Source organism: Phytopseudomonas daroniae (genome assembly GCF_004327285.1).
Classification (GTDB): Bacteria; Pseudomonadota; Gammaproteobacteria; order Pseudomonadales; family Pseudomonadaceae; genus Aquipseudomonas; species Aquipseudomonas daroniae.
This window is the reverse complement of record NZ_QJUI01000005.1, coordinates 56,501-114,171: the sequence shown is the minus strand read 5'-3', so window position 1 is coordinate 114,171 and position 57,671 is coordinate 56,501. Positions and strand designations below refer to the sequence as shown.

The 57,671-nt window shown below is 64.1% G+C and carries 47 protein-coding genes, 1 pseudogene and 1 riboswitch (1 of these 49 cut by a window edge); of the genes and pseudogenes, 22 read left to right on the top strand and 26 right to left on the bottom strand.

Translation table 11 applies throughout. From position 1 onward, the window contains the following. Nucleotides 1-90: 90 nt before the first annotated feature. Nucleotides 91-1,068: an NADPH:quinone reductase gene (locus DNK06_RS07110; protein ID WP_131179336.1), complete on the bottom strand. Its 978-nt coding sequence runs from the start codon at nt 1,066-1,068 to the stop codon at nt 91-93. Between the two features lie 184 nt (nt 1,069-1,252). On the opposite strand from DNK06_RS07110, the gene hemF reads away from it, so the two are divergent. Both hemF and aroE read left to right on the top strand, forming a co-directional pair. Further along, entirely contained in the window at nt 1,253-2,170 is a 918-nt protein-coding gene (hemF, locus tag DNK06_RS07105; protein WP_131179335.1) for an oxygen-dependent coproporphyrinogen oxidase, read from the top strand. Between the two features lie 63 nt (nt 2,171-2,233). After that, complete coding sequence (gene aroE, locus DNK06_RS07100; RefSeq protein WP_131179334.1) at nt 2,234-3,055, top strand: shikimate dehydrogenase; 822 nt, start codon at nt 2,234-2,236, stop codon at nt 3,053-3,055. Between the two features lie 277 nt (nt 3,056-3,332). Here aroE and DNK06_RS07095 read toward each other — a convergent pair whose 3' ends face one another. From DNK06_RS07095 to DNK06_RS07085, 3 genes are all read right to left on the bottom strand, one after another. Next, a complete protein-coding gene (locus DNK06_RS07095) occupies nt 3,333-5,756 on the bottom strand; it encodes a TonB-dependent siderophore receptor (RefSeq protein WP_242674697.1) in 2,424 nt (807 codons plus the stop codon). A 79-nt stretch (nt 5,757-5,835) separates the two neighbouring features. Further along, entirely contained in the window at nt 5,836-6,804 is a 969-nt protein-coding gene (locus DNK06_RS07090; RefSeq protein WP_131179333.1) for a FecR domain-containing protein, read from the bottom strand. After that, on the bottom strand, nt 6,797-7,336 hold the full coding sequence (locus tag DNK06_RS07085; protein ID WP_131179332.1) for a sigma-70 family RNA polymerase sigma factor: 540 nt from the start codon (nt 7,334-7,336) through the stop codon (nt 6,797-6,799). The genes DNK06_RS07090 and DNK06_RS07085 overlap by 8 nt, the downstream gene beginning before the upstream one ends. A gap of 201 nt (nt 7,337-7,537) precedes the next feature. Here DNK06_RS07085 and DNK06_RS07080 point away from each other — a divergent pair, with 201 nt between their 5' ends. Then, nucleotides 7,538-8,542 (top strand): Ldh family oxidoreductase, encoded by a 1,005-nt coding sequence (locus DNK06_RS07080; RefSeq protein ID WP_131179331.1) that lies wholly within the window; start codon nt 7,538-7,540, stop codon nt 8,540-8,542. Between the two features lies 1 nt (nt 8,543). Here the strand turns inward: DNK06_RS07080 and DNK06_RS07075 are convergent, their stop codons facing one another. From DNK06_RS07075 to cobG, 5 genes are all read right to left on the bottom strand, one after another. Then, nucleotides 8,544-9,056 (bottom strand): hypothetical protein, encoded by a 513-nt coding sequence (locus DNK06_RS07075; protein ID WP_131179330.1) that lies wholly within the window; start codon nt 9,054-9,056, stop codon nt 8,544-8,546. 111 nt (nt 9,057-9,167) lie between these two features. After that, on the bottom strand, nt 9,168-10,853 hold the full coding sequence (gene cobJ, locus DNK06_RS07070; RefSeq protein WP_131179329.1) for a precorrin-3B C(17)-methyltransferase: 1,686 nt from the start codon (nt 10,851-10,853) through the stop codon (nt 9,168-9,170). 156 nt (nt 10,854-11,009) lie between these two features. Beyond that, nucleotides 11,010-11,762: a precorrin-2 C(20)-methyltransferase gene (locus tag DNK06_RS07065; RefSeq protein ID WP_131179468.1), complete on the bottom strand. Its 753-nt coding sequence runs from the start codon at nt 11,760-11,762 to the stop codon at nt 11,010-11,012. Between the two features lie 8 nt (nt 11,763-11,770). Beyond that, nucleotides 11,771-12,403 (bottom strand): precorrin-8X methylmutase, encoded by a 633-nt coding sequence (locus DNK06_RS07060; protein WP_131179328.1) that lies wholly within the window; start codon nt 12,401-12,403, stop codon nt 11,771-11,773. Further along, nucleotides 12,400-13,755, bottom strand: coding sequence for a precorrin-3B synthase (cobG, locus tag DNK06_RS07055; protein WP_131179327.1), 1,356 nt, complete (start codon nt 13,753-13,755; stop codon nt 12,400-12,402). Before cobG ends, DNK06_RS07060 begins: the two co-directional genes overlap by 4 nt. Nucleotides 13,756-13,851: 96 nt before the next feature. Further along, a riboswitch (cobalamin riboswitch) is annotated at nt 13,852-14,058 on the bottom strand. Nucleotides 14,059-14,336: 278 nt separating this feature from the next. Here cobG and cbiE point away from each other — a divergent pair. From cbiE to DNK06_RS07010, 9 genes are all read left to right on the top strand, one after another. After that, entirely contained in the window at nt 14,337-15,551 is a 1,215-nt protein-coding gene (gene cbiE / locus DNK06_RS07050) for a precorrin-6y C5,15-methyltransferase (decarboxylating) subunit CbiE (protein ID WP_131179326.1), read from the top strand. Next, the gene (locus DNK06_RS07045; protein WP_131179325.1) at nt 15,548-16,273 is read left to right on the top strand and encodes a cobalt-precorrin-6A reductase; all 726 of its coding nucleotides are present in this window, start codon (nt 15,548-15,550) and stop codon (nt 16,271-16,273) included. Before cbiE ends, DNK06_RS07045 begins: the two co-directional genes overlap by 4 nt. A 36-nt stretch (nt 16,274-16,309) precedes the next feature. Next, on the top strand, nt 16,310-17,035 hold the full coding sequence (locus tag DNK06_RS07040) for a (2Fe-2S) ferredoxin domain-containing protein (RefSeq protein ID WP_131179324.1): 726 nt from the start codon (nt 16,310-16,312) through the stop codon (nt 17,033-17,035). Nucleotides 17,036-17,121: 86 nt separating this feature from the next. Further along, nucleotides 17,122-18,306 carry a C17 cyclopropane fatty acid synthase CfaB gene (gene cfaB, locus DNK06_RS07035; RefSeq protein WP_131179323.1) on the top strand — a complete coding sequence of 395 codons (1,185 nt, stop codon included), beginning with the start codon at nt 17,122-17,124 and terminating at the stop codon, nt 18,304-18,306. A 244-nt stretch (nt 18,307-18,550) separates the two neighbouring features. Further along, nucleotides 18,551-20,299, top strand: coding sequence for a sensor histidine kinase (locus DNK06_RS07030; RefSeq protein WP_131179322.1), 1,749 nt, complete (start codon nt 18,551-18,553; stop codon nt 20,297-20,299). Between the two features lie 75 nt (nt 20,300-20,374). Continuing rightward, complete coding sequence (locus DNK06_RS07025) at nt 20,375-21,718, top strand: sigma-54-dependent transcriptional regulator (protein ID WP_131179321.1); 1,344 nt, start codon at nt 20,375-20,377, stop codon at nt 21,716-21,718. Between the two features lie 624 nt (nt 21,719-22,342). Next, a complete protein-coding gene (locus DNK06_RS07020) occupies nt 22,343-23,299 on the top strand; it encodes a TAXI family TRAP transporter solute-binding subunit (protein ID WP_131179320.1) in 957 nt (318 codons plus the stop codon). A 140-nt stretch (nt 23,300-23,439) separates the two neighbouring features. Beyond that, entirely contained in the window at nt 23,440-25,467 is a 2,028-nt protein-coding gene (locus tag DNK06_RS07015) for a TRAP transporter permease (RefSeq protein WP_131179319.1), read from the top strand. Continuing rightward, nucleotides 25,464-25,853, top strand: a complete 390-nt coding sequence (locus DNK06_RS07010) for a DUF1850 domain-containing protein (protein ID WP_131179318.1) — start codon at nt 25,464-25,466, stop codon at nt 25,851-25,853. Before DNK06_RS07015 ends, DNK06_RS07010 begins: the two co-directional genes overlap by 4 nt. A 133-nt stretch (nt 25,854-25,986) precedes the next feature. Here the strand turns inward: DNK06_RS07010 and DNK06_RS07005 are convergent, their stop codons facing one another. Continuing rightward, entirely contained in the window at nt 25,987-26,700 is a 714-nt protein-coding gene (locus tag DNK06_RS07005) for a murein L,D-transpeptidase catalytic domain family protein (protein WP_131179317.1), read from the bottom strand. A gap of 152 nt (nt 26,701-26,852) precedes the next feature. On the opposite strand from DNK06_RS07005, the gene DNK06_RS07000 reads away from it, so the two are divergent. Continuing rightward, nucleotides 26,853-28,466 carry a L,D-transpeptidase family protein gene (locus DNK06_RS07000; RefSeq protein ID WP_131179316.1) on the top strand — a complete coding sequence of 538 codons (1,614 nt, stop codon included), beginning with the start codon at nt 26,853-26,855 and terminating at the stop codon, nt 28,464-28,466. 214 nt (nt 28,467-28,680) lie between these two features. Here DNK06_RS07000 and DNK06_RS06995 read toward each other — a convergent pair whose 3' ends face one another. Next, complete coding sequence (locus DNK06_RS06995) at nt 28,681-29,352, bottom strand: GntR family transcriptional regulator (RefSeq protein ID WP_131179315.1); 672 nt, start codon at nt 29,350-29,352, stop codon at nt 28,681-28,683. 48 nt (nt 29,353-29,400) lie between these two features. Further along, nucleotides 29,401-30,351 carry a LysR family transcriptional regulator gene (locus tag DNK06_RS06990; RefSeq protein WP_131179467.1) on the bottom strand — a complete coding sequence of 317 codons (951 nt, stop codon included), beginning with the start codon at nt 30,349-30,351 and terminating at the stop codon, nt 29,401-29,403. A gap of 187 nt (nt 30,352-30,538) precedes the next feature. On the opposite strand from DNK06_RS06990, the gene DNK06_RS06985 reads away from it, so the two are divergent. From DNK06_RS06985 to DNK06_RS06960, 6 genes and pseudogenes are all read left to right on the top strand, one after another. Further along, nucleotides 30,539-31,954 carry an acetyl-CoA carboxylase biotin carboxylase subunit gene (locus DNK06_RS06985; protein ID WP_131179314.1) on the top strand — a complete coding sequence of 472 codons (1,416 nt, stop codon included), beginning with the start codon at nt 30,539-30,541 and terminating at the stop codon, nt 31,952-31,954. A gap of 10 nt (nt 31,955-31,964) precedes the next feature. Beyond that, nucleotides 31,965-33,776 (top strand): sodium-extruding oxaloacetate decarboxylase subunit alpha, encoded by a 1,812-nt coding sequence (gene oadA / locus DNK06_RS06980; protein WP_131179313.1) that lies wholly within the window; start codon nt 31,965-31,967, stop codon nt 33,774-33,776. A gap of 250 nt (nt 33,777-34,026) precedes the next feature. Continuing rightward, entirely contained in the window at nt 34,027-34,440 is a 414-nt protein-coding gene (locus tag DNK06_RS06975) for a hypothetical protein (RefSeq protein ID WP_131179312.1), read from the top strand. Then, a complete protein-coding gene (locus tag DNK06_RS06970; RefSeq protein ID WP_131193501.1) occupies nt 34,406-34,684 on the top strand; it encodes a hypothetical protein in 279 nt (92 codons plus the stop codon). The genes DNK06_RS06975 and DNK06_RS06970 overlap by 35 nt, the downstream gene beginning before the upstream one ends. A gap of 57 nt (nt 34,685-34,741) precedes the next feature. Further along, nucleotides 34,742-34,956: pseudogene (locus DNK06_RS06965) on the top strand (YeeE/YedE thiosulfate transporter family protein); the annotation flags it as partial. A gap of 450 nt (nt 34,957-35,406) precedes the next feature. Beyond that, nucleotides 35,407-36,780, top strand: coding sequence for an alanine/glycine:cation symporter family protein (locus DNK06_RS06960; RefSeq protein WP_207389966.1), 1,374 nt, complete (start codon nt 35,407-35,409; stop codon nt 36,778-36,780). 264 nt (nt 36,781-37,044) lie between these two features. Here the strand turns inward: DNK06_RS06960 and DNK06_RS06955 are convergent, their stop codons facing one another. The 6 genes from DNK06_RS06955 to DNK06_RS06930 form a co-directional block, all read right to left on the bottom strand. Beyond that, complete coding sequence (locus tag DNK06_RS06955) at nt 37,045-38,628, bottom strand: gamma-glutamyltransferase family protein (protein WP_131179310.1); 1,584 nt, start codon at nt 38,626-38,628, stop codon at nt 37,045-37,047. Between the two features lie 67 nt (nt 38,629-38,695). Then, nucleotides 38,696-40,021: a TRAP transporter large permease gene (locus DNK06_RS06950; protein WP_131179309.1), complete on the bottom strand. Its 1,326-nt coding sequence runs from the start codon at nt 40,019-40,021 to the stop codon at nt 38,696-38,698. Then, nucleotides 40,018-40,536, bottom strand: coding sequence for a TRAP transporter small permease subunit (locus tag DNK06_RS06945; protein WP_131179308.1), 519 nt, complete (start codon nt 40,534-40,536; stop codon nt 40,018-40,020). The genes DNK06_RS06950 and DNK06_RS06945 overlap by 4 nt, the downstream gene beginning before the upstream one ends. Then, nucleotides 40,533-41,642: a TRAP transporter substrate-binding protein gene (locus DNK06_RS06940; RefSeq protein WP_131179307.1), complete on the bottom strand. Its 1,110-nt coding sequence runs from the start codon at nt 41,640-41,642 to the stop codon at nt 40,533-40,535. Before DNK06_RS06940 ends, DNK06_RS06945 begins: the two co-directional genes overlap by 4 nt. A gap of 368 nt (nt 41,643-42,010) precedes the next feature. After that, on the bottom strand, nt 42,011-42,457 hold the full coding sequence (locus DNK06_RS06935) for an Lrp/AsnC family transcriptional regulator (RefSeq protein WP_070881064.1): 447 nt from the start codon (nt 42,455-42,457) through the stop codon (nt 42,011-42,013). A 251-nt stretch (nt 42,458-42,708) separates the two neighbouring features. After that, complete coding sequence (locus DNK06_RS06930) at nt 42,709-43,164, bottom strand: GNAT family N-acetyltransferase (protein WP_207389970.1); 456 nt, start codon at nt 43,162-43,164, stop codon at nt 42,709-42,711. Between the two features lie 205 nt (nt 43,165-43,369). Between DNK06_RS06930 and glsB the strand changes: the two genes are divergently transcribed. Further along, nucleotides 43,370-44,278, top strand: coding sequence for a glutaminase B (gene glsB / locus DNK06_RS06925; protein ID WP_131179306.1), 909 nt, complete (start codon nt 43,370-43,372; stop codon nt 44,276-44,278). A gap of 66 nt (nt 44,279-44,344) precedes the next feature. On the opposite strand, the gene DNK06_RS06920 is transcribed toward glsB, so the two are convergent. From DNK06_RS06920 to DNK06_RS06905, 4 genes are all read right to left on the bottom strand, one after another. Continuing rightward, on the bottom strand, nt 44,345-44,740 hold the full coding sequence (locus DNK06_RS06920; protein ID WP_131179305.1) for a hypothetical protein: 396 nt from the start codon (nt 44,738-44,740) through the stop codon (nt 44,345-44,347). A gap of 278 nt (nt 44,741-45,018) precedes the next feature. Further along, on the bottom strand, nt 45,019-48,621 hold the full coding sequence (locus DNK06_RS06915) for an autotransporter outer membrane beta-barrel domain-containing protein (protein WP_131179304.1): 3,603 nt from the start codon (nt 48,619-48,621) through the stop codon (nt 45,019-45,021). A 67-nt stretch (nt 48,622-48,688) separates the two neighbouring features. After that, nucleotides 48,689-49,678 (bottom strand): asparaginase, encoded by a 990-nt coding sequence (locus DNK06_RS06910; RefSeq protein WP_131179303.1) that lies wholly within the window; start codon nt 49,676-49,678, stop codon nt 48,689-48,691. 129 nt (nt 49,679-49,807) lie between these two features. Beyond that, nucleotides 49,808-51,232, bottom strand: a complete 1,425-nt coding sequence (locus DNK06_RS06905; RefSeq protein WP_131179302.1) for an alanine/glycine:cation symporter family protein — start codon at nt 51,230-51,232, stop codon at nt 49,808-49,810. 326 nt (nt 51,233-51,558) lie between these two features. Between DNK06_RS06905 and DNK06_RS06900 the strand changes: the two genes are divergently transcribed. Further along, nucleotides 51,559-52,371 carry a helix-turn-helix domain-containing protein gene (locus DNK06_RS06900; RefSeq protein ID WP_131179301.1) on the top strand — a complete coding sequence of 271 codons (813 nt, stop codon included), beginning with the start codon at nt 51,559-51,561 and terminating at the stop codon, nt 52,369-52,371. Between the two features lie 188 nt (nt 52,372-52,559). Here DNK06_RS06900 and DNK06_RS06895 read toward each other — a convergent pair whose 3' ends face one another. Both DNK06_RS06895 and aspA read right to left on the bottom strand, forming a co-directional pair. Next, entirely contained in the window at nt 52,560-53,327 is a 768-nt protein-coding gene (locus DNK06_RS06895; RefSeq protein ID WP_131179300.1) for a substrate-binding periplasmic protein, read from the bottom strand. 124 nt (nt 53,328-53,451) lie between these two features. Continuing rightward, complete coding sequence (gene aspA / locus DNK06_RS06890) at nt 53,452-54,909, bottom strand: aspartate ammonia-lyase (RefSeq protein ID WP_131179299.1); 1,458 nt, start codon at nt 54,907-54,909, stop codon at nt 53,452-53,454. Between the two features lie 177 nt (nt 54,910-55,086). Here aspA and DNK06_RS06885 point away from each other — a divergent pair, with 177 nt between their 5' ends. Further along, nucleotides 55,087-55,989, top strand: a complete 903-nt coding sequence (locus tag DNK06_RS06885) for a LysR substrate-binding domain-containing protein (protein ID WP_131179298.1) — start codon at nt 55,087-55,089, stop codon at nt 55,987-55,989. A gap of 136 nt (nt 55,990-56,125) precedes the next feature. Here DNK06_RS06885 and aauR read toward each other — a convergent pair whose 3' ends face one another. Both aauR and DNK06_RS06875 read right to left on the bottom strand, forming a co-directional pair. Continuing rightward, entirely contained in the window at nt 56,126-57,445 is a 1,320-nt protein-coding gene (gene aauR, locus DNK06_RS06880; RefSeq protein ID WP_131179297.1) for a two-component response regulator AauR, read from the bottom strand. Next, on the bottom strand, nt 57,438-57,671 hold the final stretch of the coding sequence (locus DNK06_RS06875; protein WP_131179296.1) for a sensor histidine kinase. Its footprint extends 1,668 nt past the window's final position; only the last 234 of its 1,902 coding nucleotides appear in the window; its start codon lies off the right edge, out of view — the gene reads right to left on this strand; its stop codon occupies nt 57,438-57,440. The genes aauR and DNK06_RS06875 overlap by 8 nt, the downstream gene beginning before the upstream one ends.

The following is a 57,671-nucleotide window of genomic DNA, read 5'->3' as shown; positions in this document are numbered from 1 at the left end:
GCTTCACCTACGCGGCCCGACCCATCCACCGCTCTGCGATCACAATGAATGGTGGATGAAAAGAGCGTCATCCACCCTCGGAGGGCTGCTTCAGGGCAGCAGGATGGTCGATCCCGTGGTCTGCCGCGCACTGAGCGCGGCCTGGGCGGCAGCGGCGTCGCGCAGCGGGTAGCGTTGGCCGATCTCCACCGTGAGTTTGCCCTTGGCGATCATGTCGAACAGTTCGTCGGCCATCTTCTGCAGATGTTCCGGAGTGTCGGCATAGCCGGCCAGGGTCGGGCGGGTGACGTACAGCGAGCCTTTCTGCGAGAGGATACCGAGGTTGACGCCGGTCACTGCGCCAGAGGCGTTACCGAAGCTGACCAGCAGGCCGCGAGGCGCGACGCAGTCCAGCGAGGTTTCCCAGGTGTCCTTGCCGACGCCATCGTAGACCACCGGGCATTTCTTGCCGTCAGTCAGTTCCAGCACGCGCTGCGCAACATTCTCGTGGCTGTAATCGATGGTTGCCCAAGCGCCCTGTTGCAAGGCGCGCTCGGCCTTCATCGCCGAACTCACGGTGCCGATCAGCTTGACGCCGAGCGCCTTGGCCCATTGGCAGGCGAAGGAGCCGACACCGCCAGCGGCAGCGTGGAACAGAATGATGTCGCCGCTCTTCAGCTCGGCGGTCTGGCGCAGCAGATACTGTACGGTCAGGCCCTTGAGCATCACCGCTGCGGCCTGCTCGAAGCTGATGGCTTCAGGCAGCTTGACCAGCTTTTCCGCCGGCAGCACGTGCAGTTCGCTGTAGCTTCCCAGCGGGCCGGTGGCGTAGGCCACGCGGTCGCCCACCTGGAAGTTCTTGACCTCGGAGCCGATGGCATCGACGAAACCGGCACCCTCGGTACCCAGGCTGGACGGCAGCGAAGGCGGCGCATACAGGCCGTTGCGGAAATAGGTGTCGATGAAATTGAGGCCGATGGCCTGGTTGTGTACACGCACCTCGTGGGGCCCGGGAGCGACCGGCTGGTAGTCGACGTATTCGAGTACCTCGGGGCCGCCGTGGCGGCTGAACTGGATGCGTTTGGCCATCGTCTTTGCTCCTGCGTGAAAGTGAATGCAATAGATCCCGAATCTATCGGGGCGTTGGGTACGCTTTTGTGTGCGGAGTCGAACGTCGCATCTGTCGTTGACCGGCGTCAACTGCGGAGCGCCGATACCCGGTGCTATGCTAGCCGCCGATTTCGCCCGACGTTCGTAACACAAGGTGCCCACCGTGAGTGATCAGACCGAGGCCGTAAAGGCCTACCTGCTCGATCTGCAAGATCGTATCTGTGCCGCCCTGCAAGCCGAGGACGGCAAGGCGAGCTTCATCGAAGACGCCTGGCAGCGCCCGGGTGGCGGTGGTGGACGCACGCGGGTGATCGGTGACGGCGCGCTGATCGAGAAGGGCGGCGTGAATTTCTCCCACGTGTTCGGCGACAGCCTGCCGCCGTCGGCCAGCGCCCATCGCCCGGAACTGGCCGGGCGCGGTTTCCAGGCCCTCGGTGTATCCTTGGTGATCCACCCGCACAATCCCCATGTGCCGACGTCCCACGCCAACGTGCGCTTCTTCAGCGCCGAGAAGGAAGGTGAAGCGCCGGTCTGGTGGTTCGGTGGCGGCTTCGACCTGACGCCGTATTACGGCAACGAAGAAGACTGCGTGCACTGGCACCGTGTCGCCGAGCAGGCCTGCGCGCCGTTCGGCGCCGATGTCTATCCGCGCTACAAGGCCTGGTGCGATCGCTACTTCCACCTCAAGCACCGCGGTGAGCCGCGTGGGATCGGCGGGCTGTTCTTCGACGACCTCAACGAGTGGGATTTCGACACCTGCTTCGCTTTCATCCGCGCCATCGGCGACGCCTACATCGAGGCCTACCTGCCCATCGTGCAGCGCCGCAAGACCCTGTCCTTCACCCCGGCGCAGCGCGAGTTCCAGGAGTTTCGCCGTGGTCGCTACGTGGAGTTCAACCTGGTCTACGACCGCGGCACCCTGTTCGGCCTGCAGTCGGGCGGGCGTACCGAGTCGATTCTCATGTCGTTGCCGCCTCAGGTGCGCTGGGGCTACGACTGGAAAGCGCAACCGGGTAGCGAAGAAGCACGCCTGACCGAGTATTTCCTGACTGACCGCGACTGGCTGAACAGCCAGAACTGAACTTGAAGCTCGACGCAAAAAGCTTCAGGCTTGCCGCCTTTGGCTTTTGCGCACGGAAATTTCATGGATCGCTACGGTGTATTCGGCAACCCCATCGGCCACAGCAAGTCGCCCCTGATCCACCGTCTGTTCGCGGAACAGACTGGCCAGGAGCTGAGCTACGAGGCGCTGCTGGCGCCGCTGGAGGATTTCGACGGCTACGCCCGGGCCTTCTTCGCCGAAGGCCGTGGCGGCAACGTGACCGTGCCGTTCAAGGAGCAGGCCTACGCCCTGGCCGATAGCCTGACCGAGCGCGCCCGACGTGCCGGTGCGGTGAATACCCTGAAAAAGCTCGATGACGGCAGCCTGCTCGGTGACAACACCGACGGTGCCGGCCTGGTGCGCGACCTGACCGTGAATGCCGGGATCGACCTGCGCGGCAAGCGCATTCTGCTGCTCGGCGCCGGTGGCGCGGTACGCGGCATTCTCGAACCCTTCCTGGCGCAGCAGCCGCAGACCCTGGTGATCGCCAACCGCACGGTGGAAAAGGCCGAACAACTGGCCCGCCAGTTCACTGATCTTGGCCCCGTGGTCGCCAGCGGTTTCGACTGGATCGACGCGCCGGTGGATCTGATCATCAACGGCACCTCCGCCAGCCTGTCCGGCGAGCTGCCACCGATCGCCGCCAGCCTGATCCAGCCAGGCCACACCTGCTGCTACGACATGATGTATGGCGCCGGCCCCACCGCCTTCAACCGCTGGGCCGCGGAACAGGGTGCTGCGCGTACCCTCGATGGCCTCGGTATGCTGGTCGAGCAGGCCGTGGAAGCCTTCCACCTGTGGCGTGGCGTGCGCCCGGACAGCGCACCGGTGCTGGCCGAACTGCGCCGCCAACTGGCCGCCTAGCACCACGCCCCGCCGCCGGTTTTTGCGTCTGGAACAAGGCGGGAGCGGACAGTCGTAGGATGGGTGAAACCCATCGGAAATTGATGGGTTTCACCCATCCTACGGGCTAATCCAACCTACAGGTCGTGGCCGAACGTAGCCTGGATTAGCCGCAGGCGTAATCCGGGGCCGAAGGCCGTGATCCATGGTTCAACGCGGGTCACCGATCGTCCGCTTCCGCCACAATGCAGCCGGTCTGCCTCGTCCTTCCCTGGATCTTCGCTGGCGAGCCGCTTTCTCAGAAGCTGTAGCGGGCAGTCATCTTGAAATTACGCGGGTCACCGTAAATGTCGTACGGGCTCCACTCGCCGTTGGCCACGCTGCTGTAGTAGGTGCGGTCGAACAGGTTGTTGACGTTGAGCTGCAGATCCAGCTGTTCGCTGGCCTTGTAGTCTGCCACCAGGCCGACCACGGTGTAAGACCCCTGCTGGTTGCGCCAGCTTCCGTCGTCAGCCGCGGTGCGGATGCGGCTCTGCTGATAGAGATCGCCACCAACACGCCAGCGTTGCAGTTCACCGGGCAGGATATAGAGCGTGGACAGTTTGAACAGCTGACGCGGTTTCTTGCGGTCGAAGTCTTCGCCTTCTCTGGCTGCGTTGGCGTCGCTGACGTATTTCGTCTGGGTGTAGGTGTAACCGGCGGCAACCTGCCAGTTGTCGGTCAGGGCGCCCTGGATTTCCAGGTCGATGCCCTTGCTACGCACCAGCCCGGCAGCCTCGTAGCAGGAACTGTCCGGAGTGGAACCACATCCCAGCTGACCCGTCAGCGTCTGGGCACGGTTCTTCTGGTCGATCTGGAAAACAGCCAGGCTGGCGTTCAGTGCACCGTCGTAGTATTCGCCCTTGATGCCGACCTCGTAGTTCTCGCCAACCACCGGCTCCAGCGGTTTTCTGTCCAGGCCTCGCTCGCTCTGCGGCTTGAAGATATCGGTGTAACTGACATAGACCGAGTGATTGGCATCCAGGTCGTAGACCAGGCCGGCATAGCGGGTCAGGTTGCGGGTGACCTTGTAGTTACCTTCACTGTTTTCGCGATCTTCGAGCTCGTACCAGTCGAGACGGCCGCCGAGAATCAGCGCCAGTGGTTCGGTCAGGCGCAGGCGGGTGCTGGCGTAGACGCTGTCCTGAGTGGTGGTCTCGGGAAGTCCGTTACTGCCAGTGACGTATTCCGGTTTGGTATGAGCACCTGGATCCCACTCGAAGGGATTGCTGCCAGCGTCGATGAAAGCGCTCCAGGCCTTACCGGAACGATAATCCAGCTGGCGCTTGCTTACGCCCAGGGTCAGGTCGTGTTCTTGGCCGAGCAGCTGGAAGGGGCCGCTGAGCGCCAGGTCGTAGCCGGTTTCCTTCTGCTCCATGGCTTCCGTCCATAGATAGTGGCGATCGTATTCCCATACCGAGGAGGCCAGCACGTCGGTGTCGGTCTTCGACTGCATGGCTGCCAGGCGCAGCGTCCAGTCGTTGGCGAAGCCCTGCTCCAGTGTGGCGAAATAACCGGTGGTGCGATTTTCCGAGTATTCCCAGTCATGACCCAGGAAGGTATCGCGTGGCAGCCCTAGATGACCGCCGCCACGGGCCATGGGCAGCCCGCCCCAGATATAGTTGGTATGGTTCTTCTGCCGGTAGGCGCCGAGAGTCAGGGTGGTGCTTTCGCTCAGGTCGGCGTCGACCACGCCGTAGAACAGGTCGTGATCGTGCTCCACCGAATCACGGAAGCTTCTGGCGTCCTGCCGCGAAACCACGGTACGGGCGCGCAGGGTGCCGTTTTCATTGAGGGGGCCACCGACATCCAGCGTGCCGCTGTAATCGTCCCAACTGCCGGCACTGCCGGTGAGCATGCCCTGGAATTCATGGGTCGGGCGCTTGCGCACCAGGTTGATGGCGCCGGATGGGCTGCCGGCGCCCTGGGCCAGGCCCGTGGCACCACGGACGATCTCTACCCGGTCATACATGGCCAGGTTGGCTTCACCACTGGGCAGGTAGGTCAGCAGGCTGGTGGGGAAACCGTCATACATGACGTTGTCGACATCGAAGCCACGAGCGCTGAAGGACGGCCTGCCGACACCTCCCGAATTATTGAGGAACACGCCGGGTGTGCTCTGGACGACGTCACTGATGCTGGTCATGGCCTTGTCGTCCATACGCTTTCGCGTGACCACACTGACCGACTGTGGCGTTTCGCGCAGGCTCAGAGGCAGCTTGGTAGCGGTCTGCATGGCCCCGGTGGTGTAAGAACCGCTGTTCTCGGTGGTGCTGGCCAGAGCACGGCCGGTCACGTTGGTGGCGCCCAGTTCGAGGCCTTGAGCGGCCTGAGCCGGTGTTAGCAGGTAAAGGCCATTACCCTGCGGCACGGCCTGCAGGCCGGTACCCTGCAGCAGTTGCCGCAGGCCGCCTTCCACGCTGCTGGATGCGTTCAGGCCGGGGCTGCGCAAACCTTCCACCAGGCTCGGTTCGATGGGCAGCGTGATACCCGCCTGGCTGGCGAAGTCGGACAGCGCACTGCTCAGGTTACCGGCTGGCACCTGGTAGGCACGGCTCTGTTGCGCGGCCTGCTCGGCGGCCTGCAGCGAGGCCGCGGCCAGGCTGCCGCCCGCGATGATCAGGCCCAGTGCGGCAGCGTGTACCGCCCGTGCCAGTGGTTGCATGCCCTGCGTCGTCGCCATGTGTTCGTCCCCGCCCTGTCAGAGTGTTGTGGTTACGGGAGAGACACGCGGCAAAGGAAAAACACGACAATGATTCTTCTTACGCGCTTGCACGCGCCGTGACGGTGACCCAATAGGGCGTGCGGTAGTGGATGCTCACCGGCAGGGTCTGGCTCAGGGCGCGGAGAATCTGGTCGGTATCGCGTAACTGGAAGGCGCCGGAAATCAGCAGTCCGGCCACCGCTGGATCGCAGCGCAGCAGGCCGGGGCGGTAGCGATCCAGCTCGCTGACGAAATCATCCAGGCGCATCTTCTCTGCGCGCAGTACACCGCTGAGCCAGTCGAGACGACTCTGTGCCAGTGCCATGGCGGGTTCCGCAACCTGGGCGCTGACGCGGGTCTGCTGGCCGGTTGCCAGACGCAACAGGCCGTCATCACTTCGGGACAGCCGCGGACGCACTTCGACAGCGCCTTCGAGCGCGGCGAGGTAAGTGCTATGCGGATACTGACGAACCAGAAAGCGACTGCCGAGCAGGGTGATTTCCGCCTCGGCGGTATCGACGATAAACGGCCGTCTGGCACGCTCGTGGGGCACCTCGACGAGCATCTCCCCGGCGATCAGGCGCACGCGGCGTACGCTGTCGTCGTAGGCGATATCCACGGCGCTGCCGGTGTTAAGGCGAATCTGTCCGCCATCCGGCAGGTGCAGGGTGCGCTGCTCGCCGGTGGCGGTACGCTCGTCCGCCTGCCATTCGCGCCACGGCAGGCCCCGTTGCGCGGCCAGGCCGAGCGGGGCGGCGACAATCAGCAGCGCCAGGGTCTTGAGTACACGCCGCCGCTCCAGGTTGCGCGGGCGTTCCAGGGCCGCACGCCCGGCCCCGCTGGAAAGCTGCTGGGCTTGAGCGCTGAAGCGCTCTGCCAGTTGCCAGGCGCGTTCGTGATCGCTGTGCCGCGCCCGCCACTCGGTGCAGGCGGCATGCTCGGCGGCGCTGGCGCCGCCGTTCTGCAGGCGCACGAACCAGCCGGCCGCTTCACGGGCGATGCGCCGGTCGATGGGCGTATCACTCATGCTGCGCGCCCTGGCTGGCGAGCACGATGCATTCCTCGAAGGCCCGTGCCAGGTGACGCTGCACCGAGCGCACGCTGAGGTTGAGCCGGCTGGCGATCTCTTCCTGTGTATAACCCTCCAACTGAGCCATCAGGAACGCCTGGCGGGTCTTGGCTGGCAGTATGGCGAGCACTCGGTCGACCTCGTCGAGGGCTTCGAGCACCAGGGCCTGATGTTCCAGCGATGGCGCCAGATCTTCCGGCGTTTCCGCCAGCGCGGTCAGGTAGGCTTGCTCCAGGGAGCGGCGGCGGTAGAGGTTGATGGTCAGGCGATTGGCGATGGTCGCCAGATAGGCGCGGGGCGTCGTGAGACTCAGGGGCTCGCCTGGCGCGCTGCTGAGCAGGCGCACGAAGGTATCCTGGGCCAGATCCGCCGCATCGGCGGCATTGCCCAGGCGCTTGCGCAGCCAGGTTTGCAGCCAGCCGTGGTGGTGGCTGTAAAGCTGGTCGATGGCCTGATGCTGGAGGTGGGTTGCCGATGAAGTGGAGTGCACGGGATATATTCGATGGGAATGAGAATTTGTCGCATTCTATCAGCGTAACCCAGGGCTCGCACAAGTGAACGCTCGGGGGTATGCCGGCTATGCTGAATTCGTCATCCGTCCGAGCCAAACGCATCAAGCCAGCCCGATGCTTCGAGTCGCACTGTATAACGTCCATTTGGCCCTGCGGCCACCTTGAACAAGGAGCTGAAGATGATTCGACTGACCCTGGCTGAAGCGGGTGACCTGGCGCTGGCGATCATGCGCCACAACGGGTTCAGCGAAGCCCAGGCACGCGCTGTGACCGCTACCGTGCTGGCCGGTGAGCGCGATGGCTGCGCCTCTCACGGTCTGTACCGTGTGCTGGGCTGCGTGAGCTCGCTGAAAGCGGGCAAGGTGGTGGCCGATGCCGAGCCCGAGGTGATCGATCAGGCGCCTTCGATCGTCCGCGTGGATGCCCGCGGTGGCTTTTCGCAACTGGCCTTCCAGGCGGGGTTGCCCGTGCTGCAAGAGAAGACCAGGGCCAATGGTATCGCCGCCCTGGCGATCAACCGCTGTGTGCATTTTTCCGCATTGTGGGTGGAGATCGAAGCGCTCACCGAAGCCGGGCTGGTGGCCCTGGCCTGCAACCCGAGCCATGCCTGGGTGGCGCCAGCCGGCGGCAGCAAACCGATCTTCGGCACCAACCCCATCGCCTTTGGCTGGCCGCGCGCCGGCAAGCATCCGTTCATTTTCGACTTCGCCACCAGTGCCATCGCCCGCGGTGATATCGAGCTGCACCGCCGTGCTGGCAAAGCGATCCCGGAAGGCTGGGGCATCGACGCCGACGGCCAGCCAAGCACTGACGCCGAGGCCGTCATGAATGGCGCCATGCTGACTTTCGGCGGGCACAAGGGCTCGGCGCTGGCGGCCATGGTCGAGCTGATCGCCGGGCCGCTGATCGGCGACCTGACCAGCGCCGAGTCCCTGGCCTATGACGCGGGCAGCAAGTCGTCGCCCTATCACGGCGAGCTGATCATCGCCCTCGACCCGCAGCGCTTTCTCGGCGCCGCTGCCGATCAGCACCTGGCCAGGGCCGAGGCGCTGTTCGAAGGGATTCAGGAGCAGGGCGCGCGCCTGCCGTCACAACGGCGCTATGACGCCCGCGCCCGCAGCCTCGCCGACGGCGTGCAGATTCCCCAGGCGCTGTACGACGATCTGAAGGCCTTGCTGGCCTAGGTCAGTTGATGCTGTAGCCGCGCCCGCTCAGGCAGGCGCCCAGTGCGCGCCGATAGTAGTCGGTGGCACTGGCCGCTGGCGCGCTGGTCGCGGTGGCCGGGTCGAAGCCGCTCTGGCTGACCGCCCAGCTATGGCATTCGTAGCGGTCGCGGGCCTGCAGATCGGCATTCTGGCCGCGTGCCGGGTAGGCGATCACATCGTAGTTGGCCGCTGGCGCCGAGCTGATCACCGGCGGCGCCTCGACCACGATGTACTGCCTGCGATCGGCATTCCACATGTAGTAAGTACCGGCGGCAACGAAGTACAGCGCGCTGCCGATCCACAATTCGCGAGCATGGTTCGGCAAGCCATGGCCATGCCGCGGGCCCGAACCTCCCCAACCTGGCCCGGGGCCGCCGTGCCCGCCATGTCCACCTGGGCTTCCACCCGGCCCGCCGGGGCCAGCCAGAGCATTCAGGGAAAGCGTCGTCAGCAACAGTGCGACGACGGCGGTACAGGGGAGACTTGCTTTCATCATGGGCTCCAGAGAATGCGACAGCCCGACCAGGTGGTGGGGCAGAGTCGATTATCGAGGGGCCTGTGCAAAGGGACGTCAGGCAGGTGTAAAGGTGGTGTAAAGGCCTGCTCACATGGCAGATGAAGTCTCTTCGGGTGTCTGTGGATAACTGCGCGGCGTATACACCCACTCACCGCCGTCGCCTCTGGGGAAGCGGCGGGTCTGGCTGGAGCCGATGATCACCAGGGTGCGCATGTCGACCATCTGCGGGGTCAGCTCGCCGAGGTTGAGCACACGGAGGGCTTCGGCGGGGCGACCGATATCGCGGCCCAGCACCACTACGGTATCGGGCGTGCGGTGCTGGCGGACGATTTCCAGAGCGCGGCCGAGTTGCCAGGGGCGGGCCTTGGAGATCGGGTTGTAGAAGGCCATGGCCAGATCCGCTGCGCCGGCATGGTCGAGGCGGTTTTCGATCGCTGCCCAGGGCTTGAGATTGTCCGATAGGGAGATCAGGCAGAAGTCGTGACCCAGCGGCGCGCCGGCCTTGGCGGCGGTAGCCAGAGCGGCGGACACGCCGGGAAGAATCTCCAGCTCGACGGCGTGCCAGCCGGCGGGCGCGTCGGTCGCTTCCAGGGCTTCCAGCACGGCCGCCGCCATGGCGAACACGCCGGGGTCGCCGGAGGAAATCACCACCACGCGCCGGCCACTGGCGGCCAGCTCGAAGGCGTGGCGGGCGCGTTGCAGTTCTTCACGATTGTCGCTGCAGTGGCGTACCTGTTCGGGGCGCAGCGGCTCGGCCATCTTCACGTAGGTTTCGTAGCCAAGCAGATCCTCGGCCTCGTCCAGCGCGCGGCGTACCGCGGGGGTCATGTGTTCGGCGGCGCCCGGGCCGAGGCCGATCACGCTCAGGCGGCCTCGCGGGTGGCCAACCGTTTGCGCTGCCTCGGGCGAATCTGCCTGCAACAACTGCAGGCCTTCGCCACGGTGGACGGGCGCTGGCAGTGCATCGCTGGTGTTGATGAAACGCAGCGGTACCGCAAGGTCAGCAGCTGCCTGTGTCAGGCGCCTGTCGGTCATCAGTGCCTGCGGGGCGAGCAGGGCAGCGAGCGCCTTGGCCGCCAGGCCTGCCTGGCCGAGTGTCTGCCTGATGCGCGCCACAAGGTCATCGTCCGCCGTATCGATCAGGGCGAGCAGCGTGCGTGGGTGGATCAGCAGTTCGTTCTGCTGCTGCGCGACCTGCTCGGTGGTGATGCGTACCGTGCGGCCGGCATCCTCGGCCAGCGGCAGCCTGGCCTCGGCCAGCCAGGGCGCGCTGCCATCGATACGCAGGCTTTCGCCGCCAAGCAGGTCGGAGACGAAGCGTTTGCCCTGCTCGAGATCGGCCAGGGCGTAGCCGCTCGGCGGGTCGAGCAGGCAGGTGCCGAAGCGCAGTTCGCCGCTGGTGGTGATGGCCGCGCTGGTTTCCAGTGCCGCGGCGATCTCCCGGGCCATACGGTTGACGCCGCCCAGGCCGCCGAGCAGCGGCACCACGGCGCTGCCGTCTTCGGCCACGGCCAGCACCGGTGGCTCGGCGCCCTTGCTGGCGAGCAGCGGGGCCAGGCTGCGGATGACGATTCCTGCAGCGCACAGGGCGATGATCGGCGTGCCGTTGCGATACAGGCTGCGCAAGGTATCGCCAAAGTCGTCATAGGCCTGATCGGCCTCGACCCGTCCGTGCAGGCCATGGATGACGGCCTGTGGATAAAGCGCCTGGATGCGCCGCGCAGTGGCCAGTGCAGAGGGGCCGAGGATGACGAGAGCGGGGGAGGGAGTCATGGTTTATCCACTGTCAGGAGCAGGCAGGCAAGTTCGCTGAAATCATGTAGGAGCTGGCTTGCCGGCGATAACGTTGGTGAAATCGGTACCGGCATGCAGGCTGAAATCGATTCGCCGGCAAGCCGGCTCCTACGCTATGCAAGGGGCAAGGTCAGCTCAACCCCGCCACTTCTTACCCGGCACCACGATCATCGAAAAATACGGCGAGGCCATGGGCTCGACTTCGTCCAGCGGCACGATGCGCTGGTTGGGCATGGTCGCCCGCTCCACGTAGTGGGCGCGGTCGTGCAGGTCGAGATCCACCAGTATCCGGCGTACTTTCTCGAAGTTGCGTCCGAGTTTCATCACCACGGCGGCTTCGGCGTCGCGCAGGCGCTCGCGCAGCTCGTCTTCGGGCAGCACGCCGGAGAGCACCGACAGGCTCTGGTTGCGGTACACCAGGGGTACGCCGAGCACCGCCGCGCTGCCGAGCATCGAACACACGCCGGGAATCACCTGGGCCTCGTAGCGCTCGGCCAGGCGGTCGTGCAGGTACATGTAGGAGCCGTAGAAGAACGGGTCGCCTTCGCAGATCACCGCCACGTCGCGGCCGGCATCGAGGTGTTCGGCGACCTGGCTGGCGCAGGTGTCGTAGAAATCGCTGATCACGTCCTCGTAGGACAACGGTGGCTCGAGCTTTTCGGTGGTCACCGGATAGACCAGCGGCAGGCGCTGCTGGCTGTCTTCCAGGTGCGCTTCGATGATGCCGAAGGCGTTGCCGCCCTGGCCGATACTGGCCTTGGCCTTGGCCACGAAGTAGCCGACCACGGGTGACGACTTGAGCAGGCGCAGGGCCTTGAGGGTGATCAGTTCCGGGTCGCCCGGGCCTACGCCCAGGCCCAGCAGGCGGCCTTTGCCGGGGCGGTCCATGCCGGTCATCATTCGACCTCCGTGGCCAGGGCGTTGACCGCGGCGGCGGCCATGGCGCTGCCACCGCGACGGCCCTGGACGATCACGTAGGGCACATCGTGTTCGGCGAAGGTGCTGGCGAGCAGCTCCTTGGATTCTGCAGCACCGACGAAGCCCACCGGGAAACCGAGAATCAGCGCTGGCTTGGGCGCGCCGGCAGCGAGCATGTCGAGTAGATAGAAAAGTGCGGTGGGCGCATTGCCGATTACCACCACCGAGCCTTCGAGGTGCTTGCGCCAGTGCTCCAGGGCCACCGCCGAACGGGTGTTGCCCAATTGCCTGGCCAACTCTGGCACGCCGGCATCATTGAGGGTGCAAAGCACCGGGTTGCCCGCTTGCAGGCGCGTACGGGTCACCCCTTCGGCGACCATGCGCGCATCGCAGAGAATCGGCGCACCATTGGCCAGGGCCTGACGCCCGGCCGTGCCGGCACCCGCGGAAAAGCGTAGATCCTGCACCACATCGACCATGCCGCAGGCGTGGATGACCCGCACCGCGAGCTTCTCCAGATCCGCCGGAATGGCGCTCAGGTCGGCCTCGGCGCGGATGATGGAGAAGGAATGGCGATAGATTTCCTGACCATCGCGGATGTAATCGGTCATCGGGTGAAACTCCAGGTATCGGCAAGCGAAGCCAGCAGCTCGCTGGCTTCGTCGAGTGTCAGGTGGCGCGCCAGTGGCGCGCCGAAATCGTTGCTGTCAGAACGACGGGCGAACAGGTCGTAGCGCCCCTCGGCTACCGCCAGCAGGGTCACTGGCGCACGGTGCGCCGCGGCGCAAGAGCGGCTGCAGCCGCTGAGGTGGATGCCCGCCTGCCGGCTGCCGGCCTGCAGCCTTTCGGCCAGGCGCCCGGCATCGGCCTTGGTGTCGGCCAGGCCCTTGGCGCAGCCGCTCGAACCGGTACAGGCGATGACGCGTGTCAACGGCGCATCGGCATCGACCAGCAGACCGAGCCCTTCCAGCGCCTGGGCAGCTGTCTTCGCATCGGCCTCGGCGATATTCGGCAGCAACAGGCTCTGCCAGGGGGTCAGGCGCAGGCTGCCATCGCCCAGACGGCGAGCCAGAGCGGCCAGGCCAAGCAGTTGTTCAGCGTCGATTCGGCCCAACGGCGGCACCCCGCCGATATACACCAGACCAGGCTGGCGCTGGGCGCCGATACCGATATGGGCCTGGGGTTCGGCAGGGCTGCGCCGCCACTGATCCGCGCTCAGCAGCACGTCACCCAGACGTTCGCCCAGGCGCTGCAGCAGTTCGGCGGCCGGGTGGTTGACGAGCAGGTGGCGCATGCGCGTCTGCTCGGGGCTGGCCAGTTCGAGAAACAGATCGAGCAGCGCCAGCAGCAGATCATGGGCATGCGCCTCGGGCACCACTGCCAGCGCGGGCGCATCGCCAGGTGCCTGTGGCGGGCAACCGGCCAGGCCGAAGGCATAGCCGATCTGGCCATCGAGCGGCAGGGCGCTGAGCCAGATATCGTGGGGGTGTTCGAGCATGGCAAGGCGTTCGCCGCCATCGAGCAGCAGGGCGAACTTGGGCGACAGCGCGTGCAGGCGCGGCGTGTTCTCCAGGGTCGTCAGCAAGCGTGCGGCCAGCGCCGACACATCGACCAGCGCCGCCGGATCGAGGCCGGCGGCGGGGCTGACCATCAGGTTGCGCACATCGTCGGCACCGGGTGAGCTCGGGCCGAGACCAGCAGCCAGCAACTCACCGATCAGCACGCCTTCACTGCCGGCATGGATGCCGCGGATCTGCAGGTTGGCGCGGTTGGTGGCTTCGAGCACGCCGCCTGCATGTCGTTGCGCGGCCTGGGCGATGCGCTCGGCCTGGGTGGCGTCGAGGCGGCCGCAGGCCAGCTTGATCCGACAGATACCGCCGTCCTTCGCCTGCACGATACGCAGCAACCCCGGACAGGCCGAGGGGCGAAAGGCTGGAGATGGATTGCACTGGGCCTGTTTCAACGGATCACCGGGGTCGGGTCACATGGGCATCCGTTCGAGGATAGGCCAGAGAAGGTCGAGCTTCTATCACCGGGACACCCCGCCCGGTGTGGGCACATGCGACTGAATTCGCCGGCAGGTCTCCTGGCTCGCAGGTCATGGCGCGTGGCCGGCCTTCCCGGTTTCCCAGTGGCGGTTGGCACATGCGCTCGCTGCGTACAGTTGCGGGGGCAGCCACGCGGCAGAATGTTCCGCTCGTGTTCCCTCTTAGGCCCGCGCCTACGTACCACGTAGCCGACGGACACCGACGAAGACGCTATTATGCCCGCTTTGCCCACCCGGATGAAAAGCCGCGTCGTCGGATACGGCTCAGTACGAAGATCGCTTTCGTTGTGGCATGAGCGCGCAAAAGCCGCTTCTGCCGTGTAGACGTAGGGTGGACAACGCTCTTTTTGTCCACCATTGCACGGGTAGAGCGGTGGACGGATCGGGCCGCGTAGGCAAGCGTCGGCTACGCGCCCCGGTTCACCCTACGAAAAGCCGCTAGCGCCGTGTGGCTCCCAGCAGACCGTGGGCAGTTTCTGATTGATGAGGATAAGCGCATGACACCCTGGCTGACCGTCGTGGGCATTGGAGAAGACGGCTATGCCGGCCTCGGCAAGGCGGCGCGGCATGCCCTGCTCAAGGCTGGCCAGGTGTTCGGCAGCGAACGCCAGTTGGCCCTGCTGCCGCGCTGCATCGGTGCCACGCGTCTGGCCTGGCCCAGGCCCTTTTCCCTGGCACCGGTGCTGGCGCAGCGCGGCACGCCGGTCTGCGTGCTGGCCAGCGGTGACCCGATGCTCTTCGGTGTCGGTGCCAGCCTGGCTCGCGAGTTGCCGAGCGAGGAGCTGCACATCCTGCCGGCGCCTTCGTCCTGCTCGCTGGCGGCGGCTCGCCTGGGCTGGCCGCTGCAGACCACGACCCTGGTCTCGCTGGTTGGCCGACCGCTGGCGGCACTCAATGCGCAGATTCATCCCGGCGTGCGCCTGCTGGTGCTGAGCAATGATGGCGCGAGCCCGGCAGCCATCGCCGAGCTGCTATGCGAGCGCGGTTTCGGGCCCAGTCGGCTGAGCGTCTTCGAGCACCTGGGCGGTGAGCAAGAGCGGCGGATCGACGGCCTGGCCGAGGGCTGGTCGCTGGATCGGGCGGCCGATCTCAACCTGGTGGCGATCGACTGTGTGGTCGGCGATGACGCCAGATGTCTGCCGCTCACGCCTGGTCTGCCGGACGACGCCTATCGCCATGATGGGCAACTCACCAAGCGTGACGTGCGCGCCATCACCCTGGCGCGTTTGGCGCCGCTGCCCGGCGAACTGCTCTGGGATGTCGGTGCCGGCTGCGGCTCCATTGGCATCGAGTGGCTGCGCGCTCATCCCGCTTGCCGGGCCATCGCCATCGAGGCTGACGAAGGGCGCCAGGGCCATATCATCCACAACCGCGATGCCCTTGGCGTGCCGGGGCTGCAACTGGTGGCCGGGTGGGCACCCGAGGCTCTGGAGGGGCTGGCGGCGCCAGATGCGATCTTCATCGGCGGCGGCGTTACCGCACCCGGTGTGCTGGATAGCTGCTGGCGCGGGCTCAAGCCGGGTGGCCGGCTGGTGGCCAATGCCGTGACCCTGCAGAGCGAAGCGGCGCTGATCGCCTTTCGCGGTGAACACGGCGGCGAGCTGACCCGTATCGAAGTGGCCCAGGCTCGACCGCTCGGCGGCTTCGATACCTGGCGCGCCGCGTTGCCGATCACCCTGCTGCACGTCAGCAAGCCGGCCGAGTCGTCATGACCCGCGTGCTGTTGCTGGGCGGTATCGGTGAGGCGCTGAGTCTCGCCCGGCGCCTTGGGCCGGCTCACATATACAGCCTGGCCGGGTTGGGCAGGGTGCCGGATGACCTCGCTTGCCAGGTGCGCATCGGTGGTTTCGGCGGCGCCGAGGGCCTTGCTGGCTTCATCCGCGAGCAGGGAATCGATCTGCTGGTCGACGCGACCCACCCCTATGCCGCGCAGATCAGCCATAACGCCTCCCGCGCCGCGCAACGGGCAGGGATCGCCTGCTGGGCACTGCGGCGGCCGGGCTGGCAGGCCTCGCCTGGGGATGACTGGCGCGAGGTATTCGATTGGCCGACGCTGATCGCGGCACTCGGCGATTTTCAGCGGCCACTGTTCACCCTCGGCCGCGAACCACTGGAGCATCTGCAGGAGATTCCCGCCCACCAGCACTGGACAGTGCGCTGTTTGCAGAGCCAGCCCGCTTCGCCACGCGCCGAGGTGATCGGCGCCCGCGGGCCATTCAGCCTGGAAGACGAGCGCGCGCTGTTCGAGCGTCTGGATTGCGATGTGCTGGTGAGCAAGAACAGTGGCAGCGCCGCCACCGAGCACAAACTGCAGGTCGCCCGTGAGCGCGGCGTGCCGGTGCTGGTGTTGCAGCGTCCGGAGCTGCCTGCGGTCGAGCGGCAGTTCGAGGCGCCTGAGGCGCTGTGGCAGGCGCTGCTGGCAATCGGTATCTGAACGGCTGCTACACTGCCGCCCTTTTATGGAGCCCCCATGACCACCACGCCATACGCCCAGGTGCTGTTCGCCGGCCCGGATCTGCTGCAGGGATCGTTCGCCGAGCTGTTTCGTGCCCGCCTGGTTGAGCTGCGTGGGCAGGGTGCGTTGGCGGAAATCGTCGATACCGCGGCGGGTCACGACGACCTCTGGCTGCGTGTGCGTGAGGGCAGCGGAACGTTGCTGGTGATCGACCTCGAAGCACAGAGCAGCAGCCAGCATGTCGACTGGCTGCGCAGCGAACTGGCCGGCCTGGTCGATCCTTCACGGGTTTTCGTCACCAGCCTGTTCGGTCAGCTCGACGCCGATGCGGCAGCGGCCGCCTGTGCACTGATCGAACGGCCGGAGCTGCACCTGGGCTGCGTCGACGTACCGGCGCTGCCATCCAGCCATGCCTGGTCGAAGATCCCCGCCCACCAATACCGTGTGTTGCTTTGCAACGGCCCACGCTGCACTCGGCGCGGAGCCCTGCCGTTGTGGAAGGCGCTGCGCGAGCGGGTCAAGGCGGCCGGTCGGCTGGAGTGTGACGGTGGCGTGCATATCACCCGCACCCAGTGCCAGTTTCCCTGCGACCAGGGGCCGACCCTGAGCGTCTATCCACCCGGCGCCTGGTACCGGATCCGCAGCGAGGCGGACGTGGCGCGGCTGGTGGACGAGCAACTGATCCACGGCCGCCCGGTACCCGAGCTGTCGATTCGGGACGTGACGGACTCACGGCGCTGATTGTTTCACGCTATCGCTTCGATAGCCTCGAATAGCGAACAACTGGTCTACGCTTGTTTTGATCGTCAAAACGGTGGAGGTATCCGATGCTTGCCTATTTGCCGCCCGTCCTGCGTGACCTGCAATTGCCGCTGCGTATCCGTCTGTGGGACGGCAATCAGCTCGATCTCGGCCCGCAGCCGCAAGTCACCCTGGTGGTCAGGGATCCGAGCATGCTCTCGCAACTGACCCAGCCCAGTCTCGATGCTCTGGGCAGCGCCTATGTCGAGGGGCGTTGCGAGATCGAGGGGGCGATCGACGAGGTCATCGCGCTGGGCGATGCACTCAGTCAGGCGCTGTTGGGCGAGGCCGACGAAAGCGACGCGCACTACAGCCGTCACGACAAGGCCAGCGATGCCGCCGACATCAGCTACCACTACGATCTGTCCAACGACTTTTACTCGCTCTGGCTGGATGAGCAGATGGTCTACTCCTGCGCCTATTTCGAGTCGCCCGAGCAGACCCTGGAACAGGCCCAGTTGGCCAAGCTGCGCCATCTGTGTCGCAAGTTGCGTCTGCAACCCGGTGAGCGCTTGCTGGACGTGGGTTGTGGCTGGGGTGGTCTGGCCCGCCTGGCCGCGCGGGAGTTCGGTGCCGAGGTGTACGGCATCACCCTCAGCCAGGCCCAGTTGCAACTGGGCCGCCAACGGGTGCACGAAGAGGGGCTGGACGACCGGGTGCGCCTGGAACTGCAGGACTACCGTGACCTGCCCCAGGACGGCCGCTTCGACAAGGTGGTCAGTGTCGGCATGTTCGAGCACGTTGGCCACGCCAACCTGCCGTTGTACTGCCAGCGCCTGTTCGGTGCGGTGAAGGCCGGCGGGCTGGTGATGAACCACGGCATCACCGCCAAGCACAGCGATGGCCGCCCGGTGGGACGCGGTGCCGGTGAGTTCATCGGTCGCTATGTGTTTCCCCATGGCGAGTTACCACATCTGTCCACCATCACCCGCCACCTCGCTGACGCTGGCCTGGAGGTGATGGATGTGGAAAACCTGCGCCTGCATTACGCCCGTACTCTGGAACACTGGAGTGCGCGCCTGGAAGCACGTCTGCAAGACGCGGCGCAGCTGGTACCGGAGCGGGCGGTGCGTATCTGGCGTCTGTACCTGGCGGGCTGCGCTTATGGCTTCGCCCGTGGCTGGATGAGCCTGCACCAGATACTCGCGCTCAAACCCCAGGCCGACGGCAGCCACGATCTGCCCTGGACGCGCGCGGATATTTACCGCTAGCGCAGCGGCCAGTTGCAAGCCACAGGTGGCCAGCAAAAGCGCGCTGCCCGGTGTGTTTGCAGCTGGCCGCTTTCTTTTGCGCCAAGGGCCATGGCCTTGGCCACCTGGGGTGGGAAGGTGGTGGGCATATCATCCGCACCCAGAGCCAGCTCCCTTGAACGGTCGCCTATCCCCTGGCGATCCCGCACACGACCCGCATGCATTTCGGGCTAACATGCCGGCATCATAAAAATTCGAGTCGTGCATGACCGCCCTGTTTCTGCGTTATCGCATCGTCGCCATCGTGTTCTCGGTCATCTTCGGCCTGGCCGTCAGCTTGTGGCTGGCCAGCCGTTATGCCGAGCAACGGGCCTGGGAGGATCGCAGCAGCGAGGCCCACGGGCAGTTGCAGCTTTATGCGCAATCGATCCAGACGCTGGTCGACCGCTTTCGCTCGGTACCGCAACTGCTGTCCATGGACAGCGACATCCAGGCGCTGCTGCAGGCGCCGAACGATCCGCAGTTGCGCGACAAACTCAATCGTCGCCTCGAACTGCTCAACGCCGCCGCCGGCGCCAGCGTGCTGTACCTGATCGACCGTCAGGGCCTGACCCTGGCGGCCAGCAACTGGAACGAGTGGAGCAGTTTCGTTGGTAGCAACTACGGTTTCCGCCCCTATTTTCAGGACGCTCTGCACCGTACTTCGGGTCGCTATTTCGCGGTCGGGGTGACCACCGGCGTGCCGGGCTACTTCCTGTCACATGCGGTGTACGACGATAACGGCGCGGTGACTGGCGTGCTGGTGGTCAAGCTCGAGCTGGAGGAGCTGCAGCGTGAATGGGTCGGCCAACCCGGCGTGCTACTGGTGGCCGACAGTTACGGCGTGGTAATTCTCAGCAGCCGACCGGCCTGGCGTTTTCGTGCCCTGGAGGAGCTGGACGAGCTCGATCAAGCCGAGCTCGTGGAGGTGCGCAAGTATGCCGAACGCCCTCTTGAGTTGTTAGCCAAGGAGCCGGGGCGCTATTTCGAAGGGAATGCCGACTGGATGATCATTGACGGCCCCGATGGCCGGCACAGTTACCTGTGGCAGCGCCAGGAACTGGCCAGCGAGGCCTGGACGTTGCACCTGCTGATCGAGGAAAACAGCCTGGGCGACACGGCGCGCAGCTATCGCCTGGCCGCAGCTGGCGTATGGCTGACCCTGGTGTTCCTGGTGCTGTTCCTGCTGCAACGCCGCAAGAACCAGCGGCTGCAGGCGAGCATCCGCGAGAACCTCGAACGCGAGGTGACACTGCGCACCGCCGAACTGCGCGAGGCACAGGAGGGGCTGGTGCATGCGGCGAAGATGGCGGCACTGGGGCAGATGTCGGCAGCCATGGCCCATGAAATCAATCAACCGCTGACGGCCATCCAGATGCACCTCGGCAGCCTCGGGCTGCTGCTCGACAACGGTCGCGAACGCGAGGTGCGCGAAGGCCTGATCCGCATCGACGGCCTGTTGCAGCGCATGGCCAGCCTGACCAGCCACTTGAAGAGCTTCGCTCGCAAAAGCCCGGCCGGACTCAACGAGCGCCTGCTGCTCAGCGACGTGCTGGAGCAGGCGCTGTTGCTGCTGGCGCCGCGGCTGCGCAGCGAACAGGTCGAGCTGCGCCGCGAAATCCGCAGCGAAGCGCGGGTCTACGGCGATGCCATTCGCCTGGAACAGGTGATTCTCAACCTGCTCAACAATGCCCTGGATGCCATGCTCGACAGCCCCCAACGGGTGCTCGGTGTGGTCATCGAGCTGCAGGGCGACAGCTGTCTGCTGCAGGTCAGCGACAGTGGCGGTGGTATTCTCGAGGAGCATCTGGGTAGCGTGTTCGAGCCGTTCTTCACCACCAAACCGGTGGGCGAAGGCCTGGGGCTGGGGCTGGCGATTTCCTACGGCATCGTGCGCGATCTGGGCGGCAACCTGGAGGTGTGCAATGGTCGCGCGGGCGCGGTATTCACCTTGCGCCTGCAGCGTGCCGGATGATGAGGAGGTTCGCCAACTTTGTGCCATCGCGCCAAGGGCCTGGCGGTACACTGCGCGTTCGAATCAGGAGGTGATATGGGCGGTCAGGTAATCGTCGTCGATGATGAAGCAGCGATCCGCGAGGCGGCGCAGCAATGGCTGGAACTGTCCGGCTTCAGCGTGCACGCCTGTGCCAATGCCGCCCAGGCGCTGGCGCTGGTCGACGTCGACTTTCCCGGCGTGCTGATCAGCGATGTGCGCATGCCTGGCACCGATGGTTTGCAACTGCTGAGCAGGGTGGTCGAACTCGACCGCGATCTGCCGGTGATCATGATCACCGGGCACGGCGATGTGCCGATGGCCGTACAGGCGCTCAAGCAGGGCGCCTACGACTTCATCGAAAAACCCTTCACCCCGGATCGCCTGCTCGACACCGTACGCCGTGCCCTGGAAAAACGCCGCCTGGTCTGCGAGAACCGCGCCCTGCGTCAGCAATTCGCCCTCAAGGACGGCATCGCCGCGCAATTGCTTGGTGTGTCGCGATCCATGGTGCGTTTGCGCCGGCAGATTCTCGACCTAGCCGGCACTTCGGTGAACGTGCTGATTCGCGGCGAGACCGGTTCCGGCAAGGAGCGCGTGGCGCGCTGCCTGCACGATTTCAGCGAGCGCGCCGACAAGCCGTTCGTGGCCCTCAACTGCGCAGCGATTCCCGAGCACCTGTTCGAGAGCGAACTGTTCGGCCATGAAAGCGGCGCCTTCACTGGCGCCCAGAGCAAGCGTATCGGCCGTATCGAGCATGCCGACGGCGGCACCCTGTTTCTCGACGAAGTGGAAAGCCTGCCGCTGGCCCAGCAGGTCAAGCTGCTGCGTGTGCTGCAGGAAAAGACCCTGGAGCGCTTGGGCTCCAACCGCAGCATCCGCGTCGACCTGCGGGTGATCAGCGCGGTGAAGCCGGACTTGCTCGACGAGGTGCGTGCCGGGCGTTTCCGGGAAGACCTGCTCTATCGGCTGAATGTCGCCACTTTGCAGATTCCCGCGCTGCGTGAGCGCCGCGAGGATATCTCGCTGCTGTTCGAACACTTCGCCGAGGAGGCCGCGCAGCGCCATGGCCGCAGTTTCGAACCCCTCACGCCAGCCGAGCTGGCCGGCCTGCTCGGCCATGAGTGGCCGGGTAACGTACGCGAGCTGATCAACGCCGCCGAGCGCCATGCCCTGGGCCTGAGCGGCGCGACGCAGGAAGAGGGCAGCCAGTCTCTCGCCGGACAGATGGAAGCCTTCGAGGCGCAGTGCCTGCACAACGCCTTGCTGCGCTGTCGCGGCAGCATCCTGCAGACCATGGAGCTACTACAGGTACCGCGCCGTACCCTCAATGAAAAGATGCATCGCCACGGCCTGCAGCGCAGTACCTATCGGCCGGCGGGTAGCAGCGACGAGGATTGAATCTCGCCTGAGGGCCTGTTCGCCATTGCGATGTTGATGACCGGGACAAGGCGTAAGCGGACGCTCACCCCGTAGGGTGGATCGGGGCGCGTAGCTGACGCTCTTTTCATCCACCATTGCGATTGCAAAGCGGTGGATGGATCGGGCCGCGCAGGCGAAGCGTCGTCCACCCTTCGTCATGAAAAATGTAGCCTGGATTAGCCGCAGGCGTAATCCGGGGCCGAAGGCCTGATCCTTCGTTTAATGCGGATCATCGACCGTCCATTTCCACCTTAAAACAGTCCGCTCATATGCGCCCGTGAGTCTTCGGCTTGCCGCTGGCAGATACGCAAAACCTGCGGCCTTTCTGAGCGGAATCTTGCCGGTTACCTATCCGGCAACCGGCGGGATTTTGCTGGTTTCCTTTCCGCTGAAATCCTTGGGCCGCTCTAGCATGCGGCTCTTCGCTACTGGCATGACACCTGCAATGGCTCTTGGGCAACCGGCATCTGAGTCGGTGACCATAAGAAAGACAACAGGTCGTCATCTGCAGAGTATTTTTCTCTCTCTGTTTGTCGTTCTCCGTTTTCTCTGGTCACCGATCCCGAACCGGCTCTCTGACAAGAATAATCACGGAGAAACACCATGCGACTGACCAAGCGCTTCAGCCTCTTCGCCGCCGCAGCGGCTCTCACTGCCAGCACCGCGGTGCTCGCTGCGCCCACCTTCATCAACGTGCTCACCGGCGGTACCAGTGGGGTTTACTACCCGATTGGCGTGGCCCTGTCGCAGATTTACGGCAATGGTATCGATGGCGCCAAGACGTCCGTGCAGGCGACCAAGGCCTCGGTGGAAAACCTCAATCTGCTGCAAAGCGGCCGCGGTGAGCTGGCCTTCTCCCTCGGCGATTCGGTGGACGATGCCTGGAAGGGTGTCGAGGATGCCGGCTTCAAGGCGCCGCTGACCAAGATTCGCGCCATCGCCGCCACCTACCCGAACTACATCCAGATCGTTGCCAGCAAGGAGTCCGGGATCAAGACCCTGGAAGACCTCAAGGGCAAGCGCATCTCGGTCGGCGCGCCGAAGTCCGGTACCGAACTCAATGCCCGGGCGATCTTCAAGGCTGCCGGCCTGAGCTACAAGGACATGGGTCGGGTCGAGTTCATGCCATACGCCGAGTCGGTCGAGCTGATCAAAAACCGCCAACTGGATGCCACGCTGCAGTCCTCTGGTCTGGGTATGGCCGCTATCCGTGACCTGGCGTCGATGGTGCCGATCAACTTCGTGGCCATTCCGGAAGACGTGGTGGCCAAGATCGGCAGCAGTGCCTACCAGGCGCGCGTCATTCCGGCCGGTACCTACGACGGCCAGGATCAGGATGTACCGACCGCGGCGATCATTAACATTCTGGTCAGCCATGAGGGGGTCGACGAAGAGATCGCCTACCAGATGACCAAACTGATGTTCGATAACCTGCCACGCCTGGTCAATTCGCACTCGGCGGCCAACGACATCAAGTTGGAAACCGCTACCGAAGGTCTGCCGATCCCCCTGCATCCGGGTGCCGAGCGTTTCTACAAGGAAGCCGGCGTACTCAAGTAGTCGCTGTCGCCAGGCTCGCTCGATAGCCAGCCTGGCGCGTTTGTCGATTCGCCGAGTGGGTATCTGTCATCGACGGATGGCACGTCTCCACTCGCAGTCCGATTCTCCGCCCTTTGGGCGTCAGTGAAGGTGTGACCAGCATGAGTGAACATCAGGGGCTGAGCGCCAGCCCGAGCGAATGGCCGAAGGCGTTGTTCTACACCGCCTTGCTGTTCTCCACTTACCAGATCATCACGGCGGCCTTCCATCCGGTGTCCAGTCAGGTGCTGCGCGCCGGTCACATCGGCTTTCTGCTGCTGATGGTATTTCTCTGCTATCCCTCACGTGGCAACGGTCGCCCCTGGCAACCGCTGGCCTGGCTGCTGGGTCTTGCCGGGATGGCCACATTCGCCTATCAGTGGTATTTCGAAGCTGACCTGATTCAGCGCTCCGGTGATCTGAGCACGGCTGATATGGTGGTGGGCATTGCGCTGACGGTGTTGATCTTCGAGGCGGCCCGGCGGGTGATGGGCATCGCTTTACCGCTGATCTGCGGGCTGTTCCTGCTCTACGGCCTATTCGGCGAATACCTGCCGGGCGATCTGGCACACCGGGGCTATGGCTTCGATCAGATCATCAACCAGCTGTCGTTCGGCACCGAAGGATTCTACGGTACGCCTACCTATGTATCGGCGACCTACATCTTTCTGTTCATTCTGTTCGGTGCATTCCTCGAACAAGCGGGGATGATCAAACTGTTCACCGACTTCGCCATGGGTTTGTTCGGTCACAAGCTCGGTGGTCCGGCCAAGGTCTCGGTCGTTTCGTCGGCACTGATGGGCACCATCACCGGTTCTGGCGTGGCCAACGTGGTCACCACCGGGCAGTTCACCATCCCGCTGATGAAGCGCTTCGGTTACCGGCCGGCATTCGCGGGCGCTGTAGAGGCCACGGCGAGCATGGGTAGCCAGATCATGCCGCCAGTGATGGGGGCTGTGGCCTTCATCATGGCCGAAACCATCAACGTACCTTACGTGGAAGTCGCCAAGGCTGCGCTGATCCCTGCGATGTTGTATTTCGGCGCGGTTTTCTGGATGGTGCATCTGGAAGCCAAGAGCGCCAACTTGCGCGGACTGCCGAAAGATCAGTGTCCCAGCGCCTGGGCCGCGGTCAAGCAACGCTGGTTCCTGCTGATACCGCTACTGGTCTTGGTATACCTGCTGTTCTCCGGGCGTACGCCAATGTTCTCGGGCACTGTCGGCCTCGCGCTCACAGCTATCGTGATCCTTGGCTCGGCGATCATCCTCAAGGTGTCGTCCAAAGTGATGCGCATGGTCTTCTGGATTGCGTTGGGGATTCTCTGCGCTGGTTTCTTCCAGTTGGGCATCGGCGTAGTGTTCGGGGTGATCGGCGCGTTGGTACTGGCATGCTGGTTCATCAAGGGCGGCCGTGAAACGCTGCAGGCGTGTTTACATGCACTGGTGGAAGGTGCTCGACATGCGATTCCTGTGGGGATCGCCTGTGCTCTGGTTGGTGTGATCATCGGCGTGGTGTCGCTGACCGGTATCGCCACCACCTTTGCCGGTTACATCCTTGCGGTCGGCCAGAACAACCTGTTTCTGTCGCTGGTGCTGACCATGGTCACCTGCCTGATCCTCGGTATGGGTATCCCGACCATTCCCAACTACATCATCACCAGCGCCATCGCCGCGCCGGCGCTGCTGGATCTGGGCGTGCCGCTGATCGTTTCGCACATGTTCGTATTCTATTTCGGCCTGATGGCCGACCTGACGCCGCCTGTGGCGCTGGCCTGTTTCGCGGCGGCACCGATCGCCAAGGAAAACGGCTTCAAGATCAGCCTGTGGGCAGTGCGCATCGCCGCCGCCGGTTTCGTCGTGCCCTTCATGGCGGTGTACGACCCGGCGCTGATGATGCAGGGCGATAGCTGGGGGGCAACGCTGTACATGTTCGTCAAGACAGTGTTTGCGGTCGGGTTGTGGGGGATGGCCGTGGTCGGCTATCTGAATATGCGCATGGCCTGGTGGGAGCGTATCTGGGCTTTCGCCGCTGGTGTCGCGTTGATCCTGGCGTTGCCGATCAGTGACGAGATCGGTTACGCGTTGGGCATCTTGCTGATCGCCCAACATGTCTGGCGTGCACGCCGTCGCGCTCAACCGGCGTCGGCTTGATCGGTCTGTGCCTGGGCCTTGCCGGGACGGTATGGGCGCAACTGCCCTTACCGTCCTTCACCCTGGCCTGGAACCACACGATCGAGAAGATCCGCTGGGAAGAGGACTACCGCGTCACCCCGGACGGGCTACTGCTCGGTGAGGCGCGGGTACGCGGCAGCGGCGCCGGCATGGAAATCCCTGACGGCGCCGTGCTGCGTGACGGCGCCTGGCATTACCAGCGCCAGTTGTCGCCCCTGCAACCGCTACGCCTCGGACGCACGCCCGAGGCTGGCGACTATCAGCTTTGCGATGCCCAAGGCTGCCAACCCTTCAGCGCGTGGCTCGGCCCGCCAACGGCGAGCCAGCCGGCGGTGGAGTTGTGGAGCTGTGAGGTAGGCAGTTGAAAGACGGTAGCGGCCTCTCGTAGGGTACACGACGCTTCACCTACGCGGCCCGACCCGTCCACCGCTCCGCAATCGCAATGGTGGACAAAAAGAGCGTTGTCCACCCTACGTCTACTCCCGCCTTTGCGGCGTCTCAGCCTTCTTTGGCGCTGACGATCCCCGCCACCAGCCCGGGCTGGCAATTGATGTACAGCGACGATTGCAGCCAGCGCTTGTCCGGGTAGTACGAAAACATGAATTGGCCGCCCTTGAGGCTGTCTACCACCATACGGGCGACTTCCGGGCGCACCGCCGGGCAGCCCTGGCTGCGGCCGATGCGGCCCTGGGTCTTGATCCAGGCCGGGTTAACGTAATCGGCCGGGTGGATGACGATGGCGCGTTGCCGGGCAAGGTCATTGAAGCCCGGTTCCAGGCCGTCCATGCGCAGCGAGTAGCCGTGCTTGCCGGTGTAGCTTTCCTGGGTGCGGAACAGGCCGATGCTGGACTGGTGGCTGCCTTCGCGATTGGAGAAGCGGGTGGCGAAATTGTCACCGGACTGCTGGCCATGGGCGACCAGGTCGTGCAGCAGCAGGCGTTTACTGGTCAGGTCGAAGATCCACAGGCGGCGTTCGCTGGAGGGCTTGGAGAAGTCGATGACCGCCAGTCGCTGTGCCGGTACGGCGCCATTATTGATGGCGCAACGCATGGCGTCGATGGCATGGTTGAGTACCTTGCGCTGCAACGCCGGGGCTTCGGCGGACAGGCTTTCCAGCAAGGGATCGGGCGCCAGGGTGGCGGCCATCACGGATGGAACGGGCAATGCCAGGCAAAGAAAGGCTAAGCAAATTCGCTGAATCGTGGTCATCATTTCAAGTCTCTGAGTTTCGGCCATCGATATGTCGAGCCTTCGCCAGGCGATGCGGGCACAACAAAGCCCGCGATTCTAACAGCCGAAATCTTCTGACCCGCGGGCGAATCCGACGGGCTGTCATTCACTTTGTCGTAATCTGGAGCGGCGCTTTGTTTTCTCCCACTTCATCCGTTGCCTGGGCGTTGGCCCTGACCGCTCCTCTGGCACTGGCCGATGCCACGTCGCCCAGTCCCCTCGAGCAGCAGCTCACCGAACCCAGCCTGACCTGTGTATCGCCCGTCCTGAACCTTACTGCCAAGGATCGCGAATGGCTGGAGCCCTTCTATCTGCTGCGTGGTGCGCAGCCGGTGTGGAGTGAGCAGAACCTGCCGGCACTGTTCGCTCAGTTGGAGAATCTGGTGGACGATGGCCTGGAGCCGCGCGCCTATCACCTGGAACCGCTACGTGAACTGACGGCGGTCGAGAGCCCTTCGCCGCGCCTTTCGGCCTGTGTCGAGGTGCTCGCCACCACGGCCTATCTGCAGGCATTGCGTGATCTGGCCTACGGGCGGCTGGAGCAGTCCCGTGTCGAGCCGCTCTGGGAGCCCGAGAGCATGGCCGTGCAGCAGAGCCAGGCGCCCTTGCTGGCGATCGCTCAGACGGGGCTGACGGATCCGGCACAGGCCTTCGAGCAGGCGCGCCCGGATTTCAGCCCCTATCGCGCGCTGCGCCAGCGCTATGCCGAGCTGCGCCGGCAGGCGTTGCCGCAATGGCTGGCGATTCCGGGCGGAACACTGTTGCGCCCTGGCGCGGTGGACGGGCGGGTGCCGCTGCTGGAGCAGCGACTGCAATTGCATGGCGATCTGTCCCAGGGCGCTCCGGCGCTCGTCGCCGAGGAAACCTCGGTATACACGACGGCGCTGGTCGAAGCGGTCAAGGCGTTCCAGCGCAACCATCTGCTCAAGCCCGACGGCATCGTCGGCCCCGGTACGCTGGCCGAACTGAACCGCTCGGCCAGTGAGCGCATGGATCAGATTCGTATCAACCTGGAGCGTCTGCGCTGGTTGTCCCACGAGATCGAGCCGACCAGCGTGCTGATCGACGTCGCTGGCGCCGAAGTGATGTTCCTACGCGATAACGCAGTCGTCTGGCAGGCACGTACTCAGGTCGGGCGTCCGGCACGGCCGACACCGCTGCTGCGCTCGCGTATCACCCACCTGACCCTGAACCCGACCTGGACGATTCCGCCGACCATCCTGCGCGAAGACAAGCTGCCGGAACTGCGCCGCGATGCGGCCGGCTACCTGGCGGCCAACCATATGCGAGTGATCGACTATGAGGGAAATACGGTCGACCCGCGCAGCGTCGACTGGGAACGCCCCGGTCGTGTGATGATCCGTCAGGAGGCCGGGGCGCACAGCCCGCTCGGCAAGGTGGCGATCCGCTTTCCCAATCCCTTCTCGGTGTACCTGCACGACACGCCGAGCCAGCGCCTGTTCGACAACCTGCCACGGTTGTTCAGCTCGGGTTGCGTACGCATCGAGCGGGTAACCGAACTGGTCGATCAGCTACTCGCCGAAGCTACACCCAGCGAGCGTGCGCGTATCGCCAGGCAGTGGGAAAGTGGTCGCACGCTGCGCGCCGATCTGCCGCGACCGGTGCCGATCCTCATGGCCTACTGGACGGCGCAGGTTGGCGGTGACGGGCAACTGCAGTTCCGCCCGGATATCTATGGCCACGATGCCCGCCTGCTGAAGGCGCTGGATGCCTCCAACCGGATCTAGGATGGCAGTTAGAAGGAGTAAGCAGCCGGTCGGTGACCCGCGTTGAACCATGGATCACGGCCTTCTGCAACCGCGATGGTGGATGAGAAGAGCGTCATCCACCCTACACGTCGAGCAGAACGTAGGTTGGATTAGCGAAGCGTAATCCGACATTTGCACGGCACATCCGATACAAATTTTGACCGGCCGCTTGCGCCTTTTTGTAGCCTGCCCTTCAACGGTGTTCGGGCAGCTGCTCGAACAGGCTGCGGCACACGCCGATGATGTGCTGGTCGAGCAGGGTGACCGCACGTTCGACATCCTGGCTGCGGCAGGCGGCGATGATCTCGCGGTGCTCGCGGTCGGCGCGATCCTTGCCCTCTGACAGACTCATCTGCATGCGCAGATAACGTTCCAGCTTGTCGTGGATGGAGCGGATCAGGTTCACCAGAAACGGTCGCTGTGCCGGCTCGTACAGGCAGGCATGCAGTTGCCAGTTCAGTTCGGCCCAGCGGCCGATGTTGTCTTCGCCGATGAACTCCTCGCAGATGCGTTCGGCACGGGCGAAGGTTTCCTCGGTCATATTGGGAATGGCCAGGCGCAGCACCTTGTCCTCGAGGAGGATGCGCACCTCGAACATCTGCGCCAGTTCCGGCTCGGAAATACGCGTGACCACCGCCCCCTTGTTGCGCTGGAACACCACCAGCCCCTCGGCCTCCAGGCGCTTGAGCGCCTCGCGCACGGGAATCTTGCTGACGTTGAACAGTTTGGCGATGTCGTCCTGGCGCACCGGTTCGTCTTCGGCGAAATGCCCGGAGACGATGGCGTCGCGCAGGTGCTTGGTGATCACCTCCGAAGCAGACGGAGCGATACCCAGGTTGGGTGCATTGAATCGAGGTAGAGGCACGCGGCGGCACCGAATGGAGGAAGGTTTTGGATATCATATACGAAATTGTCAGGGCAGATTCGTCACGCTGCTGAAATGCTCGGCGAGGGCGCCGATCTGCGTGCGCTGGTTGCGCACGAAAGCGAAGAACGCCTGTGCCACCGGCGACAGGTATTTGCCTCGCGGATGCACCACGCACCAGCTGCGCAGCAGCGGCAGTTCGACCACCGGCAGCTCGCGCAGTACCCCCAGTTGCAGTTCGCGACGTACTGCATGGCGCGGCAGCAGCGCCAAACCCAGTCCGGCGATCACTCCTTCGCGTTGCCCTTCCATGGAGCCGACTTCCTGCAGCTGGGCGAAATGCGCGCGTTTCTGATGGCAATATTCTTCGCAGGCCCGCCGCGTGCCGGAGCCGGGCTCGCGTACCAGCAATGGCCAGGCGCACAGATCCTGCAGCTGCAGCGTGGTCTGCGCGCATAGCGGATGATCGGGTGGTGCCACGGCGATGATCGGATTGTTGAGAAAGGGCAGAAACTCCAGAGGCATATCCGCCGGTACCTGGGACATGATCAGCAGGTCGTCGCGGTTGGCGCTCAGGCGCCTGACCGCCTGCGCGTGATTGACCACCGTCAGTTGCAGGCTGACCTCCGGGTGTTCGCGGCGAAAGGCGGCGAACAGGTGGGGCATGAAGTATTTGGCGCTGGACTCGATCGCCAGGCTCAACTGGCCCTGCAGCGAACCCTGCAGATCCGCCAGTTGCATGTCCAGGCTCTCCAGGCGGCCGAAGATGTCGGCGCTGGCGCGCTGCAGCGCTTCGGCGGCTTCGGTCAGGTACAGCTTCTTGCCCACGTAGTCGAACAGCGGCTGGCCAAGCAGCTCTTCAAGCTGGCGAATCTGCAGGCTGACCGCCGGCTGGGTCAGGGACATTTCCTCGGCGGCGCGGCTGTACGAACGGTTGTCGCATACCGAGCGGAATACCTGAAGCTGACGAAATGTCATGCGCAGCAATGACTTACGAATTTCATTCACCTCTTTCGCGATGGATTTTCGTCAAGCATAAGCTTTTACTAATGCCTAACCCAATAATTATTGATTTTGGTTAATCCATTAGCGGGCGTAGGGTGAAGCGCAAGGCCGAGAGGACGTACCGCGGCCATACGCCGACCCGCTTCGGGTCGCCTGTTCACGTGATCGAGGATGCTGGCTCGTGATCAAGAAAATCCTGATAGCCAACCGTGGCGAGATCGCCGTGCGCATCGTGCGAGCCTGCGCCGAGATGGGCATTCGTTCGGTGGCCATCTATTCGGACGCCGACCGCCAGGCCCTGCACGTCAAGCGCGCCGACGAGGCCTATGGCATCGGCGACGATCCCCTGGCCGGCTACCTCAACCCGCGCAAGCTGGTGAACCTGGCTGTGGAAACCGGCTGCGACGCGCTGCACCCCGGTTATGGCTTTCTCTCCGAGAACGCCGAACTGGCGGAAATATGCGCCGCCCGCGGCATCAAGTTCATCGGCCCGAGTGCCGAGGTGATCCGCCGCATGGGCGACAAGACCGAAGCCCGCCGCAGCATGATCAAGGCCGGTGTGCCGGTAACGCCGGGCACCGAGGGAAATGTTGCGGGTATCGAGGAGGCGCTGCTCGAAGGCGAGCGTATCGGTTATCCGGTGATGCTCAAGGCGACCTCCGGTGGCGGTGGCCGCGGCATCCGGCGCTGCAACAGCCGTGAGGAACTGGAACAGGCGTTCCCGCGGGTGATTTCCGAGGCGACCAAGGCCTTCGGTTCGGCCGAGGTGTTTCTCGAGAAGTGCATCGTCAACCCCAAGCACATCGAGGCGCAGATCCTCGCCGACAGCCACGGCAATACCGTGCACCTGTACGAGCGCGACTGCTCGATCCAGCGGCGCAACCAGAAGCTCATCGAGATCGCGCCCAGCCCGCAACTGACGCCCGAGCAGCGCGCCTATATCGGCGACCTGGCCGTGCGCGCCGCCCAGGCGGTGGGCTACGAGAATGCCGGTACCGTGGAGTTCCTGCTCGCCGAGGGCGAGGTGTACTTCATGGAGATGAATACCCGGGTGCAGGTGGAGCACACCATCACCGAGGAAATCACCGGCATCGACATCGTCCGCGAGCAGATCCGCATCGCGTCCGGTCTGCCGCTGTCGGTCAAGCAGGAAGACATCCAGTATCGCGGCTTCGCCCTGCAGTTCCGCATCAATGCCGAGGATCCGCGCAACAACTTCCTGCCATCGTTCGGCAAGATCACCCGCTACTACGCGCCCGGCGGCCCCGGTGTGCGCACCGACACGGCGATCTACACCGGCTACACCATCCCGCCGTACTACGATTCCATGTGCCTGAAGCTGATCGTCTGGGCGCTGACCTGGGAAGAAGCCCTGGCCCGTGGCTCTCGTGCGCTGGACGACATGCGTGTGCAGGGCGTGAAGACCACCGCCACCTACTACCAGCAGATTCTCGCCAACGACGAGTTCCGCAGCGGGCGCTTCAACACCAGTTTCGTCGATAACCATCCCGAGCTGCTGAACTACTCGATCAAACGCAAGCCGGGCGAACTGGCCCTGGCCATCGCCGCCGCCATCGCCGCCCATGCCGGCCTGTGAGGAACGCACCATGACAAGAAAGATCACGGTTACCGACACCATCCTGCGCGACGCCCACCAGTCACTGCTGGCCACACGCATGCGCACCGAAGACATGTTGCCGATATGCGAAAAGCTCGACCGGGTCGGCTACTGGTCGCTGGAAGTGTGGGGCGGCGCGACCTTCGACGCCTGCGTGCGTTTCCTCAAGGAAGACCCATGGGAGCGTCTGCGCGAGCTGCGTGCGGCGTTGCCCAACACCCGCCTGCAGATGCTCCTGCGCGGGCAGAACCTGCTCGGCTACCGGCACTACAGCGATGATGTGGTCAGCGCTTTCGTCGCCAAGGCGGCGGAGAACGGTATCGACGTGTTCCGCATCTTCGACGCCATGAACGACGTGCGTAACCTGCGCGTCGCCATCGAGGCGGTGAAGGCTGCCGGCAAGCACGCCCAGGGCACCATCGCCTACACCACCAGCCCGGTGCACACCATCGAGGCCTTCGTCGCCCAGGGCAAGGCCATGCAGGCCATGGGTATCGACTCCATCGCCATCAAGGACATGGCCGGTCTGCTCACGCCTTACGCCACGGCCGATCTGGTCAAGGCGCTGAAAGCCGAGATCGATCTGCCGGTATTTATCCACAGCCACGACACGGCGGGTCTGGGTTCGATGTGTCAGCTCAAGGCCATCGAGGCCGGCGCCGACCATATCGACACGGCCATTTCCAGCTTCGCCTGGGGCACCAGCCATCCCGGTACCGAGTCCATGGTCGCCGCGCTCAAGGGCAGTGAATACGACACCGGCCTGGATCTTTCGCTGATCCAGGAGATCGGCATGTACTTCCACGCCGTGCGCAAGAAGTACCACCAGTTCGAAAGCGAATTCACCGCGGTCGATACCCGGGTGCAGGTCAATCAGGTGCCGGGCGGGATGATTTCCAACCTGGCCAACCAGCTCAAGGAGCAGGGCGCCCTGAACCGCATGAACGAAGTGCTGGCGGAGATTCCGCGGGTGCGCGAAGACCTCGGCTTCCCGCCGCTGGTGACGCCGACCTCGCAGATCGTTGGTACCCAGGCGTTCTTCAACGTGCTCGCCGGCGAGCGCTACAAGACCATCACCAACGAAGTGAAGCTGTATCTGCAGGGCGGTTACGGCCAGGCGCCGGGCAAGGTCAGCGACAAGCTGCGCAAGCAGGCCATCGGCAACGAGGAGGTGATCGACGTGCGCCCGGCCGACCTGCTCAAGCCGGAAATGGACAAGCTGCGCGGCGAGATCGGCGCCCTGGCCAAATCCGAAGAGGATGTGCTGACCTTCGCCATGTTCCCGGATATCGGCCGCAAGTTCCTCGAAGAGCGCGAAGCCGGCAGCCTGGTTCCGGAGGTGTTGCTGCCCATTCCTGATGGCAGCGGCGTGGCGGCGGTAGGCGGTGCGGGCGTGCCGACCGAGTTCATCATCGATGTGCATGGCGAAAGCTACCGCGTGGATATCACCGGCGTCGGCGTGAAGGGCGAGGGCAAGCGGCACTTCTACCTGTCCATCGACGGCATGCCGGAAGAGGTGGTGTTCGAAGCGCTCAACGACTATGTCGCCGGCGGCGGTGGCGGCAAGCGTCGCACCGCCAGCGCGCCGGGCGATGTGAGCACCAGCATGCCGGGAAATATCGTCGATGTGCTGGTCAAGGAGGGCGACACTGTCAAGGCCGGTCAGGCCGTTCTGATCACCGAGGCGATGAAGATGGAAACCGAAGTGCAGGCGCCGATCGCCGGTACCGTGAAGACGGTACACGTGGCCAAGGGCGACCGCGTCAACCCGGGTGAAGTGCTGATCGAGATCGAAGGCTGACAGCCAGCTACCGTTTACCTCTGGGAGCCGCAAGGCTCCCTTTTTTTGCCCGGCAATTGGTGCGTGCATCGCAATTTTCTGCATGCCGTCGTCCGCTTCGTCGAGGTCGCTTGCAATGTCCAGGAGGCTTTTGCACCATGCGCCGCGCGCGTGGCACGGCCATCGCGAGCATTCCCGGATAGCGGTTGGCTATCCGCCAAAAGGCGCCTGTGATCGGGTGCCGAGTCGATCTTCTCTATAAGGACATTCCATGTTGCGTCGCTGCACTCTTCTCATGCTGTTGCTCAGCCTTGTTGCCTGCTCCAACGGCCGCAAGATCGACTATGCCCATGCCTACCCGACAGTTCCCCAGGCGTTCGCCAAGACCGTCGAAGTGCAGGTGATCGATGACCGCCCCTACGTGCTCTCCGGCAACAAGAAGGGCCATTTCGTGGGGCTGACCCGCGGCAGCTATTACATCCCCTATGACGTCAATACCCGTTCCGGCAAGCCGCTGGCGCAGGAGCTGCAGCAGTCGCTGCTGGGTGGTTTCGAACGCAAGGGCGTGGCCGCCCGGGGTACGTCAGGCATCGTCCGCGGATGCCATGCTGCTGTCGATTCGGGTGCGCGAGTGGAAAAGCGAGCGCTTCATGGGCGTGGTGCTGACCCACGCTCTCACGGTTGAAGTGTTCGACAGCCAGGGCCAGCGCCTGGCATCGGTGCCGCTACAGGGCTCGTCCAGCGTTTATGACTTCACCGATTCCGGCAAAGCCATTCTGTCCAGCGTGTTGACCCAGCAAGGCGTACAGAAAGCCCTGAGTGGTGAGCAGATCGAGGTCGTCGAGGCGGCCGAGATCGAAGAAGGCTCGGTGCGCCGTGACCCTGCGGGCCTGTTCACTCCGCCGATGGCCCGTGACGGGGTGTTCTGAGGACACTTTGCCCCCGCGGCTCAGTTGGTTTGTGAAGGCTGGCGGGGTGGTAGGGTAGCCATGAGGTTGCTGTGTGCAGTAATCGGTGGCCTGCTGCTCGGCTACGGTTCGCGCCTGGCAATATCGGCGCCTACTTCAGTGGTATCGCCTCCGGCAGTCTGCACGGCTGGCTGTGGCTGGTGGCAGCGTTCATCGGTAATGGCGTGGGTGCGCGCCTGCGGCCATTCTTCTTTCCGGGCGAGCGCCGTGAGGCGAAGCTGACGGGATGCTGATGGCCAGCCGTGCAAAGCCCGCGGTGCTACCCCTTGGCGCGCTGGGGGCTTTGGTTGAGCGGCTGCCAGTCACTGTAACAACGGCGACCGCGACTTTGGGCTGATCGACTACTCCGGTGGAGCGCTGTAGCCCCTGCTGACGAACGCCTGGCATAGGGTGGATAAGCGAGGTGAACGCCTGATTCAGTGCAACCCAGCAGCGAAATTTCCCGTTTTTTCGGATCCCTTCGGGAGCAAGTTGTTATAGCCTTGCTGTCCTGGCGACAATCGCCCGCGTCGCAATTGGTTGATTCGCCAAACATTTTGTTACGTCCCAGGTGATCGTAACGACACCATCTGACGTTGCACGGACGCATCTGCGTTCACTCTCTCGGTACTGGTGCTTACCAGCCCTGGCGCCGTTCCTGCCGGCCACGAGCCGCAATGGATAGAACAAAAAGGACATCCTCGATGGAACAACTTCTCGCTGTGCTTTCGGCCATCAGTGGCTTTATCTGGGGGCCATTCCTGCTCATCCCCCTGTTGCTGCTCACCGGCCTGTACCTGACCATTCGCCTGCGTGGCCTGCAGTTTCGCGTGCTCGGCCATGCCTTCTGGCTGGCCTTCGTCAAACGCAAGGAAAAGGGCGACGTACCGGGTGACGTCTCCCACTACCAGGCCCTGGCCACCTCGCTGGCGGCGACCATCGGTGTCGGTAATATCGCCGGGGTGGCCACGGCCATCGGTATCGGCGGCCCCGGCGCATTGTTCTGGATGTGGATGACCGGCCTGGTGGGCATGGCCACCAAGTACTCGGAAGCGCTGCTGGGCGTGAAGTACCGGGTCACCGATGCCAAGGGCGAGCAGAGCGGCGGGCCGATGTACTACCTGACCCGTGGCGTCGGTGGCACCCTGGGCAAGAGCCTGGGCATCGCCTTCGCGATTTTCGGCGCTATCGCCGCCTTCGGCATCGGCAACATGGTTCAGGCCAATACCGCGGCGCACCAGTTGCAGGACACCTGGGGCATTTCGCCGACCGTCAGTGGTCTGGTTCTGGCCATTGCCACGGCAGTGGTGATCATTGGCGGGATCAAGAGCATCGGCCGCTTCGCCGCGGCGGTGGTGCCGGTGATGATCGTGCTCTACATCATCAGCAACATAGCCGTGCTGGTGGTGTTCGCCGACCAGTTGCCGGCGGCGATAACCCTGGTGTTCACCGATGCCTTCAGCGGCAGTGCAGCGGCTGGTGGCTTCCTCGGTTCCAGCATTATCCTGGCGGTGCAGATGGGCGTGGCACGCGGCATCTTCTCCAACGAGTCGGGCCTGGGTACCGGCGCCATCGCTGCCGCCGCGGCCAAGACCGACAAGCCGGTGCGCCAGGCCATGGTGTCGATGACCCAGACCTTCCTCGACACCCTGGTGATGGTGACCTTCACCGCCATGGCGATCATCGTCACCGGTGCCTGGACGCAGGAAGGCCTGAAAGGCGCGCCAATGACCGCCTGGGCCCTGGAGCAGGGCCTTGGCGGCGGCTGGGGCATCTACACGGTGACCATCGGCGTGCTGGTCTACGCCTACACCACCATTCTCGGCTGGTCGTACTACGGCGAGCGCTGCATGGAGCGGCTGATGGGCCGGGTGGCGGTGATGCCGTACCGGCTGATCTTCTCGATGGTGGTATTCGTGGGTGCGGTCACTTCGCTGGAAGTGGTGTGGACCTTCTCCGATATCGCCAACGGCCTGATGGCCCTGCCCAACCTGATCGGCTTGCTGCTGCTCTCCGGCATCGTGGTCAAGGAAACCCGCGATTACATGAGCCGCAAGAACTGGAAGACCGAGGACTGATCGCCCGACATAGAGAACCAACGTAGGAGCCAGCTTGCTGGCGATGGCGGTGGCGAAATTCACGCTCGTGTCGAGGGTGAAATCGCTTCGCCGGCAAGCCGGCTCCTACGGGGCTTTGGTATCCGTCAAAGCGTGTAGGGTGGATCACGCTTCACCGATCCACCGTTGCGGTGGACGTGAAAAGCGACGTCCACCGCAACGGGGCTGATCGGCCTTCCTATCGCGTGCCTGCAACCAACGGTCGCCTGTCTGGCGAGTCCTTTATCAAAGTCCGCAGACGCTGCCGTCGCTACGCGGGTCGGCGGCACCTTCCAGCACGCCGTTGGGATGGCGAAGCAGGGCACCGGCATGGCCCATGGTGTCGCTGAAGGCCTCGTCCAGCACGTCCACCACATGCCCGGCCTGGCGCAGCCGTTCGACCAGCTCGGCGGGGAAGCGGTTTTCCAGCTTGAGCGTGGTACTGACATCACCCCAGGTGCGCCCCAGTAACCAGCGCGGTGCACTGACCGCGGCCTGCAGGTCGCTGCCCAGGCGGTAGCGACTGAGGATCGCCGCCTGGGTCTGCGGCTGACCTTCACCACCCATGGTGCCGTAGCTCAGGGTGCGGCCATCGTCGAACAGCGCCAGGGCCGGGTTGAGGGTGTGGAACGGCTTGCGCCCTGGCTCCAGGCTCTGCAGCGCGGCGGGATCGAGGGAAAAGCTGATGCCACGGTTCTGCCAGGCCACGCCGGTAGACGGTAGCACCACCCCGGAGCCGAATTCCCAGTACACGCTCTGGATGAAACTGACGGCGCGGCCCTGGTCATCGATGCAGCCCATCCAGATGGTGTCGCCCGGCGCGGCCGGTTGCGGCCAGGGCAGCGCCTGCCGCGGGTCGATGGCGGCAGCCAGGCGTTGCAGGTTGGCGATGTCGAGCAGGCTTTGTGGATCCTCCGGGACGCGGCCAGGATCGGTCACCACGCGGTCGCGGATCAGGAACGCCTGCTTGGTCGCTTCGACCAGCCCGTGCACATGGGCGAAACCCTCGGCCTGGGTGATGCCGAGCTGTTCGAAGATGCCGAGTATCAGCAGCGAGGCCAGGCCCTGGGTCGGCGGCGGCATGTTGTACAGGGTGGCGTCGTGCAGGCGCACGCTCAGCGGTGCGACCGCACGCGCCCGGTAGGCCTGCAGGTCGGCCAGGCGCAACGGGCTGCCCAGGCGTTCGAGCTCGGCGGCCATGCGCATGGCCAGTTCGCCGCGATAGAAGTCGTCCAGCCCGGCGTCGGCCAGGCGCTGCAGGGTGTCGGCCAGGGCCGGCTGGCGCAGCAGATCGCCCTCCTCGGGCGCCTGGCCGTCGTTCAGGTAGACCTCGGCGAAACCGGGTACATCCTGCAGTTCGGCCAGCTTGCTGCGGGTCAGCTGCGCCTGGCTGCGGCTGACCACGATACCGCGACGGGCGTGGCCGATGGCGTCGGCCAGCAGCTCGGGCAGCGGCATGCCGGGGCCCCAGTGGGCGGTCTGCGCCAGGGCTTCGGCCCAGCCGCCGATGGTGCCGGCCACGGTCAGCGCGGCCAGCGGGCCGCGGCTGGGAATCTGCGCGTGACCGGCGTAGAAATCGCGATCGGCGAGGGCGGCACTGCTGCCGCAGGCATCGATGGCCAGGGGCTGCTTGCCCGGCTCGTGGATCAGCCAGAAGCCGTCGCCGCCGATGGCGTTCATGTGCGGGTAGACCACGGCGATGGTCGCGGCCGCGGCGACCATCGCCTGTACGGCGTTGCCGCCGGCCTTGAGCACGTCGCGCCCGGCCTGGGCGGCAAGATGGTGGGGCGCGACGAACAGGCCACCGGTGGCGTGGGTGCTTTTCAGCATGGGGGTATCCTTGTCGTTCTTGTGATAGCCGCGCCGATCATAACCGGCGCGGCCACGGCAGGGGGCACTACCAGCCGATGGCGGCCGGCAGCCAGGTGGCCAGGGCCGGGAAGCAGAACACCACGGCCACGGCGAGCATCTGCAGGAACACGTACGGCAAGGCGCCAATGTAGATGTCCCGTGTGCTGATGCCCGGTGGCGCGACGCCCTTGAGGAAGAACAGCGCCCAGCCGAACGGAGGTGTCAGGAACGACATCTGCAGATTCAGCGCGACCAGGATGCCCAGCCACACCAGATTGGTGTCGTAGGCGATGAATACGGGCAGGAACATCGGCAGGGCGATATAGGAAATCTCGATCCACTCGAGGAAGAAGCCGAGCACGAACAGCACCGCCATGAGGAACAGGATCGCCCCCAGCTCGCCGCCTGGCAGCATGGTGAACATATCGTGTACCAGCGCCTCGCCGCCGAGGCCGCGGAAGGCCAGGGAGAAGGGCTGCGAGCAGAGCAGGATGAGAAAGATCATCGCGCTGATGGTCAGGGTGCCATGCAAGGTGGCCTTGAGTGTCGGCCAGCTCAGACGGCCGGCGCAGGCGGCGATGATCAGCGCGCCGAGAGCACCCATGGAGGCCGCTTCAGTGGGGGCGGCGACACCGCCGATGATCGAGCCGAGTACCGCCATCACCAACAGCAAGGGCGGCAGCACGCTACGCGCCATGTCCTTGAGCAGTTGCTTGCGGCTGGTCAGGGCGCGCTCTTCGGCGGGAATCGCCGGCACCCAGTCCGGGCGCAGCCAGCCCAGTACCAGCATGTAGGCCACGTAGATCAGCGCCAGCACCAGGCTGGGGATGAAGGCCGCGGCGAAGATCGAGCCCACCGACTGGCCGAGGATGTCCGACAGCAGGATCAGCACCAGGCTTGGCGGGATGATCTGGCCCAGCGTACCGGAAGCGCAGATGGTGCCGCAGGCGATGGTCTTGTTGTAGCCACGGCGCAGCAGGGTGGGCAGGGTCAACAGGCCGATGGTCACCACCGTAGCACCGACGATACCGGTGGACGCGCCGAGCAGCACGCCAACCAGGATGATCGCCAGGCCCATGCCGCCATTCAGGCCGCCCATGGCGCGGCCGATGGTGTCGAGCATGTCTTCGGCGACCCTGGACTTCTCCAGCATCACCCCCATAAAGGTAAATAGAGGTATCGCCAGCAGGGTGTAGTTGCTGACCACGCCGAACATGCGTGCCGGCAACAGCGCGAAGAGCATCGGGCCGAAGCCGATCATGCCGGCGACGAAACCGGACACGGCCAGGGAAATGGCCACCGGCACCCCCGCCATCATCATGGCGAAGAAGCCGATGACCATGGCGATGGCCAGCCATTCGTTGGGGCTCATGCGCGCACCTCTCTGGGCGATGCGGGCTGGAGCAGGGTGCACAGGGCACGCAGACTGTCGGCCACACCTTGCAGACCGAACAGGGCGAAACCCAGGGGCAGGAAGGCCTTGATCAGGAAGCGGTAGGGCAAGCCACCTGGGTCGGGTGACCCTTCGCCCATGTTGTAGGACTGCATCGTGTAGTTGAACGCCAGGCGGGCGATGTAGAAGCCGATCGCTGCGGTGGCGATACCACTGAACAGATCGACCGCCGCCTTGGTCTTGACGCCGAACTTCTCGTAGAGAAAGTCCACGCGCACGTCCTGGCGGTGCTTGAGGGTGTAGGCGATACCGAGCAGGGCGATGGGCGAGATCAGGTACCACTCCAGCTCTTGCAGGGCGACCGGGCTGAGGTCGAACAGATAGCGCATCAGCACATCGAAAGACACCAGCAGCACCAGTAACAGCACACAGGCCCGGGCAATGGCGCCCAGTGCCTCGACCAGTCCTTCGATACGGGTGACGAAATACATCATGCCTCGTCCATCCCGATGTTCATGAAGGCCTTCTCGCTCACCGACGCCCAGGAGATGTACTGCTTGCGGAAGGCGAAGAAGTGCTCGTAGACCTTCTTGGTCGCCGGGTCGGCGGCGGCCATGCTCGACAGGGTGTCGCGGGTGACCTCGTGCAGGCGTTTGATGATGTCGTCCGGCAGTGGTCGGGCGATGACGCCCTGGTTGTTGACCAGATCCTGCAGGGCCTCGGCGTTGACCGCGTCGCACCACGACCAGCTGTCGTTGTTGCAGGCCTGGGCGCAGGTGCGCACGATCGCCTGCAGGTCGGCGGGCAGGCTGTCCCAGGCCTGCTTGTTGATGATCAGCTCGGTGACGTTGGTCGGCTCGTGCCAGCCGGTGGTGTAGTAGTTCTTCGCCGCCTTGTGCAGGCCCATGCGTCGATCCTGGTAGGGGCCGACGAACTCGGCGGCATCGATCACGCCACGTTCCAGAGCCGGGAAGATCTCGCCGCCCGGCAGCAGACGCACGGCCACATCCAGCTCGCTGTAGACCTTGCCGGCCAGACCCGGGATACGCATCTTCAGGCCCTTGAGGCTATCGACATTTTCCAGCGGCTGGCGGAACCAGCCGGTCATCTGCGTACCGGTGTTGCCTATCGGCATCGGTACCAGGCCGTGGGGCTCGTAGAGTTCCTCCCAGAGCTTCAGGCCGCCACCGTTGTACAGCCAGGCGTTCATGCCCTGGGTGTTCATGCCGAACGGTACGGCGGTGAAGAACTGCGCCGCGGGGATCTTGCCGGCCCAGAAGAAAGCGTTCGCCGCGTTCATTTCCACCATGCCACTGGAGACGGCGTCGAAGCCCTCCAGCGCGGGAATCAGTTCACCGGCGGCGAAGTGCTGGATCTTCAGGCGGCCGCCGGACATTTCCTCGACGCGCTTGCAGAAGTCGGTGGGGCTGCCCGGGCCCTGCACGTAGAACGGCGAGCCTGGCGCGTAGGCGTTGGTCATCTTCCAGTTGAAGGTCTTGCCGCTGACTGCCGCACTGGCCACGCCGCTGGCGCCCAGAGCCAAACCAGCACCTGCCGCGAGGGCGCCGGCGCCGATGAAATTACGTCGATTGAGGCTCATGGGGATTCTCCTTTCACTGTGGCTATTACGGCGGGCGTTTGCCTGCCGGATGTAAAGTCGCTTTAGGAGACCCTTCAGCAACTGCCATGCCAGGAGAAAATTATTTTAACTATATGATTTACAAGGATAAATATTTTTACCTTGTAGTTTTCAAAGAAATGGATCGCACAAAAAACAGGCGCAGGTGATGCTGGTGAGGTGACGAAACGGCAGCCAGGGCCAGGAATACTGAACATTTGTCAGGTCATGTCAGCTATCTGGGTACGTTCCGGTAAGCAGGGCCGTGGTGAGCGTGCGAATGTCAGTTGTGCACCAAAACGTACCGGCGGCACGCTTTTAACGCAGTGCGCCGGCCTGGCCATTTCGCTTCAAAGGCGCGCGCCGCCACGCCGATGCTTGACCCGCGTCATCAGCGCCTTGCAGTCGACCGTAAGGATTTCCGGGTGATTGAAGATGTGCTGGCGGACGAAGGCATCGAAGGTTTCGTAGCTGTCGGTCAGGGTATGGATGTGCAGGCTTTTCAGGTCGCTCATGATGTACAGGCTGACCACTTCCATGGTCGCGGAAAGCCGCTCGGCGACAGCCTCGATGGCGTGTGGCGCCACGGTCAGATCGACGAAGGTGGAGATGCCCTTGCCGAGCTTCTCCGGGTTCACCACGGCGGTGAATTTTTCGATCACCCCGCTCTCCACCAGCGCCTGCACCCGGGTGCGGGCGTGGGCGCGGGAGATGTTCAGTTGCCGGGCGATATCGGCGAAGGAGGTGCGTGAATCCTTGATCAGGATATTCAGCAGCGCATTGTCCAGTTTGTTCATGGGTAGAGACTTATCGAAACGATGATCGCAGAAGGGATGCGCTTTGCATGCCAACATTCTCGGGGAGGCCGCTGGGCGTGTGCCAGGTGATTGCAGTCCTTCAGTACAACGTGCAGCGATTGGTCACCAATCGCCCGCGAGCAGGCTCCTATGGGATCGCGGCAAGCCAAAGCCCGTGTAGGAGCGCCGACCTCGGCGCGATAGGGTTGCAGCCAATCAGCAAAACCTGTGGCGCGACCGCAATTTCGTTGTCAGAACAGCTTGCGATACTGCTCGAACCCCGAGCGCTCGCCGATGCGCTCGTAGAGCAGCTTGGCCTTGGCGTTGGTTTCGTGGGTCAGCCAGTGCACGCGGGAGCAACCGGCTTCCTGGGCGACGGTGTAGACGTGCTCGATCAACTGTCGGCCGACGCCGTTGCTGCGCACGTCCCTGGCGATGAACAGATCCTGCAGGTAACAGTAATCGCCGGTCGTCCAGCAGGAGCGGTGGTAGATCCAGTGCACCAGGCCAATGGCTTCGCCGTCGCGCCAGGCGAGTGCAGCGAACATCGGTTCGGCCGGGTCGAGGAAGCGTTGCCAGGTCACGGCGCTGGTTTCGGCATCGATCTCGGTCATGTAGAAGCGCTGATACCCCTGCCACAGCGGAAGCCAGGCGGCATGATCAGCGGCAGTTACGGAGCGGATTTCGACGGGGATGCGAATGGTCATCGGCAGATCCTCCAGTGGATGGTTGGCGTCCATCCTGCGTCGTCCGCTTGAGGACCGCAAGGACTCGTCACATCCCTCGCCAGGTTTGCCGGGAGATACGTCCACTGTGCATCATGGCGTCTTGATCCCGCCGTGATTCCTGCGCCTTGGCAAACGTCTAGCCATCATCGATCCGGCAGCGCCGGACAGAACTGCGAGTGCACCCATGCAAGCGTTGTTGAACGAGATTCTCGAGCAGGCCCGGCCGCTGATCGGTCAGGGCAAGGTGGCCAGTTACATCCCCGCGCTGGCCGATGTGCCGGCCAATCAGTTGGGCATTGCGGTGTATGGCAATGATGGCGAGCTATTCCATGCCGGTGACGCGCAGACGGCGTTTTCCGTGCAGAGCATTTCCAAGGTGTTCAGCCTGGTGCAGGCGATTCAGCACAGTGGTGAAGATATCTGGCAGCGCCTTGGTCATGAGCCGTCCGGGCAACCATTCAATTCGCTGCTGCAACTGGAGCTGGAAGGCGGCCGGCCGCGCAACCCCTTCATCAATGCCGGGGCGCTGGTGGTCTGCGATATCAACCAGTCGCGTTTCGCCGCTCCGGCGCTCTCGATGCGCGATTTCGTCCGGCGTCTGTCGGGCAATGCCTATGTATCGGTGGACAGGCGCATTGCCGATTCCGAGTACCAGTATCGTGCGCGCAACGCGGCCATGGCGTACCTGATGCAGTCATTCGGCAACTTCCACAACGATGTCGAGGCGGTGCTGCGCAACTACTTCAGCCACTGTGCCCTGAGCATGAGTTGCATCGACCTGGCGCGGGCCTTTTGCTTTCTGGCCAATGACGGTTTCTGCAAACACAGTGGCGAACAGGTGCTCAGCGCACGGCAGACCCAGCAGGTCAATTCGATCATGGCCACCAGCGGCCTGTACGACGAGGCGGGCAACTTCGCCTACCGTGTCGGCCTGCCGGGCAAGAGCGGTGTCGGTGGCGGTATCGTTGCGGTGGTGCCGGGGCAGTACACCATCTGCGTGTGGTCGCCGGAGCTGAATGCCGCCGGCAACTCGCTGGTCGGCATGGCCGTGCTGGAGTTGCTCAGCGAGCGTATTGGCTGGTCGGTTTTCTGAGGGGACGGGATCGAAGCGCGCTTCGATCCCTGATGGTCGCAGGCGGCCGTGGTGGCAGCCGGGAGATCAATGGGTGTCGCGATATTCTTTGCGCAGCAGCATCTGGTCGTTTGGCAGGCAGCTGCCCGGCGTGACGCCAGTCAGGTCATAGCAGCTTTCGCGAAAGCCCATCGGCCAGTAAATGATGCTGTACGGCGGCCAGAAGATCGAGACCACGCGAAAGCGTGTGCGCAACTTGCCTTCGGAGAGGGTTTCTCCGGTGGCGCTGGTCAGCTTGTACGGCACACCGCTGCTGCGGTTCCAGAAAAACGGGCGAACTTTGACCAGCCCTTGCGAATGTTGCTCGCTGCGCTCGTTGATGCTGACGGTGCTGTGCTCTGGCAGTTTGAAGAAGGCTTTGGTCGAGCAGCCGGTGATGGCGAGGATGAGCAAGAGAAAAATGCTGGGGCGAAGCAGGGGCATGCAGTGACGTCCTTGTGGGGCGGGAGTGGATACGGAAACGGCCGCTACTCGGCCGGCGCGGGACTATACCGGCTAGGCGCGCCTGGTTCCATGACGTGCTCCACGGATCAATGCAGGCAGGGTGTTGTTATGAGGAGATAGCGGCAGGGAAGCATCGTCGCAGCCTGCGAAGGGCCGCTTCTGCCTCACCCATGGTTATCCATGCCGAAACGTCGAAAATCTGACCTGAGCATGCCCGGCAGAGCGAACCTCTGCCGGGCATGCCGCCTACCCACCGATCAGAAGCGCGACTGCCACTGCAGCACCAGGCCATGGTTCTGCGCCTTGCTGCCCTGCTCACCGCTATAGCCGACGCCCAGGGTCTGAGTCGGGCTGATGCCCAGATCCAGCCCTGCTTCGACCAGCAGGCTGTCGCGATCCAGGGCGCTGCCTTCGACGCTGAATGCACTGCCGCCGCTGAGGAATGACTGCCGTGCGCTGCTGTCGAGGTTCCCGTAGGTGTGGCGCCAGCCGAGGCTGGCTCGCGGAGTCAGGCTCATGCCGTTATCCAGGGTGCCGAGATGGGCCAGGCGCAGCCCCAGCGTACTGCTGAGATTGTCCTGCTTCTGGCTGTCGACATGCAGCGCGGCGGCGCCACCTTTCTCGTCATAGGATTCGTGGCTGTAGCGCTGGTAGCCGATACCGGCGAAGGGCTCGGCAAGCAGGCGGCCGCTGGCGACCTGATAGCCCAGCTCGGCGAAGGCCTGCTGGCTATTGGCGTCGTAGTCGCCACGCAGGCGATCGCTGAAGCCGGCGAACTCCACCTGCCGCTTGCTGCTGTTGTCGTGGCGGCTGTAGGCAGCACCGAGGCGCAAGGCGAAGGGGCCGCTCTGGCGCAGGGCATAGATCCCCAGGTGCAGGCTGTCGATATCGCTGGAGGTACCGGATCCAGCATCCACATCGGTACGTGCATAACCGCCCAGCACGCCGACACGCCAGACCGAATCCAGCGCCCAGTCGGCACCGAGCACGACGCCGCGGGTGTCCTGGGTCAGGTCATGAGCACCGTCGCTACCGTCGAGTTTGCCGTGGCTGCCGAGGCCCTGCAGCCACAGGCGGCCCTGTGCGCGTGGGTCGTTGAGGTTGCGGGCTTCGTTGGGGATGCCATTGGCGGCGAGCAGAGGAGCGTTCTCGCGCAGCAGGGAGGTCTGCAGATTGGCGCTACCGCCCATCTGCTGCATGGCGCCAAGCATGCTGCTGCTCACCAGGGCGCTGCCGGCCAGGCTGGCGGTCATCAGGCTGGCATTGCTGCTGGCGGCCAACTGATCGAGGGCGCTGGAGGCGCTGCCCGTGCTGCTGGTCAGCAGGGCCTGGTATAGCGCACCGCTACCCTGGGCCTCCAGGACATTGGCCACGCCACGGCCGTTGGCGCTGCGCGCCAGGTCGGCGAAGCTGCGGTCGTTGCGTGCCAGGGTCAGGTCGACGTTGTGAGCACCGTACTGCAAGGTTGGGGTAAGGAAGGCCAGGTTGCTGCTGAAATCGGCAAAGGTGCCGGTAATCGCACCGTCAGCCTGGAGCACCTGATAGCTGCTCTGCAGTGGGTAGTCTCCCGCAAGCGCATCGATGCGCAGGTTGGCACCGTTCAGGGCGACATCGCCGCCGACACTGAGCGTATTGCTGGCGCCTCCGGGGCTGACCGTCAGCGCCAGGGTCGAGCCGCTGGCCAGGTTCAGGTTGCCGCCGATGACACCGCCGCCGAAGGTTGCGCCGTTGTCGACCTGCACATCGCCCTGCAGGGTGCCCAGGTTGAGCAGGCTGGCACCACTGTAGATGCGCGTGCTGGCGCTGAAGTCGTCGCTGTCCAGGCTCCAGGTGCCGCTGCGTACATCCAGATTTTCGAAGTTGAGGCTGTTGCCGAAACGGCCCCCCGCGGCATCGTCGAGCACTACCCTGTCGATGCCCGCACCGCCATCGACACTGCCGATGAAGCGTGCCGTGGAAAGCACGGTCAGGCTGTCGTCGCCATCGCCCAGATCCACGGCCAGGCCGTTGAGGCCTTCGATCAGGCCGGCGTTGATCAGGCTGTCGTTACCGCCGCCCATCTGTACGGCTGCTGCTGCTGCGGTGGTGCTGTTGTCCTCGTCGACGCGGGTGGTGTCGAGGCCGCCACGGATGACCCCGCCGGCATGGTTGATCAGCACGTCGTCGAAGTTGCCGACCAGGCCGATGGCGGCTTCGTCCGCGCCGATGATGCTGCCGGCGTTCTCGATGCGAACCACGCCGCCAAAGGCGGTGCTGGTGCCGCGACCGCTCGCTACCGCGGTACCGGCGGCGCCGTCGTCGATGAGGATGCCCTTGGACTGGCCGAAGATGCTGGCGCCGGCATGGTTGATGATGGTGCCGCCGCCGGCGGCGATGCCGTCCGCACCGTTGGGGTTGCCGCCGGAGTCGAAACCGCCGGCGCCGGTGCCTTCGATGCGACCGTAGTTCTCGACGTAGGCGATGCCGTCGATGTCGACGCCGTCACCATCGCCGTTGTCGATGGTCAGGCCCAGGCCTTCGTGGTCGTAGACGTTGCCGGCACCGGCGTAGTTGCCGCTGATCAACCCGTAGTTGAACACCACGCCATGACCGTCGAAGCCGACGCCGGAGCCGTTGTTGCCGATGATCTGGCCATCGGCGTAGTTGATCACCACCGGGTTGAGGATCTGGATGTTCTCGGTGGTGATGCCGTCGACCACCTTGTCGAAGGTCACGCCATCGCCGTCCGCGCTGCGGATGATCAGGCGCTCCAGGCCGATCAGGTTGCTGTCCGCGTTGGCGGCCAGCGGGTCGCCGCCGTCGATGCCATGGCGCGGGCCGGTGATGGTGCCGTGGTTGAGGATGGCGACGTTGGCGCGTTCGTTCTCGATGGCCACGCCATCGGCGGCGGAGACGTCGGCTCCGCAGCCTACCGAGGCCGCCATGTAGTCAGGGCAACTGGTGTTGACCAGGCCGGTGGAGAAGATATGACCGTAGTTGGTCAGGGTGAAATTGCTGCCCAGGCGCAGGGCGTCGTTGCCGGTGGAGCTGATCACCGCCGTGCGATTGTCCACGGCACCGTTGATGATCTGGTTGTGCTCGCTGGTGTAATCGAGGTCGGCCTTGATCGCGCGTTCGCCGCCGATAGCGGCGCCGACCTGCTCGATGGTGCCCTGATTGTCGATGACGTACTGGCCGTCCTCCTTGTTGAGGCGGATGGTCTGTGCGCCGCTGGAGCTGATCACACCGGTTTTTTCATTGCTGATGGTCAGTGTCTGCCCGTTGGCGTTGGCATCGATGGCGCGTTGTGTGCCGGTATGCGCGATGGTGCCCGCGTTGTGGATGACGTACGAGCCGTTCTCTGAGTTGAGGTGGAGGGCGCTTTCGCCTGTGCCACTGGTGCTGATGGTGCCGGTATTGTTGAGGGTCAGGCTCGAGCTGGCGCCATTGATATGGATGGCGCGTTCGGCACTGCTGATGGTGCCCGCATTGTTGATGAGGTATTGGCCGTTCGCGCGGGCGAGGCGGATGGCCGCGGCGCTGTTGGAATTGATCACACCGCTGCTTTCGTTGTTGATGGTCAGGCTCGGCGTGCCGTCGTTGGCATCGATGGCGCGAGCGCTGCCGGTCTGCTCGATGGTGCCGGCGTTGTTCAGTACCGAGGTGCCAGTCTTGACGTCGACCGCCACGGTGGTACCGCTGATGCTCAGGGTGCCGCCTTGTTCGACGGTGCCGGTGTTGCCATCGTTCAGTGTTTGCCCGATGGTCTGGGTGGTACCTGCGCCAACGGTGAAATCGGCCCCGACGGCCTGGCCGGCGAGAGCGGCCTGCAGGGCGAGTACCAGGGGAAGGGGTCGCAACAGCGGGTTCAGTCGAGGCATGGGGCACCAGTCGTTGGAATAATAAGGCCAGCGACTATGCCCACATGATGTTACGGAGATTTGACGGTCAGTCTTCGGCGCACTCACCGCACAGATCGAGCGCGAACAAACGTTCCACTTCAGCCTGCGCCAGGCCGACGCCCAGCAGGGCGAACAGCTTGCCCAGCGCTGCCTCGCGAGTCATGCCGCCGGCCGATACCAGGCCAACCGAGGCCAACTGACTGCCCGCTGCGTAGACACCGAATTCCACATGTCCCTGGGGACACTGGCTGATGGCAGCCAGCACCACGCCGCGTGCGTGGGCTTCGCGCAGCACCTCGAGCAGCTCGGTGTTATCGGACGGGCCGGTGCCGCTGCCGTAGCATTCCAGCAGCAGGCCTTGCACGCCGCTGCCCAGCAACGCGTGCAGGTGGCTGGCGCGCAAGCCGGGGATCAGCGGCAGGCTGAGCAGGTTGACCGGCTGACGCGGCTGGCGGAAGTCGATGTGCGCGGGCAGCTCGGCCAGGCGCTCGCCCTGGCGCAGGCGCGGCACGATCTGGAACGCGTCGAAGGCATCGCTGCGCAGTTTGCTGACGCGAGCGCCATGCATCAACGCTCCGTCGAAGTACAGGTGCACGCCCGGCTGAACACCGTCGTGCAATGCCTGCATCGCGCCGAACAGGTTGCGCCAGGCATCGCTGTTCTCGGCGCCTGCTGGCAGCATGGAGCCAGTCAGCAGCACTGGCACCGGCAGGCCCAGCAGCAGGAAGCTCAACGCTGCGGCGCTGTAGGCCAGGGTGTCGGTGCCATGCAGCACCAGCACGCCGTCGCAGCCATGCTGCTCGACGCCCTGACGGATCGCCGCGACCATCGCCAGCCAGTTGTCCTGGCTCATGTTGGCGCTGTCGATCGGCGGCAGCAGCTCACGGAAAATCCACGTGGGCACCTGTTCGGACTGTTCTGTCTGTTGTGCGCGCAGACGCGCCTCGAAGCCGGAGGCCGGGGCCAGGCCGGCAGCGCTCATCTGCATGCCGATGGTGCCTCCGGTATAGAGCACGAGGACATTCAAGGAAGGCATAGGGCACCTTAAGTGCAAGCGAAGGCGAAGTCCGATCCGCTGCGGCGAGACACCCTGAGGCGGGCAGCGCTATCGGGTACGGTTATCAGGCAGTGTGCCACGCGAGCGCGGCACACTGCGCCGAGTGTCTCAGCGTGGCTGAGTGTCCTGGATCGCTTGCTCCTGCCTCAAAGCAGGCCATGAGGTCTTGTCCAGTTCCAGGTCGGCGAACTTGGCTGGATCGAATACCGGCGTCTTCACACCAGCCTTGATCTGCGCGTCATAGTCGTTCATCAGACGCAGACCGGTCTTGAACAACAGAGCCATGGCGATCAGGTTGACGATGGCCAGCAGGCCCATGGTGACGTCGGCGAAGCCGAACACGGTGCCCAGATCCTGGGTCGAGCCCCACATCACCAGCACGATCACCAGTACCCGATAGACTTGCAGCATCAGGCGGCTCTTGCTGAAGAACCCCAGCGCGTTCTCACCCAGGTAGTAGTTGTAGATCAGGGTGGTGAACACGAACAGTGCCAGGGCGATGCTGATGAATACCCGTCCCCACTCACCGACAATGGAGGCCAGAGCGCTCTGGGTGAGGATCACACCACCCACTTCACTGCCTGGCGCGTAGGTGCCCGATAGCAGGATGATCATCGCGGTGCAGGTGCAGATGATCAGGGTATCGATGAACACGCTCAGCGACTGCACCACGCCCTGGGAAGCCGGGTGCGCCACGGCGGCCACGGCGGCCACGTTCGGCGCACTGCCCAGGCCGGCCTCGTTGGAGAACAGGCCACGCTTGACGCCCATGATGATGGCCGCACCGATGCCGCCAGCGAATGCCGGTTCAAGGCCGAAGGCGCTGCGCACGATCAACATGAAGACATCCGGCACCTGGGAGATATTGCTGCCGATGACGAACAGAGCGATGGCGATGTACGAGCCGGCCATGACCGGCACCAGTACATCGGCAAACTTGGCGATGCGTTTGATGCCGCCGAAGATGATCAGACCAATGATGCACACCAGAAAGACACCGCTGATCCACTCGGGAATACCGAAGGTGTCGTGCATGGAGCTGGCCACGGTAAACGATTGCAGAGCGTTGAAGCCGAAACCGAAGGTGACCAGCAGGAGGATGGAGAACACCACCGCCAGCCAGCGTTGGCCCAGGCCATGCAGAATGTAGAAGGCCGGGCCGCCGCGGTAGGTGCCGTCACCTTCGTTGCGCTTGTACAGCTGTGCCAGGGAGCACTCGAAGTAACTGGTGGCCATGCCGACCAGCGCGACCAGCCACATCCAGAACACCGCACCAGGGCCGCCCAGGGTGATGGCCACCGCCACGCCGGCGATGTTGCCGGCACCGACTCGGCCGGCGACGCTGAGCATCAATGCCTGGAACGAACTGAGCTGCCCTGGCTTGCGCACCAGGGCCTGGCTGAAAATCTGGAACATGCTGGTGAAATAGCGGAACTGAACGAAACGCGAGCGGATGCTGAAGTAGAGCCCGAGGCCCACCAGCATGACGATCAGTACTTTGCTCCAGATTAAGTCATTGAGTAGATCGAGCATGGCACTCTTCCTGTTTTTGTTAGGTGATTCGTGGGAAAGGATCCGTGTTACGCAGGCAGCGGTTGTGGCTATCGTTCTGCGCGGTCTGATCGGCGTGTTTTGCTGGCTGCGACGGCTTCGTGAGTCGCTATCGGGCATGTGTGCGAGGCGTATCTGGTGCGGGCAGCCGTACAGTATTTATAGATTGTTCGGCTCGCCGGGATCGGGTCGTTGCCTCTTGGGGCGTCATGGTTGGTGAAGTTTGTTTGTCATACAATTTCGCGGGTCGATTCGATATGGCGCTAGTTGATGCTATATTCACTTCACTCGCATCATCTGAGCCGCCCATGTCCAGTCACCTCGGTGAGAATCTCCGGTTGCTGTGCAGCCACTACCGTTCGATTGCGGAGGTGTGCCGCAAGCTCGGCATCAACCGTGCGCAGTTCAACAAATACCTGTCTGGAGAGAGCCAGCCGATGGCCTATAACCTCAAGCGGATTGGGGACTTTTTTGGCGTCGAGGGTTATGAGCTGGGATTGCCCAGTGATCAGTTCGTCCGCTTGATCGGCGCGCGCGGCACCCACATCGGCGCATCTGCCGAGCAGGATCCATTACACGCGTTGTTACAACCGCTGCGTGAGCAATCCGGCGATCTTTCGCGCTATTGCGGTTACTACTTCGAATACGCCAACTGCATGTCGGTGCCGGGCACCATCCTGTTGTCACTGATCCATATGCGCGAGGAGGGCGGTGCCTTCCTGTTCGAGCGTCAGGAGCGGCAGGTGATCGCCACCGGCGGGCTCGCGGAAGACTCGGCGCGCTGCCGCTACCTGGGCGCCGCGTTCCAGCTGCAGGATCGGCTGTTCCTCATCGACTACGAATCGCTGACGGTCAACGAGATGAGCCAGACCATCCTGATCCCCAGCTTCAAGAGCCGAATCACGCGGCTCAACGGTCTGAAGACCGGCGTCTCCAGCGGCGACCGGCGCACACCGGCCTGCACCCGCGTGGTGTGGGAGTTCCTGGGCACGGAAATCAACCGCATCAGCACCTACCGCCAGGTGATGCTCTATCAGCCGGATGACCCGCGCATCGACGAGGACATCCGCCAGCGCCTCGCCGACGCGCCGGTGCGCGATGGGTTGTTCGAGGTGGAGTGAGGGGCGTATTCAACCAGGTCGTAGGATGGGTGCAACCCATCGGCAACTGATGGGCTTCACCTGCGTGGCCCGACTCATCCTACGGGCTGCAATCGCAATGGTGGATGAAAAGAGCTACGCGCCCCGATCCACCCTACCAGGCGTCCGCTAGCGTCTTATCTCCGCAAGATGCGAACGCGTAGCGGCTATCAGCACAGCTCCGGATGTTTGTTGCAGGTGCCGTAACCCTCGGTCTTCATCTCATCCAGTGCCTGTTGAAGCCGTGCGATCACCTCGTCCGGGGTGTCGAGGTTGAGGGCCAGGTACAGGTCGGAACGATCAAAGGTCAGCACGTTACGCAGGCCGGTGACGTCCGCCTGACGGGCCTGGTGGCGCCATACCGGGTCGGTGGTACCCCACAGGTCGATACGCCCCTGAGTCAGCTTGCTGATGTTCTCCGGATCGCGCAGCGTGTTGATCGGCTGCAGGCCGGCCTTTTCCAGGGTCTGGCTGGCGGCACTGTCCTTGTAGCTGCCGATACGGTACTGGCGGGCCTGTTCGAGATCTTTCAGGTTGGGAATGTTGGAGCCCGGCGCGGCGAGCAGTACGCGCTCGACCTTGGCGATCGGGCCAACCCACTTGAACAGCGGGCGACGGGCTTCGTTCATGGAAGTGGAGAACAGGCCGTAGCTGGCATTCGCGAGGGTGGAGTCGTAGATACGGCTCCAGGGGAAGCGCAGACTCAGGGTGTAATCGATGCCGGCACGCTTGAACATCTCGCGCACGATGGTGGTGCTGACACCCTGGATATTGGCGTCACGGGCGAAATTCTTTTCGTTGTCGGCCATGTTGAATGGCGGAAAGTTTTCCGTTTGTAACACGACCTGGTAACCCGGCGGCAATTCGGCCTGAGCGGGCAGGGCGAAGACGCTGGAAACGGATAGCAAACAGACGAACCATGCGGCTTTGACGGTCATGAGGGGACTTCTCTTTGTTGGGCTGCTGCCGTTGTATCGCGCTGGCGCGCAAACGGCAACGTGTCCTGAAAGAGCGAAGCCCCATACGGTGAATCGGTATGGGGCTTCGGATTGCCGCAGGCGCTTAACGTTGCAGCTCAACCGCCTCTTTGGCCGGTGGCGTCAGCGGCTTGAGCTGATGCGGAGCGATCATGTTTTCCGGGCGCAGAATCTCGGCCAGGGTGGTGTCATCCAGCAGTTGCTCCTCGCGTACCAGTTCCAGCACGCCGCGGCCGCTGACCAGGGCTTCCTTGGCGATACGGGTGGAGTTCTCGTAACCGATGTAGGGGTTGAGCGCGGTGATCAGGCCGATGGAGTTCTCCATCAGGGCGCGGCAGTGGGCTTCGTTGGCGGTGATGCCGTTGATGCAATGCTCGCGCAGCATGTCCATGGCGCGTTGCAGCAGGCGGATCGAGTCGAAGATCTTGTAAGCGATCAGCGGCTCCATCACGTTCAATTGCAGCTGACCCCCTTCGGCCGCCATGGTCAGTGCCAGATCGTTGCCGATGATTTCGAAAGCCACCTGGTTGACCGCTTCCGGGATCACCGGGTTGACCTTGCCGGGCATGATCGAGCTGCCTGGCTGACGCGCCGGCAGGTTGATCTCGTTGATGCCGGTGCGCGGACCGCTGGAGAGCAGGCGCAGGTCGTTGCAGATCTTCGACAGCTTGACCGCGGTGCGCTTGAGCATGCCGGAAAACAGCACGAAGGCGCCCATGTCCGAGGTGGCCTCGATCAGGTCGGCCGCCGGCACCAGTGGCTGGCCGCTGATCAGCGCCAGGCGCTGCACGGCCAGGTGCTGGTAGCCGGGGTCGGCGTTGATGCCGGTGCCGATGGCGGTGCCGCCCAGGTTGACTTCGGTGAGCAGCTCCGGCGCCAGACTGCGCAGGCGTGCCAGGTCTTCGCCGAGAGTGGTGGCGAAGGCGCGGAATTCCTGGCCGAGGGTCATCGGTACGGCGTCCTGCAGCTGGGTGCGGCCCATCTTCAGTACGTGGCTGAATTCTTCACCTTTGGCGGCGAAGGACTGGATCAGGCTGTCCAGGCTGGCCAGCAGGGTGTCATGGCCCAGCAGCAGGCCCAGGCGAATGGCGGTGGGGTAGGCGTCGTTGGTCGACTGCGCCATGTTCACGTCGTTGTTCGGGTGCAGGTGCTTGTATTCACCTTTGGCATGACCCATGGCTTCCAGGGCGATGTTGGCGATCACCTCGTTGGCGTTCATGTTGGTCGAGGTACCGGCGCCGCCCTGGATCATGTCGACCACGAACTGGTCGTGGAAGTCGCCGCGGATGATGCGTGCGCAGGCTTCGCTGATCGCTGCATGCTTGGTGGCGGGCAGGTGGCCCAGTTCGCGGTTCGCGTCGGCTGCGGCCTGCTTGACCATGGCCAGAGCCACGACCAGTTTCGGGTAGTGGGCCAGCGGCACGCCGGACAGGCGGAAGTTGTTCAGCGCACGCAGGGTCTGGATGCCGTAGTAGGCCTCGGCGGGGACTTCGAGGGTACCGAGCAGGTCTTTCTCGACGCGAAACAATGCAGCAGCGGACATGATGTCTCGATTCTCATAAAGGCGCGGAAGATACCGCGATGGCCTTTAGAATAAGGACTTTGACCTAATGCTGGCCAATGCTGTTACTTGCTGTCCTATGCGTAATCGGCATAATGTAGATGTGACCGCCTGGCTGCACCAAACGTGTGCGTGGCGCTTGCGAGTAGAGGATGCCCCGTGAACCTGGAAACCAAATGGCTGGAAGACTTTGTCACCCTGGCCTCCACACGCAGCTTTTCCCAGGCAGCGCAAAAACGCTTCGTCACCCAGCCAGCGTTCAGCCGGCGCATTCGTAGCCTTGAAGCAGTACTGGGTCTGACCCTGGTCAACCGCTCGCGCACACCGGTGGAATTGACCGAGTCCGGCCAGCTGTTCCTGCTGACCGCACGCAGCCTGGTCGAACAGTTGGGTGAAGTGGTGCGCCATCTGCATCACCTGGAGGGTCAGCAGGGCGAGGCCTTGCAGATTGCCGCGGCACATTCCCTGGTCTTCAGCTTCTTCCCCGAGTGGATCGCCCGCTTGCGGCGCGATGGCCTGCCATTGACCACCCGGCTGGTGGCCACCAACGTCGGGGAAGCCGTGCATTCCCTGCGCGAAGGCACCTGTGACCTGATTCTCGCCTACCACGACCAGGACGCCGCCGTGCAACTGGCGCCGGATCTGTTTCCCTCGCTGTATCTGGGGCGCAGCGAAATGCTGCCGGTGTGTGCGGTGGACGAACACGGCGCGCCGCTTCATGACCTAGACGCGGGGCAGAGCGTGCCGCTGCTGGCCTACAGCGCCGGCACCTTTCTTGGCCGCTCGGTGAACCTGTTGCTACGCCAGCGCGCGCTGCGTTCCACCACCGTGCACGAGACGGCCATGGCCGACAGCCTCAAGGCCATGGCCCTGCAAGGCCTGGGCGTGGCCTGGGTGCCACGGCTGTCGATGAACGCCGAGCTGGCTCGCGGCGAACTGGTTGTGTGCGGCAAGGAACACTGGTTCATACCGCTGGAGATCCGTCTGTATCGCTGGAGCATGTCGCGCAAGGCAGCGGTGCGCCTACTCTGGCGCAAGCTCGAAGGCGGCGTGGGGCGGTAGAGCAGCTTCAAGCTGCAAGCCACAAGCCTCAAGTAAGAGCAAAAGCTTGATCGCGATCTTGAGGCGCACGCCATGCTAGCTTGCAGCTTGCAGCTTGCAGCTTGCAGCTTGCAGCTTGCAGCTTGCAGCTTGCAGCTTAAAGCCCGTACTTCTTGACCTTGTCGAACAGTGTGGTCTTGGCCATGCCCAGAGCCTGGGCGGCCTGGCTGAGGTTGCCGGTGTGCTGTTCGAGTGCGTCGACCAGCAGGTTGCGTTCGAAGGCTTCCACCGCCTCGGCGAAGCTCGGCGCGGCGCCGTCGTTGTTACCGCTTTTCTTGAAGGCCGGCAGGCCGAGGGCGAAGCGTTCGGCGACGTTGCGCAGTTCGCGCACGTTGCCCGGCCAATCATGGGCCATGAGCGCCGCCAGGGTATGGCGATCCAGTTCGGGAGCGGCGCGGTCGAAGCGCAGGGCGGAGAGCTGCAGGAAGTGTTCGAACAACAGGGCGATATCTTCGCGGCGTTCGCGCAGTGGCGGCAACTCCAGGGTGACCACGTTGAGGCGGTAGTACAGGTCGCTACGGAAGTGGCCGCTCTTGCCGGCTTCATCGAGATCCGCCTTGGTGGCGGCGATCACCCGGCAGTCGACCTGCACCGGCTGGTTCGAGCCGAGGCGTTCCAGGCTGTGTTCCTGCAGTACGCGCAACAGCTTGATCTGCAGGTTCAGCGGCATGCTCTCGATCTCGTCGAGAAACAGGCTGCCGCCGTTGGCATGTTCGATCTTGCCGATGCGTCGTTTGCCGGCACCGGTGAAGGCGTGGGCCTCGTGACCGAAGATTTCGCTCTCGAACAGGTTCTCCGGCAGGCCGCCGCAGTTCAGCGCGACGAAGGCCTTGTTCTGCCGACGGCTGAAGTCGTGCAGGCAACGCGCGACCAGTTCCTTGCCCGTGCCGGTTTCGCCTTCGATCAGCACGTTGGCCGAGGTGTCGGCGACGTTGGCGATCAGTTCGCGCAACTGCTGCATGGCTGGCGAGCGACCGATCAGCCGATGCTCCAGGGCCTGCTTGCCGGCCAATTGACGGCGCAGCGACGACACTTCGCGGGCCAGGCTGCGTTGTTCCAGTGCGCGGCGGGTGACATCGACCAGGCGCTCGGGGGAGAAGGGTTTCTCCATGAAGTCGTAGGCGCCGTCGCGCATCGCGCCCACGGCCATGCCGATATCGCCGTGGCCGGTGATCAGCACAACGGGCAACGCCGGGTCGCGGCGCTTGAGCTCATCCAGCAGTTTCAGGCCATCCATGCCCGGCAGGCGGATGTCGCTGATGACGATGCCGGCGAAGTCCGCGTCGATGCGTTGCAGGGCCTGTTCGGCGCTGCCGACGCCCTCGCTGGCGATATCTTCCAGGGCCAGGGCCTGCTGGCAGCCGAGCAGCACGTGGGGGTCGTCTTCGACGATCAGCACGGTGAGGTCGTCATTCATCGGGTGTCTCCATGACAGCGGCAACCTGAGGCAGGTTGAGTTCGAAAGCGGTGCCGCCCTGGGGCGGATGATCGGCGCTGAGGCTGCCGCCAGCGGCTGCCGCGAGGCTGGCCGATAGCGTCAGGCCAAGCCCCAGGCCCTGCTCGCCGGGCTTGGTGGTGAAGAAGGGTTCGAATAGATGCGTGCGATCCGCCGGGGCTATGCCGGGACCGTTGTCGAGCACACG

Excerpts from the sequence above, each read along its gene's own strand:
- DNK06_RS07110 (WP_131179336.1), bottom strand. The coding sequence starts at position 1,068 with ATGGCCAAACGCATCCAGTTCAGCCGCCACGGCGGCCCCGAGGTACTC.
- aroE (WP_131179334.1), top strand. The coding sequence starts at position 2,234 with ATGGATCGCTACGGTGTATTCGGCAACCCCATCGGCCACAGCAAGTCG.
- DNK06_RS07095 (WP_242674697.1), bottom strand. The coding sequence starts at position 5,756 with ATGGCGACGACGCAGGGCATGCAACCACTGGCACGGGCGGTACACGCT.
- DNK06_RS07090 (WP_131179333.1), bottom strand. The coding sequence starts at position 6,804 with ATGAGTGATACGCCCATCGACCGGCGCATCGCCCGTGAAGCGGCCGGC.
- DNK06_RS07080 (WP_131179331.1), top strand. The coding sequence starts at position 7,538 with ATGATTCGACTGACCCTGGCTGAAGCGGGTGACCTGGCGCTGGCGATC.
- DNK06_RS07075 (WP_131179330.1), bottom strand. The coding sequence starts at position 9,056 with ATGAAAGCAAGTCTCCCCTGTACCGCCGTCGTCGCACTGTTGCTGACG.
- cobJ (WP_131179329.1), bottom strand. The coding sequence starts at position 10,853 with ATGACTCCCTCCCCCGCTCTCGTCATCCTCGGCCCCTCTGCACTGGCC.
- DNK06_RS07065 (WP_131179468.1), bottom strand. The coding sequence starts at position 11,762 with ATGGACCGCCCCGGCAAAGGCCGCCTGCTGGGCCTGGGCGTAGGCCCG.
- DNK06_RS07060 (WP_131179328.1), bottom strand. The coding sequence starts at position 12,403 with ATGACCGATTACATCCGCGATGGTCAGGAAATCTATCGCCATTCCTTC.
- cbiE (WP_131179326.1), top strand. The coding sequence starts at position 14,337 with ATGACACCCTGGCTGACCGTCGTGGGCATTGGAGAAGACGGCTATGCC.
- DNK06_RS07045 (WP_131179325.1), top strand. The coding sequence starts at position 15,548 with ATGACCCGCGTGCTGTTGCTGGGCGGTATCGGTGAGGCGCTGAGTCTC.
- DNK06_RS07040 (WP_131179324.1), top strand. The coding sequence starts at position 16,310 with ATGACCACCACGCCATACGCCCAGGTGCTGTTCGCCGGCCCGGATCTG.
- cfaB (WP_131179323.1), top strand. The coding sequence starts at position 17,122 with ATGCTTGCCTATTTGCCGCCCGTCCTGCGTGACCTGCAATTGCCGCTG.
- DNK06_RS07030 (WP_131179322.1), top strand. The coding sequence starts at position 18,551 with ATGACCGCCCTGTTTCTGCGTTATCGCATCGTCGCCATCGTGTTCTCG.
- DNK06_RS07025 (WP_131179321.1), top strand. The coding sequence starts at position 20,375 with ATGGGCGGTCAGGTAATCGTCGTCGATGATGAAGCAGCGATCCGCGAG.
- DNK06_RS07020 (WP_131179320.1), top strand. The coding sequence starts at position 22,343 with ATGCGACTGACCAAGCGCTTCAGCCTCTTCGCCGCCGCAGCGGCTCTC.
- DNK06_RS07015 (WP_131179319.1), top strand. The coding sequence starts at position 23,440 with ATGAGTGAACATCAGGGGCTGAGCGCCAGCCCGAGCGAATGGCCGAAG.
- DNK06_RS07005 (WP_131179317.1), bottom strand. The coding sequence starts at position 26,700 with ATGATGACCACGATTCAGCGAATTTGCTTAGCCTTTCTTTGCCTGGCA.
- oadA (WP_131179313.1), top strand. The coding sequence starts at position 31,965 with ATGACAAGAAAGATCACGGTTACCGACACCATCCTGCGCGACGCCCAC.
- DNK06_RS06975 (WP_131179312.1), top strand. The coding sequence starts at position 34,027 with ATGTTGCGTCGCTGCACTCTTCTCATGCTGTTGCTCAGCCTTGTTGCC.
- DNK06_RS06970 (WP_131193501.1), top strand. The coding sequence starts at position 34,406 with ATGGGCGTGGTGCTGACCCACGCTCTCACGGTTGAAGTGTTCGACAGC.
- DNK06_RS06960 (WP_207389966.1), top strand. The coding sequence starts at position 35,407 with ATGGAACAACTTCTCGCTGTGCTTTCGGCCATCAGTGGCTTTATCTGG.
- DNK06_RS06955 (WP_131179310.1), bottom strand. The coding sequence starts at position 38,628 with ATGCTGAAAAGCACCCACGCCACCGGTGGCCTGTTCGTCGCGCCCCAC.
- DNK06_RS06950 (WP_131179309.1), bottom strand. The coding sequence starts at position 40,021 with ATGAGCCCCAACGAATGGCTGGCCATCGCCATGGTCATCGGCTTCTTC.
- DNK06_RS06945 (WP_131179308.1), bottom strand. The coding sequence starts at position 40,536 with ATGATGTATTTCGTCACCCGTATCGAAGGACTGGTCGAGGCACTGGGC.
- DNK06_RS06940 (WP_131179307.1), bottom strand. The coding sequence starts at position 41,642 with ATGAGCCTCAATCGACGTAATTTCATCGGCGCCGGCGCCCTCGCGGCA.
- DNK06_RS06935 (WP_070881064.1), bottom strand. The coding sequence starts at position 42,457 with ATGAACAAACTGGACAATGCGCTGCTGAATATCCTGATCAAGGATTCA.
- DNK06_RS06930 (WP_207389970.1), bottom strand. The coding sequence starts at position 43,164 with ATGACCATTCGCATCCCCGTCGAAATCCGCTCCGTAACTGCCGCTGAT.
- glsB (WP_131179306.1), top strand. The coding sequence starts at position 43,370 with ATGCAAGCGTTGTTGAACGAGATTCTCGAGCAGGCCCGGCCGCTGATC.
- DNK06_RS06920 (WP_131179305.1), bottom strand. The coding sequence starts at position 44,740 with ATGCCCCTGCTTCGCCCCAGCATTTTTCTCTTGCTCATCCTCGCCATC.
- DNK06_RS06915 (WP_131179304.1), bottom strand. The coding sequence starts at position 48,621 with ATGCCTCGACTGAACCCGCTGTTGCGACCCCTTCCCCTGGTACTCGCC.
- DNK06_RS06910 (WP_131179303.1), bottom strand. The coding sequence starts at position 49,678 with ATGCCTTCCTTGAATGTCCTCGTGCTCTATACCGGAGGCACCATCGGC.
- DNK06_RS06905 (WP_131179302.1), bottom strand. The coding sequence starts at position 51,232 with ATGCTCGATCTACTCAATGACTTAATCTGGAGCAAAGTACTGATCGTC.
- DNK06_RS06900 (WP_131179301.1), top strand. The coding sequence starts at position 51,559 with ATGTCCAGTCACCTCGGTGAGAATCTCCGGTTGCTGTGCAGCCACTAC.
- DNK06_RS06895 (WP_131179300.1), bottom strand. The coding sequence starts at position 53,327 with ATGACCGTCAAAGCCGCATGGTTCGTCTGTTTGCTATCCGTTTCCAGC.
- aspA (WP_131179299.1), bottom strand. The coding sequence starts at position 54,909 with ATGTCCGCTGCTGCATTGTTTCGCGTCGAGAAAGACCTGCTCGGTACC.
- aauR (WP_131179297.1), bottom strand. The coding sequence starts at position 57,445 with ATGAATGACGACCTCACCGTGCTGATCGTCGAAGACGACCCCCACGTG.